This window comes from Bradyrhizobium sp. CCGE-LA001, assembly GCF_000296215.2.
Classification (GTDB): domain Bacteria; phylum Pseudomonadota; class Alphaproteobacteria; order Rhizobiales; family Xanthobacteraceae; genus Bradyrhizobium.
Genome location: NZ_CP013949.1, coordinates 7,231,754 through 7,287,399, shown reverse-complemented (window position 1 = coordinate 7,287,399; position 55,646 = coordinate 7,231,754). Strand labels below are relative to the sequence as shown.

50 protein-coding genes and 1 pseudogene (2 of these 51 running past the window's edge) are annotated in these 55,646 nt (G+C 64.2%); 18 read left to right on the top strand and 33 right to left on the bottom strand.

Annotated elements, in window-relative coordinates:
• Positions 1 to 342: the 3' portion of a glutathione S-transferase family protein gene (locus BCCGELA001_RS33255; protein WP_060737991.1), read on the top strand. The gene continues 297 nt to the left of window position 1, outside the view; 342 of the gene's 639 nt are visible here — the last part of the coding sequence; the start codon falls outside the window, past its left edge; the stop codon is at positions 340 to 342.
• Positions 343 to 558: 216 nt separating this feature from the next.
• Here BCCGELA001_RS33255 and BCCGELA001_RS33250 read toward each other — a convergent pair whose 3' ends face one another.
• The 3 genes from BCCGELA001_RS33250 to BCCGELA001_RS33240 form a co-directional block, all read right to left on the bottom strand.
• Positions 559 to 1,344: an enoyl-CoA hydratase/isomerase family protein gene (locus BCCGELA001_RS33250; protein ID WP_008566655.1), complete on the bottom strand. Its 786-nt coding sequence runs from the start codon at positions 1,342 to 1,344 to the stop codon at positions 559 to 561.
• A 245-nt stretch (positions 1,345 to 1,589) separates the two neighbouring features.
• On the bottom strand, positions 1,590 to 1,808 hold the full coding sequence (locus BCCGELA001_RS33245; protein ID WP_060737214.1) for a hypothetical protein: 219 nt from the start codon (positions 1,806 to 1,808) through the stop codon (positions 1,590 to 1,592).
• A gap of 119 nt (positions 1,809 to 1,927) precedes the next feature.
• Complete coding sequence (locus tag BCCGELA001_RS33240) at positions 1,928 to 3,367, bottom strand: TAXI family TRAP transporter solute-binding subunit (RefSeq protein WP_060737213.1); 1,440 nt, start codon at positions 3,365 to 3,367, stop codon at positions 1,928 to 1,930.
• A gap of 402 nt (positions 3,368 to 3,769) precedes the next feature.
• Between BCCGELA001_RS33240 and BCCGELA001_RS33235 the strand changes: the two genes are divergently transcribed.
• Positions 3,770 to 4,117, top strand: coding sequence for a DUF3307 domain-containing protein (locus BCCGELA001_RS33235; protein WP_060737990.1), 348 nt, complete (start codon positions 3,770 to 3,772; stop codon positions 4,115 to 4,117).
• Between the two features lie 354 nt (positions 4,118 to 4,471).
• On the top strand, positions 4,472 to 4,870 hold the full coding sequence (locus BCCGELA001_RS38220) for a hypothetical protein (RefSeq protein ID WP_060737212.1): 399 nt from the start codon (positions 4,472 to 4,474) through the stop codon (positions 4,868 to 4,870).
• Here BCCGELA001_RS38220 and BCCGELA001_RS33225 read toward each other — a convergent pair.
• Both BCCGELA001_RS33225 and BCCGELA001_RS33220 read right to left on the bottom strand, forming a co-directional pair.
• The gene (locus tag BCCGELA001_RS33225) at positions 4,867 to 5,190 is read right to left on the bottom strand and encodes a YkgJ family cysteine cluster protein (protein WP_008541657.1); all 324 of its coding nucleotides are present in this window, start codon (positions 5,188 to 5,190) and stop codon (positions 4,867 to 4,869) included. The genes BCCGELA001_RS38220 and BCCGELA001_RS33225 overlap by 4 nt on opposite strands.
• A 5-nt stretch (positions 5,191 to 5,195) precedes the next feature.
• Positions 5,196 to 5,894: a helix-turn-helix transcriptional regulator gene (locus BCCGELA001_RS33220; RefSeq protein WP_060737211.1), complete on the bottom strand. Its 699-nt coding sequence runs from the start codon at positions 5,892 to 5,894 to the stop codon at positions 5,196 to 5,198.
• A gap of 126 nt (positions 5,895 to 6,020) precedes the next feature.
• Between BCCGELA001_RS33220 and BCCGELA001_RS33215 the strand changes: the two genes are divergently transcribed.
• Both BCCGELA001_RS33215 and BCCGELA001_RS33210 read left to right on the top strand, forming a co-directional pair.
• A complete protein-coding gene (locus BCCGELA001_RS33215) occupies positions 6,021 to 6,293 on the top strand; it encodes a hypothetical protein (protein WP_008541663.1) in 273 nt (90 codons plus the stop codon).
• A gap of 36 nt (positions 6,294 to 6,329) precedes the next feature.
• Complete coding sequence (locus BCCGELA001_RS33210) at positions 6,330 to 7,058, top strand: glutathione S-transferase family protein (RefSeq protein ID WP_008541665.1); 729 nt, start codon at positions 6,330 to 6,332, stop codon at positions 7,056 to 7,058.
• Positions 7,059 to 7,260: 202 nt separating this feature from the next.
• On the opposite strand, the gene BCCGELA001_RS33205 is transcribed toward BCCGELA001_RS33210, so the two are convergent.
• From BCCGELA001_RS33205 to BCCGELA001_RS33165, 10 genes are all read right to left on the bottom strand, one after another.
• A complete protein-coding gene (locus BCCGELA001_RS33205; RefSeq protein WP_060737210.1) occupies positions 7,261 to 8,412 on the bottom strand; it encodes an ABC transporter substrate-binding protein in 1,152 nt (383 codons plus the stop codon).
• Positions 8,413 to 8,490: 78 nt separating this feature from the next.
• Positions 8,491 to 8,922: an acyl-CoA thioesterase gene (locus BCCGELA001_RS33200; protein WP_060737209.1), complete on the bottom strand. Its 432-nt coding sequence runs from the start codon at positions 8,920 to 8,922 to the stop codon at positions 8,491 to 8,493.
• 10 nt (positions 8,923 to 8,932) lie between these two features.
• The gene (locus tag BCCGELA001_RS33195; protein ID WP_060737208.1) at positions 8,933 to 9,694 is read right to left on the bottom strand and encodes an SDR family NAD(P)-dependent oxidoreductase; all 762 of its coding nucleotides are present in this window, start codon (positions 9,692 to 9,694) and stop codon (positions 8,933 to 8,935) included.
• 25 nt (positions 9,695 to 9,719) lie between these two features.
• The gene (locus BCCGELA001_RS33190; protein WP_060737207.1) at positions 9,720 to 11,603 is read right to left on the bottom strand and encodes a feruloyl-CoA synthase; all 1,884 of its coding nucleotides are present in this window, start codon (positions 11,601 to 11,603) and stop codon (positions 9,720 to 9,722) included.
• A complete protein-coding gene (locus BCCGELA001_RS33185; protein ID WP_236840800.1) occupies positions 11,600 to 12,328 on the bottom strand; it encodes a crotonase/enoyl-CoA hydratase family protein in 729 nt (242 codons plus the stop codon). Before BCCGELA001_RS33185 ends, BCCGELA001_RS33190 begins: the two co-directional genes overlap by 4 nt.
• Entirely contained in the window at positions 12,288 to 13,163 is an 876-nt protein-coding gene (locus tag BCCGELA001_RS36635; protein ID WP_236840916.1) for a DUF2270 domain-containing protein, read from the bottom strand. The genes BCCGELA001_RS33185 and BCCGELA001_RS36635 overlap by 41 nt, the downstream gene beginning before the upstream one ends.
• Positions 13,164 to 13,299: 136 nt before the next feature.
• Entirely contained in the window at positions 13,300 to 13,761 is a 462-nt protein-coding gene (locus BCCGELA001_RS33180; protein ID WP_060737205.1) for a DUF3237 domain-containing protein, read from the bottom strand.
• 197 nt (positions 13,762 to 13,958) lie between these two features.
• Entirely contained in the window at positions 13,959 to 15,278 is a 1,320-nt protein-coding gene (locus BCCGELA001_RS33175; RefSeq protein WP_060737204.1) for a TRAP transporter large permease, read from the bottom strand.
• Between the two features lie 2 nt (positions 15,279 to 15,280).
• The gene (locus BCCGELA001_RS33170; protein WP_008541672.1) at positions 15,281 to 15,790 is read right to left on the bottom strand and encodes a TRAP transporter small permease; all 510 of its coding nucleotides are present in this window, start codon (positions 15,788 to 15,790) and stop codon (positions 15,281 to 15,283) included.
• Positions 15,791 to 15,999: 209 nt separating this feature from the next.
• Positions 16,000 to 17,016: a TRAP transporter substrate-binding protein gene (locus BCCGELA001_RS33165; RefSeq protein WP_008541673.1), complete on the bottom strand. Its 1,017-nt coding sequence runs from the start codon at positions 17,014 to 17,016 to the stop codon at positions 16,000 to 16,002.
• Between the two features lie 262 nt (positions 17,017 to 17,278).
• On the opposite strand from BCCGELA001_RS33165, the gene pobA reads away from it, so the two are divergent.
• Both pobA and BCCGELA001_RS33155 read left to right on the top strand, forming a co-directional pair.
• On the top strand, positions 17,279 to 18,448 hold the full coding sequence (gene pobA / locus BCCGELA001_RS33160; RefSeq protein ID WP_060737203.1) for a 4-hydroxybenzoate 3-monooxygenase: 1,170 nt from the start codon (positions 17,279 to 17,281) through the stop codon (positions 18,446 to 18,448).
• A gap of 246 nt (positions 18,449 to 18,694) precedes the next feature.
• Positions 18,695 to 19,114: a PaaI family thioesterase gene (locus BCCGELA001_RS33155; protein ID WP_060737202.1), complete on the top strand. Its 420-nt coding sequence runs from the start codon at positions 18,695 to 18,697 to the stop codon at positions 19,112 to 19,114.
• 151 nt (positions 19,115 to 19,265) lie between these two features.
• Here BCCGELA001_RS33155 and BCCGELA001_RS33150 read toward each other — a convergent pair whose 3' ends face one another.
• Positions 19,266 to 20,150 carry a LysR family transcriptional regulator gene (locus BCCGELA001_RS33150; RefSeq protein ID WP_060737201.1) on the bottom strand — a complete coding sequence of 295 codons (885 nt, stop codon included), beginning with the start codon at positions 20,148 to 20,150 and terminating at the stop codon, positions 19,266 to 19,268.
• A 123-nt stretch (positions 20,151 to 20,273) separates the two neighbouring features.
• On the opposite strand from BCCGELA001_RS33150, the gene BCCGELA001_RS33145 reads away from it, so the two are divergent.
• On the top strand, positions 20,274 to 20,903 hold the full coding sequence (locus BCCGELA001_RS33145) for a pyridoxamine 5'-phosphate oxidase family protein (RefSeq protein WP_008541684.1): 630 nt from the start codon (positions 20,274 to 20,276) through the stop codon (positions 20,901 to 20,903).
• Between the two features lie 173 nt (positions 20,904 to 21,076).
• Here the strand turns inward: BCCGELA001_RS33145 and BCCGELA001_RS33140 are convergent, their stop codons facing one another.
• Genes BCCGELA001_RS33140 through BCCGELA001_RS33130 form a run of 3 tightly spaced genes read right to left on the bottom strand, consistent with a single transcriptional unit; the run spans position 21,077 to position 24,622 of the window.
• On the bottom strand, positions 21,077 to 21,808 hold the full coding sequence (locus BCCGELA001_RS33140) for an ABC transporter ATP-binding protein (protein WP_060737200.1): 732 nt from the start codon (positions 21,806 to 21,808) through the stop codon (positions 21,077 to 21,079).
• A complete protein-coding gene (locus tag BCCGELA001_RS33135) occupies positions 21,805 to 23,574 on the bottom strand; it encodes a branched-chain amino acid ABC transporter ATP-binding protein/permease (RefSeq protein ID WP_060737199.1) in 1,770 nt (589 codons plus the stop codon). Before BCCGELA001_RS33135 ends, BCCGELA001_RS33140 begins: the two co-directional genes overlap by 4 nt.
• 7 nt (positions 23,575 to 23,581) lie before the next feature.
• Positions 23,582 to 24,622: a branched-chain amino acid ABC transporter permease gene (locus tag BCCGELA001_RS33130; RefSeq protein WP_008541696.1), complete on the bottom strand. Its 1,041-nt coding sequence runs from the start codon at positions 24,620 to 24,622 to the stop codon at positions 23,582 to 23,584.
• A 173-nt stretch (positions 24,623 to 24,795) separates the two neighbouring features.
• On the opposite strand from BCCGELA001_RS33130, the gene BCCGELA001_RS33125 reads away from it, so the two are divergent.
• Positions 24,796 to 25,329, top strand: coding sequence for a MarR family winged helix-turn-helix transcriptional regulator (locus BCCGELA001_RS33125; RefSeq protein ID WP_008541699.1), 534 nt, complete (start codon positions 24,796 to 24,798; stop codon positions 25,327 to 25,329).
• A gap of 173 nt (positions 25,330 to 25,502) precedes the next feature.
• Here the strand turns inward: BCCGELA001_RS33125 and BCCGELA001_RS33120 are convergent, their stop codons facing one another.
• The 10 genes from BCCGELA001_RS33120 to BCCGELA001_RS33075 form a co-directional block, all read right to left on the bottom strand.
• Positions 25,503 to 26,786: a glycerate kinase type-2 family protein gene (locus BCCGELA001_RS33120; RefSeq protein WP_060737198.1), complete on the bottom strand. Its 1,284-nt coding sequence runs from the start codon at positions 26,784 to 26,786 to the stop codon at positions 25,503 to 25,505.
• A gap of 193 nt (positions 26,787 to 26,979) precedes the next feature.
• Entirely contained in the window at positions 26,980 to 28,209 is a 1,230-nt protein-coding gene (locus BCCGELA001_RS33115; RefSeq protein WP_060737197.1) for an ABC transporter substrate-binding protein, read from the bottom strand.
• A 180-nt stretch (positions 28,210 to 28,389) separates the two neighbouring features.
• Positions 28,390 to 29,619: an ABC transporter substrate-binding protein gene (locus tag BCCGELA001_RS33110; protein ID WP_060737196.1), complete on the bottom strand. Its 1,230-nt coding sequence runs from the start codon at positions 29,617 to 29,619 to the stop codon at positions 28,390 to 28,392.
• A gap of 252 nt (positions 29,620 to 29,871) precedes the next feature.
• Positions 29,872 to 31,098, bottom strand: a complete 1,227-nt coding sequence (locus tag BCCGELA001_RS33105; RefSeq protein WP_008541717.1) for an ABC transporter substrate-binding protein — start codon at positions 31,096 to 31,098, stop codon at positions 29,872 to 29,874.
• Between the two features lie 119 nt (positions 31,099 to 31,217).
• Positions 31,218 to 32,453 (bottom strand): ABC transporter substrate-binding protein, encoded by a 1,236-nt coding sequence (locus tag BCCGELA001_RS33100; protein WP_060737989.1) that lies wholly within the window; start codon positions 32,451 to 32,453, stop codon positions 31,218 to 31,220.
• A 39-nt stretch (positions 32,454 to 32,492) separates the two neighbouring features.
• On the bottom strand, positions 32,493 to 33,512 hold the full coding sequence (locus BCCGELA001_RS33095; protein ID WP_060737195.1) for a branched-chain amino acid ABC transporter permease: 1,020 nt from the start codon (positions 33,510 to 33,512) through the stop codon (positions 32,493 to 32,495).
• 2 nt (positions 33,513 to 33,514) lie between these two features.
• On the bottom strand, positions 33,515 to 34,393 hold the full coding sequence (locus BCCGELA001_RS33090; RefSeq protein ID WP_060737194.1) for a branched-chain amino acid ABC transporter permease: 879 nt from the start codon (positions 34,391 to 34,393) through the stop codon (positions 33,515 to 33,517).
• A 13-nt stretch (positions 34,394 to 34,406) separates the two neighbouring features.
• The gene (locus BCCGELA001_RS33085) at positions 34,407 to 35,120 is read right to left on the bottom strand and encodes an ABC transporter ATP-binding protein (RefSeq protein ID WP_060737193.1); all 714 of its coding nucleotides are present in this window, start codon (positions 35,118 to 35,120) and stop codon (positions 34,407 to 34,409) included.
• On the bottom strand, positions 35,117 to 35,914 hold the full coding sequence (locus BCCGELA001_RS33080) for an ABC transporter ATP-binding protein (RefSeq protein WP_008541737.1): 798 nt from the start codon (positions 35,912 to 35,914) through the stop codon (positions 35,117 to 35,119). The genes BCCGELA001_RS33085 and BCCGELA001_RS33080 overlap by 4 nt, the downstream gene beginning before the upstream one ends.
• 66 nt (positions 35,915 to 35,980) lie before the next feature.
• Entirely contained in the window at positions 35,981 to 36,847 is an 867-nt protein-coding gene (locus tag BCCGELA001_RS33075; RefSeq protein ID WP_008541739.1) for an IclR family transcriptional regulator, read from the bottom strand.
• Between the two features lie 130 nt (positions 36,848 to 36,977).
• Here BCCGELA001_RS33075 and BCCGELA001_RS33070 point away from each other — a divergent pair, with 130 nt between their 5' ends.
• The 6 genes and pseudogenes from BCCGELA001_RS33070 (at position 36,978) to BCCGELA001_RS33045 (ending at position 45,620) form a co-directional block, all read left to right on the top strand.
• Positions 36,978 to 39,074, top strand: coding sequence for a 3-hydroxyacyl-CoA dehydrogenase NAD-binding domain-containing protein (locus tag BCCGELA001_RS33070; protein WP_060737192.1), 2,097 nt, complete (start codon positions 36,978 to 36,980; stop codon positions 39,072 to 39,074).
• Positions 39,075 to 39,210: 136 nt separating this feature from the next.
• Positions 39,211 to 40,889 (top strand): annotated as a pseudogene (gene pimA, locus BCCGELA001_RS33065) (dicarboxylate--CoA ligase PimA).
• A complete protein-coding gene (locus BCCGELA001_RS33060; protein ID WP_008547098.1) occupies positions 40,886 to 42,073 on the top strand; it encodes an acetyl-CoA C-acyltransferase in 1,188 nt (395 codons plus the stop codon). Before pimA ends, BCCGELA001_RS33060 begins: the two are co-directional and overlap by 4 nt.
• 90 nt (positions 42,074 to 42,163) lie before the next feature.
• The gene (pimC, locus tag BCCGELA001_RS33055; protein WP_008547097.1) at positions 42,164 to 43,354 is read left to right on the top strand and encodes a pimeloyl-CoA dehydrogenase large subunit; all 1,191 of its coding nucleotides are present in this window, start codon (positions 42,164 to 42,166) and stop codon (positions 43,352 to 43,354) included.
• A 191-nt stretch (positions 43,355 to 43,545) separates the two neighbouring features.
• Entirely contained in the window at positions 43,546 to 44,688 is a 1,143-nt protein-coding gene (gene pimD / locus BCCGELA001_RS33050; RefSeq protein ID WP_060737191.1) for a pimeloyl-CoA dehydrogenase small subunit, read from the top strand.
• A gap of 158 nt (positions 44,689 to 44,846) precedes the next feature.
• Positions 44,847 to 45,620 carry an SDR family NAD(P)-dependent oxidoreductase gene (locus tag BCCGELA001_RS33045; RefSeq protein WP_060737988.1) on the top strand — a complete coding sequence of 258 codons (774 nt, stop codon included), beginning with the start codon at positions 44,847 to 44,849 and terminating at the stop codon, positions 45,618 to 45,620.
• Here BCCGELA001_RS33045 and BCCGELA001_RS33040 read toward each other — a convergent pair.
• Positions 45,604 to 46,473: a hypothetical protein gene (locus BCCGELA001_RS33040; RefSeq protein ID WP_060737190.1), complete on the bottom strand. Its 870-nt coding sequence runs from the start codon at positions 46,471 to 46,473 to the stop codon at positions 45,604 to 45,606. The genes BCCGELA001_RS33045 and BCCGELA001_RS33040 overlap by 17 nt on opposite strands.
• A gap of 29 nt (positions 46,474 to 46,502) precedes the next feature.
• Positions 46,503 to 47,861, bottom strand: coding sequence for an MBOAT family O-acyltransferase (locus BCCGELA001_RS33035; RefSeq protein ID WP_060737189.1), 1,359 nt, complete (start codon positions 47,859 to 47,861; stop codon positions 46,503 to 46,505).
• Between the two features lie 375 nt (positions 47,862 to 48,236).
• On the opposite strand from BCCGELA001_RS33035, the gene glpK reads away from it, so the two are divergent.
• Together glpK and BCCGELA001_RS33025 are read left to right on the top strand one after the other, a co-directional pair.
• A complete protein-coding gene (gene glpK / locus BCCGELA001_RS33030; RefSeq protein WP_060737188.1) occupies positions 48,237 to 49,742 on the top strand; it encodes a glycerol kinase GlpK in 1,506 nt (501 codons plus the stop codon).
• Positions 49,743 to 50,035: 293 nt separating this feature from the next.
• A complete protein-coding gene (locus BCCGELA001_RS33025) occupies positions 50,036 to 50,629 on the top strand; it encodes a GNAT family N-acetyltransferase (protein WP_008547048.1) in 594 nt (197 codons plus the stop codon).
• Between the two features lie 91 nt (positions 50,630 to 50,720).
• On the opposite strand, the gene BCCGELA001_RS33020 is transcribed toward BCCGELA001_RS33025, so the two are convergent.
• The gene (locus BCCGELA001_RS33020) at positions 50,721 to 51,143 is read right to left on the bottom strand and encodes a DUF6636 domain-containing protein (protein ID WP_060737987.1); all 423 of its coding nucleotides are present in this window, start codon (positions 51,141 to 51,143) and stop codon (positions 50,721 to 50,723) included.
• A gap of 144 nt (positions 51,144 to 51,287) precedes the next feature.
• On the opposite strand from BCCGELA001_RS33020, the gene BCCGELA001_RS33015 reads away from it, so the two are divergent.
• The gene (locus BCCGELA001_RS33015) at positions 51,288 to 51,917 is read left to right on the top strand and encodes a glutathione S-transferase family protein (protein WP_060737187.1); all 630 of its coding nucleotides are present in this window, start codon (positions 51,288 to 51,290) and stop codon (positions 51,915 to 51,917) included.
• Between the two features lie 395 nt (positions 51,918 to 52,312).
• Here BCCGELA001_RS33015 and metH read toward each other — a convergent pair whose 3' ends face one another.
• Positions 52,313 to 55,646, bottom strand: partial view of a methionine synthase gene (gene metH / locus BCCGELA001_RS33010; protein ID WP_060737186.1) — the 3' portion only. It continues 512 nt past the right edge of the window; 3,334 of the gene's 3,846 nt are visible here — the last part of the coding sequence; its start codon lies off the right edge, out of view; the stop codon is at positions 52,313 to 52,315.

The window sequence follows — 55,646 nt, the reverse complement described above, 5'->3', positions numbered from 1 at the left end:
ATCGCCTATTACGGCTCGTCGTTCGAGCCGGCCATGATCGACAAGTTCATGCAGCGCGAGCCGGCGCCAATCACGCAATCGCCCTATGCCGATTACGACACCATGCTGGGCGCGCTCGAGGCGCAGCTGTCGAAAGGGCCGTACCTACTCGGCGAGCGCATGACCGCAGCAGACGTGCTCTGGGGCGTGGCGCTCAGCTGGACCATGATGTTCGGCATCGTGCCGAAGAAGGACGTCTTCGTCCGTTATGCCGAGCGCATGACCTCGCGGCCTGCGTTCCAGCGCATCAATGCGGCCGATGATGAGATGGCCGCACAGCATGCCAAGGCGGTTGGGGGATAGCTGTCGTCCCCACCTGCGCCGTCGTCCCGGGGCGCGCAAAGCGCGAGCCCGGGACCCATAACCACAGGATTTGGTTTGGCGAAGACTTGGAGTTACCAGCCCTTTCCATAACCACACCCTGTGGCTATGGGTCCCGGATCGGCGCTCCGCTTCGCTGCGCTTGTCCGGGACGACAGCGGAACATGAGGCGCTTCCTGGTACTCCCTTGCCGGCCCCTCAAAACCGCGGCGCCCGCTTCTCCGCGAACGCCTTGATGCCTTCCTTGATCTCGTCGCTGCGCATGCTGTCGCGGTGACGCTGGTCGGCGGCGGCTTCGTCGAGCTCGCCGCGGGCGAACTCGTTGATGGCGCGTTTCATGCCGCGCATCGCCTGCGGCGCGTTGCCGGCGAGGACGGCCGCGAGCTTCTCCACCTCCTCGTCCAGCAATTCTATCGGCACCATCGCCGTGAGATAGCCGATACGCAGCATCTCCGGCGCACCGATCTTTTGCGCGGTCAGGAACAGCTTCTTCGCATTGTCGAGGCCGAGCCTGGTCACGTAGCGCTTGATGCCGCTCGGGTAATAATGCAGCCCGAGCCGGGCCGCCGGCATGAACATCTCGGCGGTGTCGATGCCGATGCGGAAATCGCAGGCCAGCGCGAGGTCGGTCGAGCCGCCATAGACGCCGCCGTTGAGCCGGCAGATCGTGGGAACGCCGAGATCCTCGAGGCGGTTGACGACCACCTCGAACGCCGAGCCCGCGCTCTGCTGCTCATGGGCGCTGACGGCGCGCTCCGCCACCGAATTGAGATCGTAGCCCGCGGAGAAGGCGCGCCCGGTGCCGGTCAGCACCAGCACGCGAATGGCGGGATCAGTCTCGATCCGGTCGAACAGTCTCACCAGCTCGCCCAGATCCTCTGCCTGGAGCCTGTTGAGATGCTTGGGACGGTTGAGGCGGATGGTGGCGCGTGCGCCATCGATTTCGAGCACGGGGCCGGATGCTGCGTCGGCTGTATCCGACATTCTTGTCTCCACTATTGTTTTCGAGCGCGGGCGTTTTGCATCGTTGCGGCCGGCCGTGGCAACCGCAAACAGGGCCAAGGCAGAGATCAGCGAAGTGAGACATGCAGGACGGCGGCTCGGTTGGTCTGGGTCCAAGGTTGGACCTCTCGCTGCAAAGTGCCCGCCTGGGCCGAGGCCGTCAATGACAGCGCCGGCAGCGTGGCCGGCATCGGCGCCCGCCAGTGGATGTTCTCCGTTTCTCGGAACTACCTGAAATGCGGCGGTTCGTCATAGCCCCGGCGACTGCTGAAGAACAGCAGCACCATCAGGCCGATGCCGACGACGACGGAAAATCCCGCCCCCAGCGCGAGGGCCCAATAGCCTTCCGTCGGGATCGGCTCGCCTTCGACCGCCATGGCGGAATAAGCGAAATAGCCAACCGCCGCCAGCATTCCCAGCAGGAAGATGATGAGGAGCGTACGCATGCTGCGTTCTCCGGTTGCAATCCCGGAGCCAACGGTTGCAGATGGGGACGGTTCCTGGGTTCCGACCTTCAGTCCACCGTCAGGATGCCGGCCTGACCCGAGGGCATCAAGCCGGCCGATCAGGCGCTCTGCGCAGTTTTGACCACCACGACGTTGCTGTCGTCGTGCTGAGCGGGGCCCGCATCGCGCGCGGCCTTTTCCGTCTCGCTGGCATGACGTTTCAGATAGTCCCGGCGCATGCCGATCTCGTCGCGGACGAATTCGTAGCCGAGCTTGAAGGTGTCGAGCCCGTCGGTGCTGATCGTGCCGTCTCTGAGGCCGATGACCGCCCCGCGCAAAATGCCTTCCAGCTCGTCCTGAAGGCATTCGAGCTGGTCGAGCGAATGGGCGTGCTCGATCCGCTCGCCGACGTCGAGGATGGCGGTGGAGAGCTCGCTGGCCTTCTCCGGCGCGATCCGCGTGACCTTGGCGTAGATCGCGGCGAAGATCGAGCCGATGATGCTGAGTGCGGCGGCGCCCACATACATCAAGTCGCTGTACTTATCCAGGAACGACTTGGTGTCGTCGTTGATGTAGTCGGCGGCGCCCCGATGCGCGATCACGAAGGCGTCCTTCTCGACCGAGGCCGGCTCGATCCGGGTGGCAAAGCCGTTGTCGAGCCCGAGCGCGGACTTGTTCTCGTAGACGATGCGCGCGAGCTCGCCCGCGGTGCTCGGTGACATCCTGGATTGCGCGACCAGCAGCCATTCGAGCCCGATCGTGTCGAGGTCGTCGTCGGGAATTTGCGGGGACGTCGACACCGTGCCCGCCGTCAGCGTCTCGTCGGAAATGCCGGGGAATTTGCGCGCCAGCGCCTTGGCTTCCTCGATCGCGTTCAGCGTGAAGCCGCCGCGCTTGGCGGCTTGCTCATAGGACTTGTCCCGCACCGCCTTCGAGGCATGGACGACGGCGATCACGGCGCCGAAGCCGTTTGCCGGGGCAAACAGCTTGTCGAGCGTTGCGCCCTGCGGCGCCATCTGGATCTTCGCGGCATCAGGGCCGTCGGAGACGTCGAGGATGCTGCGGACGAAGGCGAGAGAGGATTCGCTCTCGGCGATCACCGCGACTTTCTTCTTCTTCAGCTCGGCGAGCGACTTGATCTTCTTGTTGCCGGGACCGAGCAGGAGCACGAGATCGTGCTCGAGGACCGCAAGCGCGCGCGCCCGCAGCGGCACCTTGGCGTCCGTGCGCAGCACGGCGAGGTCGGCCTGCTTGCGGTCGAATTGTGCGATGGCCTTGGTGTTATCAGCGTTGTTGACGATATTGATCCGGAAGCGGGATGCGTTGTTTTTCAGGAGCGTGGCGAGCTTGGCCGCGAACAGCGCCTCGTCGCTGTTGGCAGCACCGACGGCAAAGGTCAGCGTTTCCGAATTGTGCAACAGCGTGCGGCCGGCCCAGACGGTGGCGAACGACAGCAGCAGGGTCAGCACGACGTAGAGGAAAACCTGCTGCTGGTTGGTCTTGATCACCTTGGGACGCCGAGGCGCCGGCTCGGTCGGCGATGGGCCTTCAGCACTCATGGCAGCACTCCGGCCTTATTCTTTGGTGGCGGCGCGCGGCATGGAAAGCGCAGCGAGCGCCCTGTAATTCGTAAGCGTCTGAAAAAAGAACGAAATTCTCTGCCGTCGATGATAGCGCCAAGGCAGCGGAATGCAAATTTCGAGCCGGGGGTAACCTTACCCCGCGCCACCGCGGCGATTGGTCATCCTATCACCAGTTAGCCACACTTGGCGATTTTCCGGTTCCCCCGGCTGCATTCCGCCGCGGGAGATGTCATAAATCGCACGTCCCGGCGATTTGACCGGTCCAAGAAGAAGTTGCGCTGAACGCTCCAATTTTTTCTTGTCCACGTCAATGAGGGCGTCAGCTTGTCGTTTCCATCCATGTCATCGGCGGTTCCGGTTGGCGCGCTCATTGGCTGGATGCTGCTGCTCACCTTCAAGCACATCATCGCCGATTTCGTCCTGCAGACCGCCTGGATGGCCCATGGCAAGGACCAGAAGCACGGCTGGGCCCTGCCGCTTCTGGTGCATTGCTTCGTTCACCTCTTAGTTGCGCTGCCGCTGATCCTGATCGTGGCGCCGAGATTCTGGTTCGTGGCGTTCATCGACTTCGTGATCCACATCACGATCGACCGCGCCAAGGGTTTCGTCTCGGCCAATTTCGGTGTCGACCTCGCCCATCCCTGGTTTTGGACCTTGATCGGCGTCGACCAGGCGCTGCACCACCTCACCGGCTTCGGCCTCTCCATCTTCATGGCGGCGAACTGAAGGTCGCCTTTAGGCCTCCGGGTAAAGGCAATCGCCATCAGCACGAGGGATCGTCATGCCCGGGCTTGTCCCGCCTGCGCGGCCGAAGCCGCTTCGGCGAGGCGAAGGCCCGGGCATCCACGTTCTTCGTGCCTCTTGGCTTTCCGTGGATGGCCGGGACATAGGCGAGCGGAAGCGACGCCGTCCTTTGGACGGCTATGCCCGGCCATGACGCCGTGGATGCTTTTGAAAACCCTATCAAGTCGCCTCCGATTCGCGGCCAGGGCGCAACCACCCCGGGTGACTACCGGGCAGCGTGGTTAACCTTTCATTAGAGAATTGCGCTGCATCTTCCGTACACGAGGGAGAACTGCAATGTTTTCAAACCGCGACGCATTTGAAAGCGATTTCTGCCCGGTTCGCGACGAGCTCCTTGGCGAGATGTATCGCGCCAGCGAGAGTGGCCTGCCGAGGCTGGTTGAGAGTGTTTCCCCTGACGCGCGCGCCAGGCTGGCGCTATTCTGCTATCGCCGCAGCCATCTGCATTCGCTGGCGATCGCGATCGCTGCAAGCTGCAGCGAGCGTGACCTGATCGAGAACGGCGGCCGCGTCGGTTCGACGCTCTACGCGCTGTCGCGCGAAGGGGCGGCGAAATCCTCGCCGTCGCTGTCGGGCGGGCGCAAGCCGATCACGCTGTCGACCAAGCCGCTCTCGGTGCTGGCACCGCTGGATGACGAGCTCGACGACGAGATCAGCGAAGCGGTCCCGGCCTAAGCGGCGTCGATCACCGGCAGTCCGAACTTCCGCCGCGCCATCGCGCATTCGGCGTCACCGGGCATGCAGGTGCGGCACACCTCCGGCCGCACCGCATAGATGCCGCATGAGGTCTCTTTCCCGATTTCTCCCTGCAAGGCCGCGCAGCGATCGCCCTCGCAGCGCATGCCCGATTGACGCGCATTGACGAGCGCCTCCGGGATCGCGGCAAGCTCCTCGTCGCTCTCGACCGAGAAGCGCGGCCAGTTCTGCGAATAGCCGCAGCAGGCGCCGCAACTCTGGCAACAGCTCGACAGGTCGATCGGCGAAGTTTGCTCCATCCTCGTCACGTGTCCTTCGGGGGACCCCAGACCAGGCTCTGCCGCCACCTTGCGCGCAGCACGTCGCGCCGTTCCGGATATTTTTCGTCGAGATAGGTCGCCTCGACTACGCGGTCGGTGCGGAAGCTGCGGAAATCGCTGCGCAGCTCGCACCAGGCGGCGAGCAGGCGCACGGCTTCGAGATAGCCGACCGAGATCGGCCAGATCATGCGCTCGCTGGCGCGGCCCTGCTCGTCGCGATAGCGCAGCATGATCTTCTTGCCTTCGTGGATCTGGGTGCGCGTGCGCACCATGTCCAGACGGTCCGGCTCCCTGTTCCAGCTCGGCCGCGCCCGGCTCGCCGGCTCCAGCACGAAAGGACGCAGGCGCTCGGGCACGGTGTCGGCGATCTTGGCCATCAGATCTTCGGCGGCGCGCGCCAGCGCGGAATCGGCGTGGCCCGCGACCCATTGTGCACCCAGCACCGCCGCTTCGATCTCGTCGGGCGTCAGCATCAGCGGCGGCAGGTCGAAACCCTTTTCCAGGATATAGCCCATGCCGGCTTCGCCGCGGATCGGTACGCGCTGGCCGATCAGGGTGGCGATATCGCGATAGATGGTGCGCTTCGACGTCTCGAGCTCGGCCGCAATCGCGTCCGCCGTCAGCGGCTTACGCGTGCGCCTCAGCACCTGGATGATCTGAAACAGCCGGTCGGCGCGTCTCATGACTGGTCTCTTATTGCTACTTTTTCTCGGTGGTCTTTTCAGAAGGCGACGCGCGGCTGCTGACAGGATGTTGGCAGCAGGGGAGTTCTATACCGGGACAACACATCGACTGAAGAGGATTTGTCCATGATCATTCCAACTCATTTCGGCCCGGCGGGTCAGCTGTGGCACGCCCAGATGTGGCAGGCGAGGGCGTTCAGCCGCCTCGTTTCGCTCGATCTCATGGCCGTCGATCTCCGTTTCGCAGTTGCAGGCGTGGTGACACGCTCGCTGGTCCGGGCTGCGGACGCGCTGGTCCACCATGTCGTTCGCAGTGTCATGGGCCGTGCCTTTCAGGGCGCCCGCTTTGCAGAAGATATCACGGCTGCTGCCACCATGGTGGCAGCAGCCGGCCGTTAAGTTCCGCTGGCTTTCGGCAGGTTCAGGAGAGGTTTCATGATCACGCTCTACGGCTTCGGCGCCGGCTTCGGCCTGCCGGAAATCAGCCCCTTCGTCACCAAGACGGAGGTGCAGCTCAAGATGGCGGAGTTGCCCTATCGGAAGGAGCGGGCGATGCCGCCAGCCTCACCCAAGGGGCAGCTGCCCTTCATCGACGATGGCGGTGAGGCGGTGGCCGATTCCACCTTCATCCGCGCCCATATCGAACGCCGCTACGGCTTCGATTTCGACGCCGGGCTCTCCTTGCAGGAGCGTGCGCAAGCCTGGGCGTTCGAGCGGATGATCGAGCATCACGTCTACTGGGCTCTGGTTGGCGCGCGCTGGGTCGATCCGGTCAATTTCGCCAAAGGCCCGGCGCATTTCTTCGACGGCGCGCCCGAGCACAACCGCGAGAAGCTGCGCGAGGATGCGCAATTCCGCGTCGCCGAGAATTATCTGCTTTCCGGCCTTGGCCGCCATGCGCCCGATGACGACGTCGATCTCGCGGTGCGTTCGCTGTTCGCACTCTCGGTGCAGCTCGGCGACAAGCCCTATCTGATGGGCAACAAGCCCTGCGGCGTCGACGCCACCGCCTTCGGCGCGCTCGCCGGCATCCTGACGCCGTTCTTCGAATCGGCCTTGCGCCAGCGCGCCGAAGCATTTCCGAACCTCACCGCCTATGTCGATCGCATGATGGACGCGTATTATCCGGAGTTCGCCTGGATGCCGCTGCGGCAGGCGGCATAGCGCTCGTCTGTTGGCAGCGAGGAGCGCTGAACCTTCCACACCGTCATGGCCGGGCTTGTCCCGGCCATCCACGTAATTCCGCTCGGTTCAAAGAACGTGGATGCCCGGGACAAGCCCGGGCATGACGACCTGAGAATCCGGAACGAAACAAAAGAGCCGGCCCGATGGGCCGGCTCTCGTCGCCTCAGAATTCTCGTTCTGCCTACTTCACCAGCGTGTATTTGCCGTCCTTCACTGTGAGCAGGATGCGCGAGCGGTCGTCGAGGCCGTAGCGATCCTTTTCGGTGAAGTTGTAGACGCCCTGGCTCGCCGCAAGCTCCTTCTCCGTCAGCAGCGCCTGGCGAATGGCTTCGCGGAATTCAGGCGTGCCGGGCTTGGCCGTTTTCAAGGCCGCCGGAATGACGCGCTTGAGGATCTCGAACGCATCGTAGGCATGGCCGGCGAACTGGCTGCGGCTGTTCGGGCCGTACTTGGCTTCATAGGCCGAGTTCAGCGCGAGGCCCGGCTTCTTGGTCAGCGCGCTATCCGGCTGTTCCTCCGGGGCCATCACTGGACCGGAGGCCATCAGCACGCCTTCCGCCGCTTTGCCGGCGATGCGGATGAAGTCCATGCTGGCCGCCCCGTGAGTTTGGTAGATCAGGCCCTTGTAACCGCGTTCGCGCAGCTCGGTCTGCGGCAGCGCCGCCGCGGTACCGGAGGCGCCGACCAGGATCGCGTCGGGATTGGCGGCAACGAGCTTGAGCACCTGTCCGGTCACCGAGGTGTCGGGACGCGCGAACCGCTCCTCGTCGACGATGGTCATGCCCATCGGCACGGCCTGGGCCTTGAGGTCGTTGAACCAGAGGTCGCCATAAGAGTCGGAATAGCCGATATAGCCGAGGGTCTTCGCGCCTTTGGACTTCATGTGGTCGTACAGTACCTTGCCCACGATCGGGATCGGCTGCGGCATCGCCACCGACCACTTCATGCGCTCCGGCGTGATCGGGAACGGCGCGAGGCCGAAATGCGGGATGCCGGCCTCGTTGGCGACGTTGGAGACCGCGATGGTCGGCGGCGTCAGCGCCGAGCCCATGATGATGTCGGCCTTGGATTCGGTCACGAAGCGGCGGGCGTTCGTGGTCGCGGTGGTGGGATCGCCGCCGTCGTCGAGCACGATCACCTTCAGCGGCACGCCGCCGATCTCCTTCGGCACGAACTCCAGCGCATTGCGCTCGGGAATGCCGAGGGCTGCGCCCGGGCCTGTCGTGGTGGTGGTGATGCCGATGGTGACTTCGTTGGTCTGGGCCAGCGCAGGCAATGCCGGCAGCGCCAGCGCGGCCGCGGTGATGGCAGCGGTCCAATAAAAGCGTTTCATCTATTCCTCCCTTGACGTGATGCTTTGAAAGCAGAAATCGGGGGGTAATTCAGCCCCCTCTTTTGGTGATGCGGCGATTTAGCTCCTAGCTTGGCTCCCCGTGAATTTGGCCACCATCTCCGCTGGGAATGGTGCCGATTTCAGCTTGTCGGGATTGTCAGGGTCGCGGCCGACCAGCACGCGGGTCTCGAACCCCTCGATCGCCAGCGCCTCGCCCTTGTAGACGTTGTGCTTCACCTCGAAGCTGGAGCGCTTGATGCTCTCGATCTTCGTTTCGATGGTGATCCAGTCGCCATAGGTCGATGGGATGTAGAACTTGGCCCGCGTGTCGACCATGGGAATGCCCACGAGGCCGTATTTGCGGACCAGGTCCTGCTTGGAGAAGCCGGCGACCTCGAACAGGGTCGAGGTCGAATCGTCGAACATCGCGAAATAGCGCGGGTAGTAGACGATGTTGGCGGGGTCGCAATCGCCCCACTGGATCTGAACGTCGCGCCGGTTCACGAACATATGCGGCGCCTTATTTCGGCGCCATACGCAGCGAGCCGTCGAGGCGCACCACTTCGCCGTTCAGATACGCATTCTCCACCATATGCAGCGCGAGCGCGGCAAATTCGTCGGCTTGGCCGAGCCGGCGGGGGAAGGGGATCGCTGCGGCAAGCGAGTCCTGGGCCTCCTGCGGCAGGTTGGCGAGCAGCGGCGTCAGGAACAGGCCGGGCGCAATCGTCAGCACGCGGACGCCGAACTGCGCCAGCTCGCGCGCTATCGGCAGCGTCATGCCGACGATGCCGCCCTTGGAGGCCGAATAGGCCGACTGGCCGATCTGGCCGTCATAGGCGGCAACGGAGGCGGTGTTGATGATGACGCCGCGCTCGCCGGTCGCCTGCGGCTCGAGCTTGGACATCTCGGTGGCGGCGAGGCGCAGCATGTTGAAGGTGCCGATCAGATTGACCTTGATCACCTTGTCGAAATCGGCAAGCGCCATCGGGCCGTCACGACCGACCACGCGCTTGGCAACGCCGATGCCGGCGCAATTGACCAGCACGCGCGCTGGCCCGTGGGCCTTGGTTGCCTGCGCGATCGCAGCTTCCGCGGACGCGGCATCGGAGACGTCGCAGGTCACGGCCACGCCCTTGATCTCGGCCGCAACGGTTTCGGCCAGCTTGGCATTGAGATCGCACACAGCGACCTTGGCGCCCTGCGCCGCGAGCTTTCGCGCGGTGGCCGCGCCCAGTCCCGATGCACCGCCGGTGACGATGGCTGCCTGATCCTTCAACAACATGGCGTTCTCCTATAGCTTTGATTTCTTATCCGACCGATATCACACGGCTCGATGGATTGGCAGCGTAGAGCTCCTCGATCAGCTCGCCGCGATGCTCCAGCACCGCGCGCTGGTTGATCGAGCCCTTGTCGGTGACTTCGCCCTTGTCGATCGAGAGCGGGGCGTCCAGCAGGATCGCGCGCGTGACGCGCGTCGAGGAGCCGGTGGCCTGGCTGAGGAAGCCAATCAGCCGCTCGCGGAAGGCTTCCCGCACCAGCCGGTCGCGAGCGGTGACGGTGAGATCGTCGGCGGGCAGCGTCGGGTTGATCAGCCGGCAGCCGTCGAGATCGAGCAGCACGATCGCGGAGATCTCGTCGCGGTTGATGCCGGCGATGACGACGTCGCGCACCAGGGGCGCGCAGGCCGCAACGAAGCGCGCGCGCAAGGGACCGACGCTGACCCAGGTACCGCTGGCGAGCTTGAAATCCTCGCTGACGCGGCCGTCGAAATCGAACCCGGAGTTGAGATCATCGGGATCGGCGGGCTTCAGCGCGTCGCCCATCTTGTAGAAACCCTCCTCATCGAAGGATTTCGCGGTGATATCGGGCTGGCGCCAGTAACCAGGCATCACGTTCGGGCCCTTGGCGCGCACTTCCATCTTGCCGTTGTTGGGCACCAGTTTCGCGTCATTGCCCGAGACCGGCAGGCCGACATGGCCGGAGCGGCTGGTGCGCGGATTGACCGACATGAAGAAGGGCGCGGTCTCGGTCGCACCCAAGCCGGTGAGCATTGGCACGCGGTAACCCTTTTCCTTCACCGCAAGCGCGTCGAGGCTGTCCCAGACGAACGGCGACAGCGCCGCGCCCGAGAAGAACATCGCATGCAGCCGGTCGAAGAACTTCGCGCGCAGGCCCTGGTCATCGCGCAAGTAAGGCAGCAGCGACTCATAGCCCTTGGGCACGTTGAAATAGACCGTCGGCGAGATCTCCTGGAGATTGCGTACTGTCTCCTCGATGCCGCCGGGCATCGGCTTGCCGGCGTCCAGATACATCGAGCCGCCATTGTAGAGCGTCAGCCCGATATTGTGGTTGCCGCCAAAAGTGTGATTCCAGGGCAGCCAGTCGATGATGACGGGCGGCTCGTCCTTGAGGAAGGCGAGCGTCTCGCGCAGCATCACCTGGTTGGCGCAGATCATGCGCTGGGTATTGATGACGGCCTTGGGATTGCCGGTCGAACCGGAGGTCAGCAGGAATTTCGCGATCGTATCAGGGCCGATCTTGCCGTGGACGTCGTCGAGATCGGCGCGGATCGGCGTCGCCATGAGATCGGCGAGCAAGGTGACGTCGCGTCCAGCGACGTGGCCATAGGATGCCGCGATCTCGGTGCCGAGCGAGACATTGGCGGCGAGCGCATCGGCGAACTTGTCGGCATCCTCCGCGAAGACGAGGCCCGGCGTCAGCAGCTTCATCAGATAGGACAGCTTGCCGTAATCCTTCGACACCAGCGAATAGGCCGGCGACACCGGGCAGAACGGGATGCCGGCATAGAACGCGCCGAACGCGAGTAGGGCGTGGTCGATCGAATTGCCGGAGAGGATGACGACCGGCCGCTCCGCCGATAGGCCGCGCGCGATCAGGCCGGATGCGATGTGCCGGCTCGCAGTGAGCAACTCGGCGTAAGTGATCTTGCGCCAGCCGCGGCCGCCTTCGCGCTCCGCCATGAAGATGCGGTCGGGCGTGGTGGTCGCCCAATGATGCAGGCGGTCGGTGATGCGGACAGGATAGTCGCCGAGCGGCTGCTTCGGTCGCAGGTAGATCGTGCCGTCGTCGCGGCGCTCGATGTTGACGACGGGATCGCCGAATGAGATGGGCCGCAGCGGGAAAGTGCTCGCGCCGCGCTCCATGCTGGAAGAGGACGGCTGCGCGCTCATGACTTCGGCTTCACCTTTGCGGTCTTGTGTTCGAGGAATTCACGGATCCGCCGCTTGGCTTCCTTGTCGCTCTGCGCGACGGTCGCCATCAGCGACTCCATCAGGAGGCCCGTTTGCGGGTTGGCCTCCGCGATCATCGGCAGCGCCTGGAGCACGGCGAAGTTCGTTAGCGGCGCGTTGGACGCGACCTTGGTCGCGAGCTCCATCGCCTTGGCAAGCCCATTGCCGGCTTCCGTCACATATTGCGCGAAGCCGTAGGAGGCGCCTTCGGTCGCGCTGTAGACGCGGCCGGTCAGCATCATGTCCATCATCCGGGCAACGCCGATCAACCGCGGCAGCCGCACCGAGCCGCCACCGCCGACGAAGATGCCGCGCTGCCCCTCCGGCAGCGCGAAATAGGTCGAGGGCTCGGCGACGCGGATATGTGCGGCACAGGCAAGCTCCAGCCCGCCGCCGATCACGGCGCCCCTCAGCGCGGCGATGACGGGCACGCGGCTGTACTGGATGCGGTCGAACACCCGGTGCCACATCTGGGAATGCAGCAGGCCGCCGGTGGCGTCGTGCTCGGTCAATTCGGAGAGGTCGAGACCACTGGAGAAATGGTCGCCGATGCCGTGGATCACCACCGCGCCGATGTCCTCGGGCAGGGACGCAAAACACGCGCCGATTTCCAGGATGATGCCGTCATTGAGCGCATTGCGCTTGGCCGGCCGGTTCAGACCCACGGTCAGAACCCGGTCCGCCCGCTCGATCCTCAACAGCCCGGAGGCGCCCGCGGCAGCGGTCTCGGCGTTTCCCTGTGTCATTTGCGTCCTTGTCAGAATAGTTATGTTGTATAACGAATTCTGGGGGAGTCAAGGAGGGGAGCCCTCGCCAGGCGGCGGGGCGGCTGCGCGCGCCTCGGCTCCCCCAAGGAACGGGTAACCGCCCGCTGTCATCAGCCCATCGCGACCTGGTCGCCCTTGACGCCGTGCTCGCGTTGGTCGAGCCACATCGTGCCGAGCGCGAACGCCAGCCACGCGAATTGTAGGCAAAGCCCATGATCAGGATGACCCAGCCGGGAATCGGTCCGACCGCAGCGCGATCGATAAGCTCCGTCAAGGTCACCGCGGGCGTAGGATGGATTGCAATCTTGCCGTAATAGGCAGTCGCTTGGATGGCCAGAATCCAAACGTAGTTCCGACGCAACCGCCGCCCCGCAGCGCGGACAAGCGAGATGTGATGGCGGGGTGCAGTGTAGTCGCGCGCCAGGATGGCCTTCCAGCTGTCGTCGTGCGCTTCACCCGTGAAAATTGGCGCATAGAAATTCTTCTCCAGCCAACGAGCCCGGGCACGCCAGACATTGAAATAGCGATAGCGCCGCGCCTCCATCCCGAGGAACACGGCAAGGAGTAGTCCCACGAGTACGAGTGGCAGAGGCGAAGCCTCCGGGCTCGAAAAGGTCGTCGACAGCGCGATGCCCATCGTGACGATCGACCAATTGGTCGTGTTGTCGAGCCGCGTTCGCCAGATCGTCGAACGATAGACCTCGCCGCGGTAGAGATGAGCGATGGCGCCCATTTCGGCGGAATCGAAGGTATGTTGGGGGCTTGGTTCGCTGGAAGCCATAAGAGACATGGTGGGACTCCCGTGGTCTACACGACTTTGCGCAGATCACATCCTGAACCAGGTCCGTCCCCGGGCAAAGACAGATTCCTCACATCACCTGGTGCACGTCGATCACCACGCGGTCCGCATGCCTCGCGGCTGACCCCACGAAGATGTGTTCCATCAACCAGCGATACTTCTCATGCCCGGTCTCGAATTTCGGCACGGTGCGGAAATAGATGAGCTTGGGATCGACCGGCTCGCCGCGCTTGAGCTTCTGCAGCAGCTCGACCGGGCCGAAGCGCATACCCTTGTTCTCGACATAGACGGTGGCGCCGTCGTCGGTCTCGAAGGCGTATTTCGCCTCCAGGTCGATCAGCTCGTTGGGGCGGATGGTCTGGAAGTCGGCGCCGAACGGCAGCACCCTGCCGGTGATCGCGCCCGTCACGTCGCCGCCGATGATCGGGATGATGCGGCGGACGCCGATCCCGGTCTCGCCGGCGGTGACGACGTCACCGATGCGCGCGGTGATGGTGAATGCGTATTTCGTCGCTAGCATCGGCGTGGTCATCGCCTATCTCCAATCTATCGCTCTTTCTTCCTTCTCCCCTTGAGAAGGTGGCGCGAAGCGCCGGATGAGGGGTATCTCTCCTTGCGTCCAAACAAGAGTTGGACTCGCGGAGAGATACCCCTCACCCGTCTCGCCGCTGCGCGGCGAGCCACTCTCTCCCACAAGGGGAGAGGGGAAGAGAGCTCTCCGCGTCGGGCCTAGTGCGCCATCATTCGCGTCGGCAGCCAGGTCGCCAGCAACGGAAACGCGATCAGGATCACCAGCCGTACCAAGTCTGTCGCCACGAACGGGATCACGCCCTTGAAGATGGTGGAGAAGGAGACGTCCTTCACCACACTCTTGATCACGAAGACGTTCATGCCGACCGGCGGATGGATCAGGCCGAGCTCGACGGTCATGACGATGATGATGCCGAACCAGATCGGGTCGAAGCCGAGATGCATGATCACCGGGAAGATGATCGGCACGGTGAGGATGATCATCGCCATGGCGTCCATCAGGCAGCCGAGCACGAGATACATCACCATGATCAGCGCCAGCACGCCGTAGGGCCCGAGACCGAGCCCGGTGAGGAGTTCCGTCACCTTCTGCGGAGTCTGCGTCACCGTGAGGAAATAGCCGAAGATGAGCGCGCCGATCAGCACGGTGAACACCGCGGCCGCGGTGCGCGTTGCCTGCAGCAGCGAGGCCAGCACCTTCTCGCGGTCGAGCCGGCCGGTGAGCACGCCGATGATGAAGGCGCCGGTGGCGCCGACGCCGCCGGCTTCCGTCGGGGTGAAGCGCGGCAGGAAGGGCAGGCCGTAGAGGCCGCCGATGACGAAGACGAACAGCAGCACAGGCGCCCAGATCTCCTTCAACCCGGCAAAGCGCTCGCGCCACGGCGTCACCTTTCCCTTGGGCAGGAAGTCGGGGCGGAAATAACCGATCAGGAAGATCGTGATCATGTACATGGTCATCGCGAGCAGGCCCGGGATGATGCCGGCAATGAACAGCTTGCCGATGTCCTGCTCGGTGATGATGCCGTACACCGCGAGCACGGTGGAAGGCGGCAGCATCGCGCCCAGCGTACCGCCGGCCGCGATCACGCCGGTAGCAAAGGATTGCGGGTAGCCGAAGCGCCGCATCTCGGGATAGGCGACGGCGGAGAAGGTCGCGGCGGTCGCGACCGAGGAGCCGCAGATCGCGGCGAAGCCGCCGCAGGCGCCGACGGTCGCGATGCCGAGCCCGCCCCGCAAGTGTCCGACGAAGCCGTTGGCGGCGCGGAATAGCTCGCGGCTCATGCCGGAATTGGATACGAACGAGCCCATCAGCAGGAACATCGGGATGACGCCAAAGGTGTAGTCGGTCACCGTCCGCATGGTGACCTGGCCGACCATCTTCAGGGCCGGTGTCGAGCCCACGAGATAGCTGAAGCCGCACACGCCGACGAGGCCCATGGCCATGCCGACCGGCACGCGCAGCAGCATCAGGGCGAACAGGGAGACGAAGCCGATGACGGCGACGGCGTCGGTACTCATGGTCACTCCGTCACCTTGATCTTGGGTTCATGCATGTCTTCGGGATGGAAGATCAGCCGGTACGTGCGGATCGCGATCAGCAGCACGGCGCAGACGTCGCCGATCCAGGCGACGAGGAAGAATGGCCATGTCGGCATGTGCAGGTCGAAGGTCTGGACGTTGTCGTTGTAGGTCAGCCGGACCTTGTCGAACAGCGTCCAGGTCTGCACGGTGACGACGAACAGCAGCACCAGCGTCGCGAACACGTCGATCATGCGCTGGTGGCGCGGCCCGACATTGCCCCAGACCAGATCGACCGTGATGTGGGTGCCGCGATAGGAGGTTGCCGCGATGCCCCAGAAGATGAGGATGCCGAGCAGCATCCGGCCGATGTCGAAGCTGTCCGGAATCGAATAGTTCAGCGTGTTGCGCAGCAGCACCGACAGGAAGATGTCGAGCGCGACGATGCCGACGAAGCCGGCCGCGATCCATTCGATCGAGTCGATCACGCGATCCATCCAGGAGCGCTTCATGGGGGAATCCTGTTCAAGGTCAGCGAAGTTGGATGCAGTCGCTTCCGCGAGGAAGGTGCGCTCCCTCCCCCGCTAGGCGAGGGACGGTTGGGGAGAGGGTGCTTCCACAATCGAGAGCCCCCAAGGGGAGAGAACCCTCACCCGCGCCTTCGGCGCGACCTCTCCCGCGAGCGGGAGAGGTGCAGCCAGTGCGCGGCCACAGCTTCGCCTCACTCCGCCAGCGCGTTGTACTTCTTCAGCGATGCCTTCAGATCGGCGAGCGCGGCGTCCGGATCGGCACCGGCTTTCTTGGCGCCATCACTCCAGGTTTTGACCAGCGGCTCGGCCGCCTTCTTCCAGGCGGCGGTCTGTTCAGGCGTCAGCTTGTAGACCTCGTGGCTGGATTCCGCTTTCACCTTGGCGATGCCGGCGTCCTCGAACTTGCCCCAATGCTCGCCGACTGCGCCCGCCGTCTCGACCGTGCAGTTCTTGTCGATCGCGGCCTTCTGCTTGTCGGACATCGCGTTGTACTTGTCCTTGTTGATCACGAACACGAAGGTCGTGGTGTAGAGCGGCGCTTCCATGTCGTATTTGGTCACCTTGTCGATGCCGAACAGCACCAGGGAACCCCAGGGGAAGGTGACGCCGTCGGCGACGCCGCGCTCGATGATGTCGCGCACTTCCGGAGCCGATGACTGCACATTGGTGCCGCCGAGCGAGGTGACGAAATTCGCCATGGTGGCGTGGGCGGGGCGGATCTTCAGGCCCTTCACGTCCTCCGGCGTCACGATCTTCTTGGTCTTGGAATGGAAGGACGAAGGCGAGTGCACGAAGGCGAGGCAGTATTTGACGTCCTTCATCTCCTTCTCGGCATATTTGCGATACCAGGCGTCCAGCCCCATCGAGCCGCCCTTGGCGTCCGAGATCAGGAACGGCAATTCGCCGGCGCCGATGATCGGGAAGCGGCCGGGCTGGTAGCCGGGATTGACGTAGGTGACGTCGGCGATGCCGTCGCGCGCCATGTCGTAATGGTCGAAGGCCTTGCCGAGCTGCTGGGCCGGAAACACCTTGCCCTTGATGGTGCCGCCGGAATCCTTCTCGACGGCGGCCGCCCAGTCCTCCAGCGATTTTTGCAGCGGATGCGAGGCCGGCACCCAATGTGAGATCTTCAGATCGAAGGTCTTGTCCTGCGCGAACGCTGGGCTCACGCTTGCTGCCAGCAGCAAGGCCAGACAGGCTTTCCTCATCACGCGTCTCTCCCTGTTTTCGACGGCGGGCTTCGATGGCCCGGTCTCGTTAATTAACATGTTATATAATTGGCCGCCGTGTTCAAGCCGGAACTGGCGCGCGCGTTCGCACCATCTACGTCAGCCATGTTGCATGGATTTGTCGCTGCCCCGGCGACGACTGCTCCCTTTTGCGCAAACGTTATATGATATAATTATCTTCTGCGGACCTTTGCGACAAGCAGGCCGCGACCAGAACCTACAGGATCGGGAGGAGCAAGTATTGCGGACAAAAGTCGCAATCATCGGGGCCGGGCCGGCTGGATTGTTGCTTGGGCAACTGCTGCACGGCTACGGCATCGACAACGTCATCCTGGAGCGGCAGACCCCGGATTACGTGCTCGGCCGCATCCGCGCCGGCCTGCTGGAGGAGGGAACTGTCTCCCTGCTGGACCAGATCGGCGCCGGGGCACGGGCCCATGCCGAAGGCCTGGTGCATGAGGGCATCGAGCTCGCCTTCTCCGGAGGCCGTCACCGCATCGACATGAAGGGCGCGACCGGCAAGACCGTGATGATCTACGGCCAGACCGAGGTCACGCTCGACCTGATGAATGCCCGCAAGGCCGCCGGTCTCGTGTCGGTGTACGAGGCCAGGGACGTCCAGCCGCATGATTTCGACGGCAGTCACCCGCGCGTAACTTACGTCAAGGACGGCGTCACCCACACGATCGATTGCGATTTTATCGCCGGCTGCGACGGTTTTCATGGCGTCAGCCGCGCCAGCGTGCCGGCTGCGGCGATCGAGGAGTTCGAGCGGGTTTATCCGTTCGGCTGGCTCGGCATTTTGTCGGATACGCCGCCTGTCAGCCACGAGCTGATCTATTCCAACCATGCCCGCGGCTTTGCGCTCTGCACCATGCGCTCGACCAGGCGCAGCCGTTATTATGTGCAATGTTCGCTCGACGATCATGTCGACCAATGGCCGGACGACCGCTTCTGGGATGAATTGAAGCGCCGGCTCGACCAGGAGGCGGCCGACAGCCTCGTCACCGGCCCGTCGATCGAGAAGAGCATCGCGCCCTTGCGCAGCTTCGTCGCCGAGCCGATGCGCTTCGGCCGGATGTTTCTGTGCGGTGATGCCGCGCACATCGTGCCGCCGACCGGCGCCAAGGGGCTGAACCTTGCCGCTTCCGACGCGCACTATCTGTCGAGCGCCTTGCGCGAGTTCTACGACGAGAAATCCAGCGCCGGCATCGACGCTTACTCGGCCAAGGCGCTGGCGCGGGTCTGGAAAGCGGTGCGCTTCTCCTGGTGGATGACGTCGATGCTGCACAAATTCCCCGACACCGGCACCATCGGCGCCCGTATCCAGCTTGCTGAGCTCAACTACGTCACGCAATCGCAGGCCGCGATGACGTCGTTGTCGGAGAACTATGTCGGGCTGCCGTTCTGAGACGGTGCTGTAGGGTGGGCAAAGGCGCGAAGCGCCGTGCCCACCATCTTCCTATGATCGCGAAAGCTCGTGGGCACGCTTCGCTTTGCCCACCCTACGGCACCGCCGCTGTGAGGCACGTTGTCATCACCTGCGACAGCGGGCCCGTTTCAAACGCCCGCGCAAACTTCGTTTGAAACTTTGTAATTGATGCAACCGTCATCCACATCGCGTTGAATGCGGCCGACACAGCAACGCGAGACATCCATGGCTACTCCCGACATCCCCGCCGGCTTCGAGCCGCATTTCCGCAAAGCCCCGCTCACCGATCCCTGGGAGCCGCTCTACTCGAAGAAGACCGAGAATGGCGTCACCGTAGGGCTGCGGCTGGGGACGCCGCACACCAACGCGCGCGGGCTCATTCATGGCGGGCTCATCGCGGCGCTGGCCGATGCCGCCATGGGGTATAGCTGTGCTCAGGCAACGGGCTGGTCGACGTCGTTCGTCACGATCTCGCTGTCGGTCGATTATGTCGGCGCCGCCGAGCTCGGCCAATGGCTCGCGGTCGAGGGCGAGGCGATCAAGACCGGCTCCACGATCTGCTTCGCGCAATGCCTGGTGAAGGCGGATGATGCCGTGATCGCGCGCGCCAGCGGGACGTTCAGGGTGGTGCCGAAGAAGGGGTGAGGCCGCCCTCTTCGTGTCCCGGACGCGGTGCGGCGCGAAGTGCCGCTCCGCAGAGCCGGGACCCATTCATCCGCAGTCCAACCTGCTGCTCCTGGATCCCGGCTCTGCGCCGCAACGCCAAGGGCGTTGCAGCTTGTCCGGGACACGCATTTCACACAAACCTCCACTTCGCCGTCTCCACCACGAGATCGACGAAGGCACGCACCTTGGCCGAGAGCAGGCGCGAGGTCGGGTAGACGATGTGGATCGGCAGCGCCGGTTGTTCATATGCGGCGAGCAGGATCTTCAGCCGGCCGCGCTTCAGGCCCTCGGCCGCCTGATAGGCCAGCACGCGCGTCACGCCGCCGCCGGCCTCGGCATATTGCAGCGCCGCGTCGGCGCTGTTGCTGATGAAACGAGGGGACAGCGGCACCTCGATATCGCGGCCCCCTTGCTGGAAGCGCCATTCGGACCAGGGGCCGAACTGGACGGTCTGGTGCCTGGCGAGCGCCTCTGGCGTCTTCGGCTCGCCGTGACGCTTGAGATAGCCGGGCGCGGCCACCACGATCCGCCGCATCTCGCCGACCTGGCGCGCGACCAGCGAGGAATCGGCGAGATGGCCGATGCGGACGGCGGCGTCCACCGCGTCCTCGACCAGGTTCACCAGATGGTCCGACAGCCGCAATTCGCAGGCGACCTCGGGATAACGCTTGAGATAGGCAGTCATGACCGGCCCGACATGCAGCCGGCCGAAGCCGACCGGCGCGGACACCACGAGATGTCCGCTGGGCCGGTTACGCTCCTGTCGCGCCGAGCCGTCGGCCTCCTCGACATCGGCAAGGATGCGCCGCGCGCGCTCCAGGTAGCGCGTGCCGACGTCGGTCAGCGTCACTTGCCGGGTGGTCCGCTGCAACAGCCGCGCGCCGAGATGCTCCTCCAGCGCCGCGATCAGGCGCGTGACCGCCGAGGGCGACAAGCGCAGCTTGCGCGCCGCCGGCGCAAAGCCGCGTAGATCGGCGACGGTGACGAAGACGTGCATGGCGTCGAGCCGGTCCATGGCATTATTGCATATATTGCAACGATGAAGTGTCAAGAGGCGTGATTGTTTTAGCGGCCGGCCAGTCCATCTTAGCTGGCGAAAGACGCAGGAATGCGCCCTGACACTTCAGGAGATGTTCCGATGACGACAGCAGTCCACACTTACGCGAGCGACGTCGCCTTTTCGTCGGCGGTGAAGGCGATCCAGGCGCGCAAGGGTTCGCGCGAGGCCTATGCGCGCAGCGAGCAGCGCGGCTGGCGCACCGAGGTCGATGACAATCTCGCGGCCTTCCTCGCGGAGGCCAACAGCTTCTACTTCGCCACGGCCTCCGCGGACGGCCAGCCCTATATCCAGCATCGCGGTGGGCCCAAGGGCTTTGTCAAGGTGCTGGACAAGCAGACGCTCGCCTTCGCCGACTATGCCGGCAACCAGCAGTTCATCACCCAGGGCAATCTCTCGGAGAATCCCAAGGCCTATATCTTCGTGATGGACTATGCCCATCGCCGCCGGGTGAAGATCTGGGGCGAGGCGCGCATCGTCGAGGACGACGAGGCGCTGACGACCTCACTGATGCCGAAAGGCTACCGCGCCCGGCCCGAGCAGGTGATCCTGTTCAAGATCGCAGCTTGGGACACCAACTGCCCGCAGCACATCCCGCAGAAGTTCGACGCGGCGGATGTGGCGGCGGCACTCGCTGCAAGGGATCAGCGGATTGCGGAACTGGAAGCGGAGCTGGCGGCGCTGAAGGGGAAGCAAGAGACGCCAGATTGAATGGTCTTCTTCCTTTCACCGTATCTTTCGACGTCATGCCCCGCGAAGGCGGGGCATCCAGTACGCAGAGGCCTCTGGTCTCGATCGCAACCACCTCGGAGTACTGGATCGCCCGGTCTAAACATCAAGCCGGGCGATGACAGCGAGTATACCATACCGCGGCGCTGCGAAACTCAGATCGCGCTCGTGCCTTCGTGCTGGAAGCCGAGATAGCTCGCCGCAACCCGCTCGTTCGCGGCGATATCGCTGGCTTTGCCACTGAGCACGAACTCGCCGAGCTCCATCACATAGGCCTGGTCCGCGATCTTCAGCGCGGCCTGTGCGTTCTGCTCGACCAGCAGCACGGAGACGCCGGCGGCGCGCAGCTCGGTGACGATGCGGAAGATGTCGGCGACGATGATCGGGGCGAGGCCGAGGCTCGGCTCGTCCAGCATCAGGAGCTTCGGCTCGCCCATCAGCGCGCGGCCCATCGCGAGCATCTGCTGCTCGCCGCCGGAGAGCGTGCCGGCCAGCTGCTTGCGCCGCTCCTTCAGCCGCGGAAACAGCGCGTAGACGCGCTCCATCGAAGCCCTCGCCTTGCTCCGTTCGATGCGGAAGGCGCCAAGCTCGAGATTGTCCTCGACATTCATGGTGACGAACAATTCGCGATGTTCAGGGACGAGGCCGAGGCCCATCGCGACGCGATCCTCGATGTCGAGCCGGGCGAGCTCCTGGCCGGCAAAGGCGACGCGTCCTTTCAGCGGCAAAATGCCCATGATGGCCGAGAGCAGCGTGGTCTTGCCGGCGCCGTTGGCGCCGACGATGGTGACGATCTGGTTGGCGCCGACCTCGAGCGAGACCGAGCGCACCGCCTCGACCTTGCCATAGGCGACATGCGCGTCGGCGACGGACAACAACGCGCTCATGCCGCCACTCCGAGATAAGCCTTGATCACTTCCGGGTTGGTCTTGATCGTGGCGGGGGTGCCCTCCGCGATCTTGGTGCCGAAATCGAGCACGACGATGCGGTCGGCGAGGTTCATGACGAAGCCCATGTCGTGCTCGACCAGCAGCACGCTCATGCCGCCGTCGCGCAGCTCGCGCAGCAGCGTTGCCAGCCGCTGCTTCTCCATGTGGCGCAGGCCCGCGGCCGGCTCGTCGAGCAGCAAAAGCATCGGGTCGACGCAGAGCGCGCGGGCGATTTCGACGATGCGCTGCTGGCCGAGCGAAAGGCTGCCGGCCAGCTGGTGCATCTGCTCGGTGAGGCCGACGCGCTCGATCTGGCGGGCGGCTTCCGCGAGCAGCTTGGCCTCGTCGGCGCGGTCGAGGCGCAGCATCGAGGCAACTGGGCCGGCGTGGCCGCGCAGATGCGCGCCGATCGCGACGTTCTCCAGCACCGTCATATCAGGCACCAGCTTGACGTGCTGGAACGTGCGGGAGATGCCGAGCTTGACGATCTCCTGCGGCGGCGCCTTGTCGACCTTTTTGCCGAGCACCGACACCGAGCCCGAGGTCGCCGACAGCACGCCGGTGATCAGGTTAAACGTCGTGCTCTTGCCGGCGCCGTTCGGGCCGATCAGGGCGACGATCTCGCGGGCATGGACGTCGAAGGAGACGTTGTTGACCGCGACCACGCCGCCGAACTGCTTCCGCGCCTTGTCGACCTGGAGCAGGGTGTTGGACTCGCCGGGTGCGCGGGCACGATGCTCGAGCTTCAGCGAGGTGTCGGGCGTCTTGCCACCGATGCGCTCGGGCAGGAACGACATCAGCCAGGGCCACAACCCTCCGGGTGCGAGCTGGAGCAGCGCCACCAGCATGATGCCGAACACGATGGTCTCGACCTGCCCGGAGCCGGGCAGGAGCAGCGGCAGATAGCTCTGCAGCACCTCCTTCAGGATCACGACGATCGCGGCGCCCAGCACGCCGCCCCAGACATAGCCGGCGCCGCCGACCACGGCGATGAAGAGGTATTCGATGCCCATATGCGCGCCGAACGGCGTCGGGTTCACCGCGCGCTGAAGGTGCGCGTAGAGCCACCCCGAGAGCCCGGCGAGCACGGCGGCGTGGATGAACACCAGGAGCTTGGCACGCGGCGTGTGCACACCGAAAGCTTCCGCCGCGACATGGCCGCGCCTGAGCGCGCGGATGGCGCGGCCGGTGCGGGAGTCCAGCAGGTTCATCGTCAACAGCGCCGAAACGATCACGGCGATCCAGATCGCGTAATAGATCGAGCCGGGCGAGAGCATCTTGAATGTGCCGATCGACAGTGGCGGGATCGCCGAGATGCCGTCGTTTCTCCCCAGGAATTCCAGCTTGCTGAAGAGATAGAACAGCCCGAGCCCCCAGGCGATGGTGCCGAGCGGCAGGTAATGGCCCGACAGGCGGACGGTGATCAGGCCGAGCAGCACTGCGAACACGCCGCTGACCAGGAGCGACAGCGGCAGGGTCAGCCACGGCGAGACGCCATAGGCCGTCGACAGCACCGCGGTGGTGTAGGCGCCGAAGCCGACGAAGGCGGCTTGTCCAAAGGAGGTCAGGCCGCCGACGCCGGTCAGCAGTACGAGGCCCATCGCGACCAGGGCGGCAAGGCCGATATTGTCGAGCAGCACGATCCAGAACGGTGGCATGCCCGGGATGAACGGGATCACCGCCATGACGGCTGCGAAGACGAGAATGGGAAGCCGGCTTTGCATCTTAGCCTCAGTCCTTCTCTTCCTCGACCGCCGGCGCGGCGAGCGAGCGCAGCAGCAGCACCGGGATCAGCAACATGAAGACGATGACCTCTTTGTAATTAGAGGCGTAGAAGGACGAGAATGCCTCGACCGTGCCGACCACGAGTGCCGCGACGGCGGTGAGCGGATAGCTGACCAGGCCGCCGATGATCGCGGCGACGAAGCCCTTCAGGCCGATCAGGAAGCCGGAGTCGTAGTACAATGTCGTGATCGGCACGATCAGGATGCCCGACAGCGCACCGATCACCGACGCCAGCAGGAAGGCGATCTGTCCTGACAGTGTGGTGCGGATGCCGGCGAGCCGCGCCCCGAGACGGTTCACCGCGGTCGCGCGCAGCGCCTTGCCGTACAGCGTCAGGCCGAAGAACAGCCAGAGAGCGACGATGAAGGCGATGGTGATGGCGTAGACGGTGATGCTCTGGCCGGTGAAGCGCAGCGCACCGGCGGTGAAGGCGCCGGACAGCACGGCAGGCCCGCGCTGTCCCTCGGCGCCGAAGAACAACAGGCCAAGTCCCTGCAGCGCGAGATGGACGCCCACCGAGGCGATCAGCAATACCAGCACGGAGGTGTGGGCCAGCGGCTGGAACGCGATGCGGTAGATGTAGAGGCCGATCATGGCCACGATCACCAGCGACAGCGCGATGCAGGCCGCGATCGGCGGCTTCTGGGCGGCGAAGTACAGCGTCAGCGCCAGCACGATGGCCGGCAGCACGACGTTGGCGATCACGCTTCGCAGGATCAGGCGGCCGTGCAGGGCCTTGCGCGCGGCGAACAGGTCGAAGGCGAAGGCGCCGATGCCCAGCGCCAACGCGAGCTTGGCGGTGCCCGGCATCTGGCCCGCCGCCAGCGAGGCGTAGGTCAGCGCGCCATAGGTGACGAATTCGCCCTGGGGAATGAGGATGACGCGGGTGACGGCGAACACCAGCACCAGCGCCAGGCCGAGTAGCGCATAGATCGCGCCATTGGTGATGCCGTCCTGCACCAGGAACAGCATGATGGTGGTATTCAAGACCGGACGCTCCCCCTAATCCGGACCGATCCCCGCGATTGTGGTGGACCGTCCGCTCACAGCCATTGAAAAACGCTGACGATATTTGATATGGTCCATAACAATTATCAAATATAACATCAAGGGTAGGGAACGACCTGCCCTAAACTTAGCGGGATTACGAGCACGAGGCGATGACCGTTTCCAAAACCGCTGAAAAGTCCGCTGAAAAGTCCTCCGAAAAGCCGGCCGACGCGGCCAAGGGCCGCAAGGACGCAGGCGAGCCGCAGGCGGAGGCCCTCCAGCTCGGCGAGCTCTCCGAACAGCTGGGCTACGTCTTGAAGCGGGCCCAGCTCAAGGTGTTCGAGAATTTCCTGCGCTGCATGGCTTCGCTCCAGCTCACGCCGGCGCAATTCTCCGTGCTGCTGCTGGTCGAGAAGAATCCGGGCCGAAACCAGACCGAGATTGCCTCCACGCTCGGCATCCTCAGGCCGAATTTCGTGGCTATGCTCGACAATCTCGAAAGCCGCGACCTGTGCGCGCGCATCCGCTCCACCAACGACCGCCGCTCCCACATCCTGGTGCTCACCGACAAGGGCAAGGCGGTGCTCGCCCGCGCCAAGAAGCTCGTCGCCACCAAGCACGAGGCCCGGCTGAACGACCTGCTCGGGCAGAGCAACCGCGAAGCCTTGCTGGGGATGTTGTCGAAGATCGCCAACGAGTTTTGACTCCTACCCTCTCCTCGGGGGAAGGGTCGACCGCGCGTAGCGTGGGCGGGGTGGGGGTGATCTCTCCACTCGGGCACTGCATCGGTTGAGAGACTGTCACCCCACCCCGTCTCGCATCTCGCTGCGCTCGATTGCGAGCCGACCCTCCCCCGCCAGGGGAGGGTAAGCGAACTTCAGTCCACCAAAACCACGCGGATGTCGTTCACGTTGGTCAGCGTCGGGCCGGGCTGGAGCAGATCGCCGGTCGCCTCGAAGAACGTCGTCGCGTCGTTGTTGTCGAGATAGGCCTGCGGCTGGAGCCTCTGCGCCTTCATCTTCGCAAACGTCGCGGCGTCGATCAGCGCGCCGGCCGGGTCGGTGGGATGACCGGCGCCGCCGTCGGCGCCGTCGGTGTCGGCGGCCAGCGCCGAAATGTTTGGGGTGTCCTTCAGGAGGCCGGCGAGTGCCAGCGCGTATTCCTGGTTCGGTCCGCCGCGCCCATTGCCGCGCACGGTGACCGTGAGCTCGCCGCCGGAGAGGATCGCGACACGCTTGCCTTGCGCGCGGGCTTCAAGCGCGAGCCTGGCATGATCGGCGGCGACCTCGCGCGCCTCGCCTTCGAGATCGGCACCGAGATCGATGGTCTCAAAGCCGGCCTCGCGCGCGAGCTTGACGGCGGCGTCGAGCGATTGCTTGGGCCGCGCGATCAGTTCGAACTGCGCGCGCGCAAAGGCCGCGTCGCCCGGCTTGCAGCTTTCATTGGCGGAATCGTCGAGGGCACGCCGCACCGCATCGTCGATGTCGAGCCTGTATTTCGCGACAATTGCGCGCGCATCGGCGAGCGTCGTCGGGTCCGGCACGGTGGGGCCGGAGGCGATCGCGGAGGGATCGTCATGCGGCACGTCGGAGATCGCCAGCGTCACGATCTCGGCAGCATTCCTGCCGGCGCGCGCGAGACGGCCGCCCTTGATCCGCGAGAGATGCTTGCGCACGACGTTCATCTCGCCGATCGGCGCGCCCGAACGGAGCAGCGCCTTGTTGACCGCTTGCTTCTGCGCGAAGCTGATGCCCTCCACCGGCGCGATCCAGTTCGCCGAGCCGCCGCCGGTGAGCAGCACCAGCAGCAGATCGTCGGGACCGGCCTCGCCCGCGAGCGCGAGCGTGTCGGCGGCGCCCCTCAGCCCGGCCTCGTCGGGCACGGGATGGCCGGCCTCGACCACGCGGATGCGGCGGGTCGGCACGCCGTAGCCGTGGCGCGTGGTGGCGATACCGACGAGGCGCTCCGGTGCGAGCTTCAGCGTGTCGAGATAGTGCCGTTCGGCCGCCGTCGCCATCGCGCCGGCGCCCTTGCCGGCGGCGAGGCAGATCACGCGTCCCCTGGGTGCAGGGCGCAGATGCGGCGCCAGGATCGTGTTCGGATGGGCGGCGGCAACGGCAGCGTCGTAGAGCGCGCGAAGCAGGGGACGGCGATCGGTCATGACGAAAGGCCTTGGTAGACAGGAGAGATCGGCGGTGGGCGCCGGCCAGTCACATGCCTACCGCATCAGGCCCGAAAGCGTAAGCCGGCTTCGCCATCATTCGATTGTGCAATCGCGTGATCATGATCGGCGCACAAGCAAAAGCCCCCTGCGCCATCGGCGCAGGGGGCCTGTCATTGCTGGTTCCTTGCGACTAACCGCCGGCGTCGGCGCTGATCACCTCACCGAACAGATCCCACTTGTCGCCCTTGAACTTCATGAGCTGGAGCGAGCTGATCGGTGCGAAGTCGTTCGCGCCGGTGTTGATCTTGATGCCGGGCAGCAGCACTTCGGTGCGGAAGTCCTTCAGGCTCGCCGCCTGCTTCATGACGTTCTCGCGCGTGAGATTGTCGCCGCACTTCTTCAGCACTTCGACCAGCGTCTGCGCCACGCCGTAGCCGACGATGGTGCCGCCGTCGAGCTTGTCGCCTTCGGGGAAGTACTTCGTCATGAACTCCAGGAAGGCTTTCATGCCGGCGTCGTCCTTCCACTGCGGATCGGACACGTCCTTCAGATAGGCCGCCGAGATGATGTCCTGCGAATTCTCGAACCCGGCGGGCTTGATCACGCTGCCGACCGAGGCCGAGACGTTGTTGAGGAAGTGCGTCGGCTTCCAGCCGATTTCGGAGATCTTCTTGATCGCCTGCGCCGCGAATTTCGGCGTGGTGATGTTGATGAAGACGTCGGCGCCCGTCGCCTTCAGCTTGACGATGTGGTTGTCGATGGTCGGCTCCGAAGTCTCGTAGCTTTCCTCCAGCACGATCATGCTCGCGGCCTTGGCGCCGAGACCGTCCTTCAGGCCCTTCAAATAGTCCTTGCCGTAATCGTCGTTCTGGTAGAGCACGCCGATCTTGGCGTTCGGCATCGCCTTCAGGATGTACTTCGCGTAGATCTGCGTCTCGCTCTGGTAGTTGGGCTGCCAGCCCATCGTCCAGGGGAAGTTCTGTGGATCGTTCCACTTGGTGGCGCCGGTGGCGACGAAGAGTTGCGGCACCTTCTTCGAGTTCATGTATTTCTGGATCGCCGAGTTCGGCGGCGTGCCGAGCGAGTTGAAGACCAGCAGCACCTCGTCGCTCTCGACGAGCTTGCGTGCCTGCTCCACCGTCTTGGGCGGCGAGTAGGCGTCGTCGTAGGAGACGAAATTGATCTTGCGGCCGTTGATGCCGCCCTCTTCGTTGATCTTCTTGAAATAGGCGGCCTCGGTCCGTCCGATGATGCCATAGGCGGAGGCCGGTCCGCTGTAGGGCATGATGTTGCCGATCTTGATCTCGGTGTCGGTCGCGCCGGTATCGTATTTCTTCTGGGCCGATGCGGTGGACGTCGTGGCCGCGAGAAGCGCGAGCGCCAATGAAGCGGCCGCAAGCTTGCCGGTGACAGCAGGCATTCCAATCTCCCTGTTTTTCTTGATGTGTGCGCGTCCTTTTCTTGGCTTGATTGTTTTTGGCGACGCGTCGCAATTCAATACGATTTGCCCGAGGGCTTCAAGGAAAAGACCCTGCGGCAGAGCCGCAGGGGCTGCGTCTTTAGTCGATTTTTGGTCACACGTTCGGCGACTGGTTAACGTTCAGCCGCCGACGTCGCCGCTCAGGATGTCGCCAAATCGCTCCCAATGCTCGCCCTTGAAGCGCATCAGCTGCAGCTGCGAGAGCGGGGCGAAATCGGTCGCCGAGGTGTTTACCTTGATGCCCGGCAACAGGCCGCCCGGCTCGTAATCCTTGATGCTGGCGGCCTGTTTCATGACGTTCTCGCGGGTCAGATTGTCGCCGCAGGCCTTGAGCACGTGGACAAGGCCCTGGGCCACGATGTAGCCGTACATCACCGCGGCATCGGCGCGGTTCGCTTCCGGATAGTACTTGTCCAGGAACTCGTTCCAGCCAATCATCGCAGGGTCGCTCTTCCATTGCGCGTCGGTGGGATCCTTGAAATACTGCGACGAGATGACGTCCTGCGCATTCTCGAAGCCGGCCGGCTTGATCACGCTGCCGATCGAGTTCGAGACGTTGTTGAGGAAGTGCAGCGGCTTCCAGCCGAGCTCGGCATTCTTCTTGATCGCTTGCGCCGCGAATTTCGGCGTGGTGATGTTCATGAAGACGTCGGCGCCCGAGGCCTTCAGTCTCACGATGTGCGAGTCGATGGTCGGCTCGGAGACCTCATAGGTGTCCTCGATAACGATCATCGAGGCCGCTTTGGCGCCGAGCCCGTCCTTGAAGCCCTTCAGATAGTCCTTGCCGTAATCGTCGTTCTGATAGAGCACCGCGATCTTGGCGTCCGGCTTGTTCTTCAGGATGTACTTGGCATAGATGACGGTCTCGCTTTGGTAGTTCGGCTGCCAGCCCATGGTCCACGGGAAAGCTTGCGGATCGTTCCATTTGGTAGCGCCGGTGGCGACGAACAGCTGCGGCACCTTCTTCTGGTTCATGTATTTCTGGATCGCCGAGTTCGGCGGCGTTCCGAGCGAATTAAAGATCAGCAGGACTTCGTCGCTCTCGACCAGCTTGCGCGCCTGCTCCACCGTCTTCGGCGGGGAATAGGCGTCGTCATAGGAGACGAAGCTGATCTTGCGACCGTTGATGCCGCCTTCCGCGTTGATCTTGCGGAAATAGGCCTCCTCGGTCTTGCCGATCACGCCGTAAGAGGAGGCCGGTCCGCTGTAGGGCATGATGTTGCCGATCTTGATCTCGGTGTCGGACGCGCCGGTGTCGTATTTCTTCTGTGCCGATGCTGCCGTGGACAAGGTGGTAGCCATCAGGAAGGCAGCCGAAAAAGCTGCCAACCGCACGTGCATTGCAGGCATCTCGCTCTCCCTGGGTCGGTTGAATGTGTCGATTGTTCTTGATTGGGAGCGGTCGTTGCGCGCCGCTCCGTCGCACATTCAATACCCATAAATCGCGGCCAGCAAGAAAAAGCGCGCCTGGGTCACCGGCGAAGGACGTGCAAATGATTTGAGGCCGCGGGGAATATTCCGGCTCGTGAGATTCCGCGCGCCGTTAATCAATTGCGCTTAAGTTGTCGACGTATAGCAGCGCGATCTTTAATTGCGCGACGCTCAGTGGCCAAGCTCGCTCGAGATCACATCGCCGAACAGCTCCCACTTCTTGCCCTTGAAGCGCATCATCTGCAGCTGCTTGATCGGCGCGAAATCGTCCGGCGCGGTGTTGATCTTGATCCCGGGCAAGAGCGTATCGGGTTCGAAATCCTTCAAGGAGGCGGCCTGCCTCATGATGTTCTCGCGGGTGAGATCGTCGCCGCACATCTGCAGCACCTTCACCATCGTCTGCGCTGCCGCATAGCCGAACACCACGCCGGCATCGAGCTTGTTGGCCTTTGGCTCGTACTGCGCGAGGAAATTGTAGAACTTCTTCATGCCGTCGTCGGCGTTCCATTGCGGGTCGGAGCCGTCCTTGGCGTAGCTCGCCGACAGCACGCCTTGCGAGACCTCGAGGCCGGCCGGCTCCAGCACGCCGCCGACCGAAGCCGACACGTTGGAGATGATCTGGATCGGATGCCAGTTGATCTCCGCCGCCTTCTTGATCCCCTGCGCGGCGAATTTCGGGCTGCTAATGCTGATGAAGATATCGGCGCCCGTGGACTTCAGCTTCACAACCCGCTCGTCGATCGCCGGCTCGGAGGTGTCGTAGCCTTCTTCCCGCACGATCATCGAGGCCTTCGGGCCAAGGCCCTCCTTCAGTCCCTTCAGATAGTCCTTGCCAAAATCGTCGTTCTGGTAGAGCACGCCGATCTTGCCGTCCGGCTTCTCCTTCATGATGTACTTGGCGTAGATGCGCGCCTCGCTGACGTAGCTCGGCTGCCAGCCCATGGTCCAGGGGAAGTTCTTCGGGTCGTTCCACTTCGAGGCGCCGCTCGCCACGAACAATTGCGGCACCTTCTTCTCGTTCATGTATCTGCGGATTGCATTGTTGGTGGAGGTTCCGAGCGAGCCGAAGATCAAAAGCACGCCGTCGCTCTCGACCAGCTTGCGCGCCTGCTCCACCGTTTTCGGCGGCGAGTAGGCGTCGTCATAGGAGATGAACCTGATCTTGCGGCCGTTGATGCCGCCCTCGGCATTGATCTTGTTGAAATAGGCCTCCTCGGTCTTGCCGATGGCGGCATAGGCGGAGGCGGGGCCGCTATAGGGCATGATGTTGCCGATCTTGATCTCGGTGTCGGAGGCGCCGGTATCGTATTTCTTTTGCGCCAGTGCCCCGCCGCTCATCGCAGTGCACAACGCGAATGCGGCCGAGAAGGTCGCAACCTGAAATCGAACGGCGATCATAGTTCTCCTACCCCGGGCTGGATCGGCGCCGCATTGAACAAGATTGACGCCGGCCGTCAACAAAAAGCCCCCGCGGTCGCCCGCGGGGGCTTGTCAGCTCGAATTGTTGCGTCAGCGGTTCACTCGGAGGCGACGTCGCCGCTGATGATCTCGCCGAACAGTTCCCACTTCTCGCCCTTGAAACGCATCATCTGGAGCTGCGCGATCGGAGCGAAATCGGTGGCACTGGTGTTGATCTTGACGCCGGGCAGCAGGGTGTCCGGAGCGAAGTCCTTCAATGCGGCGGCCTGCTTCATGATGTTGGCGCGGGTGAGATCGTCGCCGCACATCTCCAGCACCTTGGCGAGGGTCGAGGCGGCGCCATAGCCGTAGACCATGCTGGTGTCCGATTTGTCGGCGCCAGGCATGTACTTGTCGACGAACTCATTCCACTTCTTCATGCCGGGGTCGTTGGCCCATTGCGGATCCGTGGAGTCCTTGGCATAGGCCGCCGACAGCACGCCCTGCGCGTTCTCGAAGCCGGCCGGCTTCATCACGCTGCCGACCGAGATCGACACGTTGGTGAGGATCTGGAGCGGCTTCCAGCTGAGCTCGGCGGTCTTTTTGATGGTCTGGGCCGCGAACTTCGGCGTGGTGTAGATCAAGAGCACGTCGGGATTGGCGGCCTTGATCTTGACGATGTGGCCGTCGATCGACGGCTCGGACACCTCGTAGCTCTCCTCCATAATGATCATGGACGAGGCCTTGGCGCCGAGGCCGTCCTTGGTGCCCTTGAGGTAGTCTTTGCCGAAATCGTCGTTCTGGTAGAGGATCGCGACCTTGGCGTCGGGCTTCTCCTTCATCAGCCATTTCGCGTAGATCTGCGCTTCGCTCTGGTAGGAGGGCTGCCAGCCCATGGTCCAGGGGAAGTTCTTCGGGTCGTTCCACTTGGTGGCGCCGGTGGCGACGAAGAGCTGCGGGATCTTCTTGGCGTTCAGGTACTTCTGGATTGCCGTGTTCGAGGGCGTGCCGAGTGGGTTGAACACCACCAGCACCTCGTCGCTCTCGACCAGCTTGCGCACCTGCTCGACGGCCTTCGGCGGCGAATAGCCGTCGTCATAGCTAACGAAGTTGATCTTGCGGCCGTTGATGCCGCCCTTGTCGTTGATCATCCGGAAGTAGGCTTCTTCGGTCTTGCCGATGATGCCATAGGCCGACGCCGGACCGCTGTACGGCATGATGTTGCCGATCTTGATCTCGGTATCGGACGCGCCGGTGTCGTACTTCTTTTGGGCGAGTGCAGCGCCGGAGGTGAGGGAAATGGCCGCCGTTGCCGTGACCAGCGCGGCGGCTCGCAGTGTTCTTCCAAAAAGCAATTCGATCTCCTTCTTCAATGAACGCCTGGATGAGAGTCTTCAGTTCTTCCTGATCTTGCCGGCGAGTTGCTGGCCCAGGATCGCGATCTGCCGTGCGCCATGCGGCACCAGGTAGATGACGAGGAACAGGAGGACGCCGAACACGGCGCCGGAGAGGCCCTTTGAGATGCTCTCCGCCATGTTCGGCACGAAAATGATGAAGGCCGCGCCGACGAACGAGCCGGGCAGCCAGCCGACGCCGCCGACGACCATGCCGAGGAACAGCGAGATCGCGAGCGTGATGGTGTAGCTGTCGGGCGCGACGAATTGCACGGCGATGGCGCCGAGCGAGCCGGCGACGCCGGTGATGCCCGCGGACACGCCGAAGGCCAGTGTCTTGTAGAGCGCGACATTGACGCCCATCGAGGAGGCCGCGATCTCGTTGTCGCGGATCGCCATGAAGGCGCGGCCCGAGCGGGAGCGCAGCAGGTTCACCGAGAAGATGTAGATCGCGATCGTCACGATGAGCGTGAAATAGTACAGCCACATGTCCTGCGACATCGGCAGGCCGAACGGCGCGTCCGGCTTGGTGACGACGAGGCCCTGCACGCCGCCGGTCCAGTGCTCGAGGAAGTTCAGCTTGAGCAGCTGCGGCATTGCGGTGGCGAGTGCGAAGGTCGCGAGCGCGAGATAGATGCCCGACAGCCGCAGCGCCGGCTTTCCGAACAGGTAGCCGAACCCGAAGCAGATCGCTGCGGAAATCGGGATGGTCAGCGCATAGTTGACGTTGGCATGCTCCATCAGCACCGCCGAGGTATAGGCGCCGACGGCGTAGAATGCGCTCTGGCCGAGCGAGAACTGGCCGGAACCGCCGGTCAGGATGTTCAGCGCCAGCACCGCGAGCCCGTAGATCAGGAGCATCGTCATCTGGAAGATGATGAAGTTCTTGACAAACAACGGCACGACCAACAACGCCGCCAGCACCACCAGCGAGGTGCCGGTGCCCAGCGTCATGGCCCGCTTCGGGACCGCCTCGACCGCCTCGTGGCCTTCGGTGACGACTTCTTCTGCTGCGCTCATGATCAAACTCGCTTGACGATTGGCCGGCCGAACAGGCCAGCGGGTTTGACGACCAGGACGGAGATGATCAGCGCGAGCGCGATCGGGAGCTTCAGTTCGTTGCCGACGCCGGGGATGTAGGTGCCGGCGAGGTTCTCGAACACGCCGACCAGGAAGCCGCCGACCACGGCGCCGAACGGGCTCGACAGACCGCCGAGCACCGCGGCGGCGAAGCCGTAGATCAGCACGCCGCCCATCATGTTGGGCTCGAGGAAAACAACCGGAGCGATCAGCATGCCGGCGATCGAGCCGATCGCGGTTGCCATGCCCCAGCCGAGCGCGATCATCCAGCTCGTGTTGATGCCGACGAGGCGGGCCGATTCAGGCACCGAGGCGGCCGCGCGCATCGCAAGACCGATCCGCGTGTACTGGAAGAAGAAATACAGCGCGAGCAGCAGCGCTATCGTGACGCCGATCATGCCGGCCTGGTGGGTGGAGATCAGCTGGCTGCCGAGGAACGGTGCGGAGCCGAACGGGGTCGGATATTGCTTGATCGTGAAGTCCCAGATCAGGCCGGCCGAGGAGTTGATGATCGCAAACAGCGCGATGAAGCCGGCGACGTTGGTCAGCACCGGTGCTTTCGCGAGCGGCTTGAACAGGATGCGCTCGATCGCGATGCCCGCGACGAAGGAAAATGCCAGCGTGATCAGGAAGGCGGCCCAGTAGGACACGCCCCACTGCATCAACTGCCAGGAGATGAAGGTCGAGAACATCGCCATCTCGCCTTGCGCGAAGTTGAGATGATCGATGGCTTGGTAGATCATGACGACGGCCAAGGCCATGCAGGCATAGATCGCGCCCGTGGCGATGCCGGCCAGGACCTGGTTGGTGAACAGCTCCATTGTCCCGGCTCCCTCAGTAACCCAGATAGGATTTGCGGATTTCTTCGTTGTTCGCGATGTCCTTGGCTTTGCCGGACATCACGATACGGCCCGTCTCGATCACATAAGCCTGGTCGGCGAGTTCGAGCGCGAGTTGCGCGTTCTGCTCGACCACGAGGATCGACACCTTGTCCTCGCGGTTGATCTTGCCGAGGATGCCGAACAGGTCACGCACCACCAGCGGCGCGAGGCCGAAGGACGGCTCGTCCAGCAGCATCAGGCGCGGCCGCAGCATCAACGCGCGCGCGACCGCGAGCATCTGCTGCTCGCCGCCGGAGAGCGTGCCGGCCTGCTGGGTGTGGCGCTGCTTCAGGACCGGAAAATGCGCATACATGCGCTCGATGTCGGAGACGATGCCGGCGCGATCCTTGCGGGTGATGGCCCCCAACTGGAGATTCTCCTCCACCGTCATATTGGTGAAGGTGCCGCGGCCTTGCGGCACGTGGGCGATGCCGAATCTCACGATGCTCTCGGTGGAGCGGTTGTTCAGCGGCTTGCCTTCGAACTCGACGTCGCCGGTGGAGCGCACCATGTTGCAGATCGCGCGCAGTGTGGTGGTCTTGCCGGCGCCGTTGGCGCCGAGCAGCGTCACGAGCGAGCCCTCGTTGAGCGAGAAGGACAGGCCGTGGAGCGCCTGGACCTGGCCATAATAGGCGCGCAGATCCTTGACGTTGAGCAGCTGCGTCATTGATCCTTGCTCCCGAGATAGGCCTTGATGACGTCGGGATCGGCCTGCACCTGAGCCGGCGTGCCTTCCGCGAGTTTCTTGCCGAAATTCAGCGCGACGACGTGGTCGGCGATCGACATCACGAGGCCCATGTGGTGCTCGACCAGCAGCACGGTCATGTGGCGCTCATCGCGGATGCGGCGAATGAGGTCCCCGAGTACGTAGACTTCTTCGTGGTTGAGGCCGCCGGCCGGCTCGTCGAGCAGCAGGATCTTCGGATCGGCTGCCAGAGCGCGCGCCAACTCGACCCGCTTCTGTGTGCCGAAGGGCAGGCCGGACACGACGGTGTGGGCGACGTCCTCAAGGCCGAGATAAGCGAGGATCTCGTGCACCTTCTTGTTGACGCTGGCCTCGCTGCGCCGGACCCAGGCAAGCTTCAGGGAGTCGCTGATGATGTCGCTGGAGGTCTTCGAATGCGCGCCGACACGGACATTGTCCATCACCGATAGGTTCGGAAACAGCGCGACGTTCTGGAAAGTGCGGCCGATGCCGATCTCGGCGATCCGGTGCGGCGCCCGTGTCAGGATGCTCACGCCTTCCATCAGGATGTCGCCGGACGACGGCTGATAGAGCCGCGAGAGACAATTGAAGAGCGTTGTCTTGCCGGCGCCGTTTGGCCCGATCAATCCGAGGATCTGGCCCTTGTGCATGTCGAAGGACACGCCGTTGAGCGCGACGATGCCGCCGAACACGACGCTGACGTCGCGAACGGCGAGCAGGGGCGATGTCCCCTGCGCGAGCTGTGCCTGCGTCATCTCGTCTCGCCCACGTGATTCAGTGGGCAAAGGGGCGATGCAAACCGCTCCCAGCGATGACAAAGACTATCTGATCCCCTCGGCCACGCGTGCAACTCTTCCTCCTGATCTCAGCTTTTTGCTGGGTTCTTTTTTTGATTGCGGCATCAGACCCCCGAGTGCCGCTTCGATGTTCCTTACCATCGCGAGCAGACGCGGTCCAATGTCGTTGATCAAACGCTCTTCCGTGAAACGGAATGCGGGCGCGCCGCAGTTAAATGCGTAAGGTCCAGTTCCGTCGTTGAGCTTGAGTGCGACGCCGGCGGCGCCGATGTCGTCGTGCCAGTCGCCGACCGAAATCGCAAAGCCGTACTTCGCCACGGTCTCGCCGGAACGTTCCAATCCATCGCGCATCTTCGGCCAGCGGCTGCCGTAATGCTCGCGCAGCAGACGCGAGAGCTCCGCGCGATCGTCGGCGTCGAGTGCCCAGAAATAGGCGCGGCCCATCGCGCTGGTTGCAATCGGTACGCGGGAGCCGACGTCAAGTTGAACGCCGACGGTCTCGCTGCCGCGGCTCTGTCCGAAATAGATCATGCTGTGACGGTCGCGGCCGCCGACGGCGACCGCGCCGCCGGTCGCGCGCATCATTTCCTCGCGAAACGGTTCGGACAAATGCCGAACACCGAGATTTGCGAGTGCGGCGTAGCCGAGTGACATCGCCGCGGGCGTGAGCTGGTACTTCTCGAAGCGTGGAACCGGCGTCAGATAACCGAGCTTTGTCAGTGTATAGGTCAGCCGCGACACGGTCGGCTTAGGCAGATTCGTCCGCGCCGCGATCTCTTGATTGCCGAGAAGGCCGTCATTGGGGTGGAATGCGCGCAATACGTCCAGTCCGCGGGAAAGCGCGACGACGAAATTCCGATCGGTCGCAGTCTTCTTTCCTGTACGCTTCATCCCTGATCTGCTTCTTGCGCGGAGTCGTTGACAACGTCCGTGCTTCAAAATAACCCTGCCGTCAAGATGCGGAATTAAATTCCGCACCGCGAAATCGACAAAAGCATATAGCCCACCAAGGAGGGACACCGTGAGCGAAGTGGTCAAGCTTGAGCGTCATGACGAAGTCGGCATCGTCACGGTGAACAGTCCTCCGGTCAACGCGCTCAGTGCCGCAGTGCGCGGCGGAATCCTGGAATGCATCAAGGCCGCTGTCGCCGATCCCGCCATCAAGGGCATCGTGCTGACCTGCGCCGGCCGCACCTTCATTGCGGGTGCGGATATCACCGAATTCGGCAAGCCGCCGAAGCCGCCGGCTCTCAACGACGTGCTGTCCGAAATCGAGAATTCGTCGAAGCCGGTGGTTGCCGCGATCCACGGCACCGCGCTCGGCGGCGGGCTCGAGGTTGCGCTCGCCTGCCATTTCCGTGTCGCGGTGAAAGAGGCCAAGCTCGGCCTGCCCGAGGTGAAGCTCGGCCTGCTGCCGGGCGCCGGCGGCACTCAGCGTCTGCCCCGCGCGGTCGGTCCCGAGCTCGCCGTCAAGATGATCGTCGGCGGTGATCCCATCGGTGCTGCGGAAGCACTGAAGAACGGTCTGATCGAGGAGATCGTCGAGGGCCCGGCCTCCGGCGGCGAGGCCTTCGTGCGCAAGCTGATCGCGGAGAAGCGTCCCCTGCGCCGCCTGCGCGACGACGATTCCAAGCTCGCCGCGGCCAAAGCCGACCGTTCGATCTTCACCAACGCCGTTGCCGCCATGACCAAGAAGTCGCGCGGCCTTGAGGCGCCGTTCGCGGCGGCCGACGCCGTCGGCTGCGCCATTGACCTGCCGTTCGACGAGGGCCTGAAGAAAGAGCGCGAGGGCTTCCTCAAGCTCGTCGCCAGCGACCAGTCCAAGGCGCAGCGCTACGCCTTCTTCGCCGAGCGCGAAGCCAACAAGATCGCGGGCGTGCCTGAGGGCACCAAGGGGCGGCCGGTGAACCGGGTCGCCATCCTCGGCGCCGGCACCATGGGCGGCGGCATCGCGATGTCCTTTGCCAATGCCGGCATCCCGGTCACCCTGATCGAGACCGCCGAGGAGCAGCTCAAGCGCGGCATGGGCATCATGCAGAAGAACTGGGAGGCGACCGCGGCGCGCGGCGGCATCCCGGCCGATGCGCCCGCCAAGCGCATGGCGCTGATCGACGGCAAGGTCGGCATCGAGAATGTCGGCGACGCCGATCTCGTCATCGAGGCCGTGTTCGAGACCATGGCGGTGAAGAAGGAAGTGTTCGGCAAGCTCGACCAGTACGCCAAGCCGGGCGCGGTGCTCGCCTCCAACACGTCCTATCTCAACATCGACGAGATCGCGAAGTCGACCAAGCGTCCGCAGGACGTGCTCGGCATGCATTTCTTCTCGCCGGCCAACGTCATGAAGCTGTGCGAGATCGTGCGTGCCGACAAGACCGCGCCGGACGCGCTGGTCACCGCCGTGACGATCGCACGCAAGATTGCAAAGGTGCCGGCCGTGGTCGGCGTTTGCGACGGCTTCGTCGGCAACCGCATGCTCGCCCAGCGCAGCAAGCAGTCCGAGAAGCTGCTGTTCGAAGGCGCGCTGCCGCAGCAGGTCGACGCCGTGGTGACGAAGTTCGGCATGCCGATGGGGCCGTTCGCCATGGGCGATCTCGCCGGCCTCGACATCGGCTGGCGCTCGCGGAAAGATCGCGGGATCAAGTCCGAGATCGCGGACGCGCTGTGCGAAGCCGGCCGCTTCGGCCAGAAGACCGGCAAGGGCTACTACAAGTACGAAGCCGGTTCGCGCGCGCCGATGCCCGACCCCGAGGTCGAGAAGCTGATCGATGAGACGCTGCTCCGTCTCGGCCGCAAGAAGCGCGTCGTCAGCGACGAGGAGATCCTCGAGCGCATGATGTATCCGATGGTCAACGAGGGCGCGAAGATCCTGGAAGAGGGCATCGCCGCGCGTCCCTCGGACATCGACGTGGTCTGGCTCTACGGCTATGGCTGGCCGATCTATCGCGGCGGCCCGATGTTCTGGGCCGACAGCGTCGGCCTCAAGCACATCGCCGATCGTTTGTCGTTCTATGCCAAGGAGACCAACGATCCCAGCCTCGAGCCCGCGCCGCTGCTGAAGAAGCTCGCGGCAGAAGGCAAGACGTTTGCCTCGCTCGCGGCGGCGTCAAAGGCGGCGTGATGGCCGTAGTCTATCCGCACGTCATTCCGGGATGGCCCGAAGGGCCAGGCCCGGAATCCGTTTCTCCTCAGAGCGTGCGGCCTCCGGGCTCGCGACTTCGTCGCGCCCCGGAATGACGACTGATTGTGATGCAGGAATGACCCATCCCGGCGAACAGTTTTATCCCGAGGGCGTGCGTTGGGGCGACACCATCGTCCAGGGCACGCTCCCGGACCTGTTGTCGAAGGCCGCCGCCGAGTACGGCCCGCGCACCGCGCTGGAATTCCGGGAGCGTCCGATTTCCTACGCCGATCTCGCCGCGCGAGCCGAGCGTGCGGCTGCGGCGTTCCTGCGCGCCGGCTGTGGCAGGGATTCCTCCGTCGCGCTGTTCCTCGGCAACACGCCGGATCACCCCGTCAACTTCTTCGGTGCGCTGAAGGCCGGCAGCCGCGTCGCGCATCTGTCGCCGCTCGACGGCGAGATCGCGCTGACGCACAAGGTGTCCGATTCAGGGTCGCGGCTGCTCGTCACCTCGAACCTCCAGGCGCTGCTGCCGACCGCGCTGAAATTCCTGGAGAAAGGCCTGATCGATCGCCTCGTCGTCTGCGAGGACGATGATTGGGGCAAGGTCGGCACGCCGCAGGCCGCGATCCCCAACGATCCCCGCATCGTCACCTTCAAGACCTTCGTCGAGGGCGCGGCCGTGCCCGCAGCATGGCCGAACGTCGGGGCCGACGACGTCGCGCTGCTGCAATATACCGGCGGCACCACCGGCCTGCCCAAGGGCGCGATGCTGACGCACGGCAATCTCACCTCGGCGGTGTCGATCTACGACGTCTGGGGTAAGCCGTCGCGCGCCGCGCGCGGCGAAATCATCGAGCGCGTGATCTGCGTGCTGCCGCTGTTCCACATCTATGCGCTCACCGTCGTGCTGCTGTCCTCGCTCCGCCGCGGCAATTTGATCTCGCTGCATCAGCGCTTCGACGTCGAAGCCGTGATGCGCGACATCGAGGTCAAGCGCGCGACATATTTTCCGGGCGTGCCGACGATGTGGATCGCGATCGCGGCGCTGCCTGATCTCGACAAGCGCGATTTCTCCTCGCTCAACGCCATCGGCTCCGGCGGCGCGCCGCTGCCCGTCGAGGTCGCAAGCTACTTCGAGCGCAAGGTCGGCAAGAAGCTCAAGAGCGGCTGGGGCATGACCGAGACCTGCTCGCCCGGCACCGGCCATCCGCCCACCGGTCCCGAGAAGCCCGGCTCGATCGGTCTCATGCTGCCTGGCATCGAACTCGACGTCGTCGCGCTGGACGATCCGAAAAAAGTGCTGCCGCCCGGCGAAGTCGGCGAGATCCGCATCAAGGGCCCGAACGTCACCAAGGGCTACTGGAACAAGCCGGAGGGCTCCGCGGACGCCTTCGTCGACGGCCGCTTCCTCACCGGCGACATCGGCTACATGGATGCGGACGGCTATTTCTTCCTGGTCGACCGCAAGAAGGACATGATCATCTCCGGCGGCTTCAACGTCTATCCGCAGATGAGCAGGCGATCTACACCATTCCCGGGGTGCATGAGGTGATCGTGCTTGGCATTCCCGACCCCTACCGCGGCGAGGCCGCAAAAGCCTTCATCAAGCTGAGGCCTGAGGCAAAACCGTTCTCGCTCGACGAGCTGCGCAGTCAGCTCACGGGCAAGCTCGGCAAGCACGAATTGCCGGCCGAGGTCGCGTTCGTCGACGATCTGCCGCGCACGCCGGTCGGGAAGCTGTCGCGCCACGAGTTGCGCCAGCAGCAGAAACCGTCACAATCAGCTCAACACTCATCAGGAGGTCGTTCTTGACCGACGCCGTCATCGTTTCCACCGCCCGCACCCCGATCGGCAAGGCCTATCGCGGCATGCTCAACGCCACCGAGGGCGCGACCCTGCTCGGCCACGCCATCGGCGAAGCCGTCGCGCGCGCCAAGGTCGATCCGAAGGAGGTCGAGGACGTCGTGATGGGCGCAGCGCTGCAGCAGGGCGCGACCGGCGGCAACATCGCGCGCAAGGCGCTGCTGCGTGCCGGCCTGCCCGTTACCGTCGCCGGCACCACGATCGACCGGCAATGCGCCTCGGGCCTGCAGGCGATCGCGCTCGCCGCGCGCTCGGTGATCTTCGACGGCGTCGAGATCGCGGTCGGTGGCGGCGGCGAGTCGATCAGCCTCGTGCAGAACGACAAGATGAACGGCTTCCACGCGCAGGATCCGGCGCTGCTCAAGATCAAGGGCGAGGTCTACATGCCCATGATCGATACCGCCGAGGTCGTCGCCAAGCGCTACGGCATCTCGCGCGAGAAGCAGGATGAATATTCGCTGGAGAGCCAGCGCCGCACCGCTGCCGCCCAGCAGGGCGGCAAGTTCAAGGACGAGCTCGCGCCGATCACCACGCAGATGGCGGTGACCGACAAGGCGACCGGTGCCGTCTCGATGAAGGATGTCACGCTGTCGCAGGACGAAGGTCCGCGCCCCGAGACCACCGCCGAAGGCCTCGCCGGCCTCAAGCCCGTGCGCGGCGAGGGCTTTTCGATCACCGCCGGCAATGCCAGCCAGCTTTCCGACGGCGCCAGCGCCTCCGTGATCATGAGCGACAAGGAAGCTTCCAAGCGCGGCCTCAAGCCGCTCGGCATCTTCCGCGGCTTCGTCTCCGCGGGCTGCGAGCCGGACGAGATGGGCATCGGCCCGGTGTTCGCCGTGCCGCGCCTGCTCAAGCGCCACGGCCTCACCGTCGACGACATCGGTCTCTGGGAGCTCAACGAAGCCTTCGCCGTGCAGGTGCTGTATTGCCGCGACAAGCTCGGCATCGACCCCGAGAAGATCAACGTCAACGGCGGCGCGATCTCGGTCGGCCATCCCTACGGCATGTCGGGCGCGCGCCTCACCGGCCATGCTCTGATCGAAGGCCGCCGCCGCAAGGCCAAGTACGCCGTCGTCACCATGTGCGTCGGCGGCGGCATGGGCGCGGCGGGATTGTTCGAGGTGTTGCAGTAACTCTTTCTGTCATTCCGGGCCTGCGCCTTACGGCGCATCCCGGAATGACGGCGGATTTGGTAAGAATAAAATCGCTCACAGGAGGATCCGATGGATCTCGCATTCACGAAAGAAGAGCAGGCGTTTCGCGAGGAAGTGCGGCAGTTCTTCCGCGACAACGTCCCGCCGGACACGCGGCGCAAGATGGTCGAGGGTCGTCATCTCTCGAAGGACGAGATGGTGACTTGGTGGCGCATCCTCAACAAGAAGGGCTGGGGCGTCAGCCACTGGCCGAAGGAATATGGCGGCACCGGCTGGACGCCCGTGCAGCACTACATTTTCAACGAGGAGCTCCAGGCTCATCCGGCGCCGCAGCCGCTCGCCTTCGGCGTCAGCATGGTCGGCCCCGTCATCTACACCTTCGGCAATGATGAGCAGAAGAAGAAGTACCTGCCGCGCATCGCCAATGTCGACGATTGGTGGTGCCAGGGCTTCTCCGAGCCCGGCTCCGGCTCCGACCTCGCCTCGCTCAAGACCAAGGCCGAGCGCAAGGGCGACAAGTGGATCATCAATGGCCAGAAGACCTGGACCACGCTGGCCCAGCACGCCGACATGATCTTCTGCCTGTGCCGCACCGACAACAACGCCAAGAAGCAGATGGGCATCTCCTTCATCGTGTTCTCGATGAAGTCGAAGGGCGTCACCGTGCGCCCGATCCAGACCATCGACGGCGGCGTCGAGGTCAACGAAGTCTTCTTCGACGACGTCGAGGTTCCCTACGAGAACCTGATCGGCGAAGAGAACAAGGGTTGGGACTACGCCAAGTTCCTGCTCGGCAATGAGCGCACCGGCATCGCCCGCGTCGGCGTCTCCAAGGAGCGCATCCGCCGCATCAAGGATCTTGCGTCGAAGGTCGAGTCCGGCGGCAAGCCGATCATCCAGGACCCCGCCTTCCGCGAGAAGCTGGCGGCCTGCGAGATCGAGCTGAAGGCGCTCGAGCTGACGCAGCTGCGCGTCGTCGCCGACGAAGGCAAGCACGGCAAGGGCAAGCCGAATCCGGCCTCCTCGGTGCTGAAGATCAAGGGCTCCGAGATCCAGCAGACCACCACCGAGCTGCTGATGGAAGTGATCGGCCCGTTCGCCGCGCCCTACGACGTCCACGGCGACGACGGCTCCAACGAAGCCATGGACTGGACCGCCCAGATCGCGCCGAGCTACTTCAACAACCGCAAGGTCTCGATCTACGGCGGCTCCAACGAGATCCAGCGCAACATCATCGCCAAGGCGGTGCTGGGGCTGTGACGGTGCGCGCAAGGCAATGACGGTGTCGTCCCCCGCGAAGGCGGGGGACCCAGTACGCCGCGGCGGTCGTGAGTACGGCAGGCGGCTGCGTTTACTGGATCCCCGCTCCAGTGCGCAATTGCGCACAAGGCGGGGATGACGTCTGAGGGTGAGGCGACGGCAGGGCAATTCCCGCCGATTTGGAGAGAAACATGGATTTTGACCTGAACGAGGAGCAGCGGCTTCTCAAGGAAAGCATCGACGGCCTGCTGACCGATTCATACGATTTCGAGCAGCGCAAGAAATACATGAAGGAGAAGGGCGGCTGGAGCAAAACCGTCTGGCTCAAGCTCGCCGAGCAGGGCCTGCTCGGTCTGCCCTTCGCAGAGGCCGATGGCGGCTTTGGCGGCGGCGGCGTCGAGACCATGATCGTGATGGAGGCGCTCGGCAAGGCGCTGGTCCTCGAGCCTTATCTCGCGACCGTCGTGATCGGCGGCGGCTTCCTGCGCCATGCCGGCACCGATGCGCAAAAGGCCGCTCACGTGCCCGGGATCATCGACGGCAGCAAGACGCTGGCCTTCGCCCAGCTCGAGAAGAACGCGCGCTACGATCTGTTCGACGTCACCACGACCGCGAAGAAGAAGGGCGACGGCTGGGTCATCGACGGCGAGAAGTTCGTCGTGCTCAACGGCGAGAACGCCGACACGCTTGTCGTCACCGCCCGCACCAAGGGCGACCGCCGTGACAAGACCGGCATCGGCGTGTTCCTGGTCCCCGCCGACGCCAAGGGCGTTGCGAAGAAGAGCTATCCGACCCAGGACGGCCTGCATGCCGCCGACGTTACCTTCACCGGCGTCGAGATCGGCCCGGACGCCGTGCTCGGCAACCCCGACGATTCGCTCGCGTTGATCGAGCGCGTCGTCGACGAAGCCCGCATCGCGCTCTGCGCCGAGGCGGTCGGCCTGATGGACGAGTCGCTGAAGACCACCGTCGAGTACATCAAGACCCGCAAGCAGTTCGGCGTCGCGATCGGCTCGTTCCAGTCGCTGCAGCACCGCGCCTCCGACATGTTCGTCGCCGCCGAGCAGGCGCGCTCGATGTCGATGTTCGCGACCATGGCTGGTGATTTCGAGGACGCGAAGGAACGCAGCAATGCCATCGCTGCGGCCAAGGTGCAGATCGGCAAGTCGCTGAAGTTCGTGGGCCAGCAGTCGATCCAGCTCCACGGCGGCATCGGCATGACCATGGAGGCGAAGATCGGCCACTACTTCAAGCGCCTGACCATGATCGAGAACACCTTTGGTGACACCGACTACCACCAGCGCCGCGTCGCCGACGCGGGCGGGTTGATTTGAGTTGATCTAGACCACACGACGACTGTCGTCCTCCGCGAAGGCGGGGGACCCAGTACTCCGCGGCGCCAGATCGTTTGCACAATATCCGCCGCGGAGTACTGGATCGCCCGATCAAGTCGGGCGATGACACCGAGTTTGGGGACATGGCGGAGCCGAAAATGAAAAACACCCCGTTCGATCTCACCGGCAAGGTCGCCGTGGTCACCGGCTCCAGCCGCGGCATCGGCCGCTCCTCCGCCGAGTTGCTCGCAAAGCTCGGCGCCAAGGTCGTGGTGTCCTCGCGCAAGGCCGATGCGTGCAAGGAGGTCGCCGACGGCATCAATGCTTCCGGCGGCGATGCCATCGTCATCCCCTGCAACATCGCGCGCAGGAACGAGGTCGAGGCGCTGATCGCGGGCGCGACCAAGCATTACGGCAAGATCGACATCCTCGTCTGTAATGCCGCGGTGAACCCGTATTACGGCCCGCTGCTCGACATCACCGACGAAGCCTTCGACAAGATCATGGGCTCGAACGTCAAGAGCAACATCTGGCTCTCGGCGCTTGCGATCCCGCAAATGGCCGAGCGCGGCAACGGCTCGGTGATCATCATCTCGTCGATCGGGGGTCTGCGCGGCTCCACGGTGATCGGCGCCTACGGCATCTCGAAGGCTGCCGATTTCGCGCTGTGCCGCTCGCTCGCCGGCGAATGGGGTCCGAAGGGCGTCCGCGTCAACTGCATCGCGCCCGGTCTCGTCAAGACCGATTTCGCCCGCGCGCTGTGGGAAGACGAGGCGAATCTCAAGCGTCGCACCGCCACCACGCCGCTGCGCCGCATCGGCGAGCCCGACGAGATCGCCGGAGCCGTGGCCTATCTCGCCTCTGACGCCTCGAGCTTCATGACCGGCCAGACCATCGTCATCGACGGCGGCGTGACTACCGCGGCGGTGTAGTCGCCGCCCGCACGGTCAGCGCGCCTTCGATGGCGCGCACGACGATCAGAGCGGACCGTTCGTCGAGATGCACGCCGTCGGCCCAGCGCAGCTCGCTGCGCGGCGGCTCGATCGGAAGCCAAAGCCCGCGATCCGGAAAGGCGTTGTCGACGATCTCGTCGGTCGTCCTGACAAGGCGCGAGCGCTCGATCTCCGGCGCGAAGGGCACATGAATGAGGAGGACGCGCGCGCCGCGCCGCTGCAGATCGTCGATGAGCTGTCGGATGCGAATCGCATTGGCGCGAACGGGCACGGTCGGGTCACCCTCGTTCATCTGCGCCACCGCACGGTCGAGATAGACCCTGTTGTCGAACGGATCAGGCGGCTGGCCGAGCAGGCGATCCCGTTCGGCACGCGCCTGGGCCAGATCCGGCGGCGCGTGATTCCACGTCTCATAGGCCGCAACCGCCGTTCGCAGCGGGCGCAGCAACGAGGCCTCCGCGCTCGCGCCATGCGAAAATCTCTCGACCAGCGCGCTGTCGGTTTCGCGCGTCAGCACGTTCGTCTCGATCAGAATGGTGTTCGGCAGGGTCGCCTGCCGGGCAACGATCTCGAGCCCGGTGACCGGCGATCCGCCGGCCAACGCCAGATTGCGGATGCGGGGCAGCGAGAAATATTCCTCCTTGAGGCGCCACGTCACCGAGCTGCCGACCAGCACGATGTCAGGCGTGGGCTCGCGCACATAGCGGTTGAGGGTGACGAGGCTGCCGTCGCGGGTGGTGACGGCCGGCTGCTGCAGGGCCGAGCCGAAGCGCGCGGTGGCGAAGCCGCAGACGAGCAGCACCATCGCCGCGACACTGGCGCATTTGATCATCCACGAAACTGTCGAATCCTGCCGCATGATCAGAACTGGAAGTAGATGAAGGCGCTGTCCGGCCCGGCTTCGAGATAGGCCAGCGCCGCCAGCGCACCATAGAGATACGGCTCCCATCGCCGCAACCGGCCGTCGACCAGCGCGCCGATGCCGGCATGCTGGATGATCACCGGCAGCGCGTAGAGCAAAGCGAGGTTATAGAACATCTTCGGCGGATTGGGTGCATCCGTGGCGATGAACATGCCCTTGAGGTAGCCGAGAGCGTGGTCGAAATTCGGCAGCTTGAAGAAGATCCACAGCATCGTCACGCAGAAGAACACGACGCCCATCCGGATCACCCGCACCGCAGGGTTCGCATCGCCGAGAAGCTTCAGGAACGGCCGCTCGATGACGAGCAGCAGCCCGTGCGCCATGCCCCACAGCGCGTAGCTCAGGCTCGCGCCATGCCAGAGCCCGCCGAGGGTCATCACGATCATCAGGTTGAGATAGGTGCGCGCCGGGCCATGCCGGTTGCCGCCGAGGGGAATGTACAGATAGGTCCTGAGCCAGGTGGACAAGGAGATATGCCAGCGCGTCCAGAACTCCGAGAACGATGCCGAGATGTAGGGCAGGTTGAAGTTCACGGGCAGGCGATAGCCGAACAACAGGCCGAGGCCGAGCGCGATCGCGGAGTAGCCGAAGAAGTCGGCATAGATCTGGTAGCTGTAGAGGAACACGAGCAGCCAGCGGTCCTGCGTGCGCAGCGTCTCGTAGAGCGGGAAGTCCATATAGGACGTCATCTCGTTGAGATTGTTCGCCACATACAGCTTGAAGAAATAGCCGACCAGAATCCATTTCGCGGACTCGGCGAAGGCAATGTCGTTGATGTGCTTCGGAACGATCTGCGGCATGAACTGGGCCGCGCGCGTGATCGGTCCCGACACAAGCTGCGGGAAGAAGATGATGTAGAGGAACACCTCGCGCAGGCTCACGCTGCGTTTCTCGCGCGTCAGGTCGACCAGCAGGCTGATGTTGTGGAACACGAAGAAGGAGATGCCGATCGGCAGCGGCAGTTGCAGCAGGAAATCGACCGGCGCGACGCCGGTGAGGTGAGCCGCGCCGGCGTCCACGAACAGGAACTTGTACTTGAAGAACGCCAGCAGGCCGAGGTTGAAGACGATGCCGGCCGGCATCCACACGCTTCTGTGCTCGAACGCAAGCACCAGGCAGACATGGGTTCCGAGCACCGCGACCAGCAGCAGCAGCAGCAGCTCGGGCTGTCCGAAACCGTAAAAGAACACGCTCGCAGCCACAAGCAACTGCACCTGGAAGCGGCGTAGCGGCGGCAAATAATAGGCGCCGAACACCACCGCGACGAAGATGCCGAACTGAAAAGAAGTGAAAGTCATGCCGCCCCGTTAACTTGGCCCGGCGTGTAACATCTTTGCAGGAGCGGTCCTAGTCTTGCGGGCCGAGGCTGCTTCTTTCCCTCTCCCCTTGTGGGAGAGGGTGGCTCGCCGCGGAGCGGCGAGACGGGTGAGGGGTTCTCACCACGTGTGACGTTCTCGCAGTACTTCTCGTGGATAGAACCCCTCATCTCGTGGATAGAACCCCTCATCTCGTGGATAGAACCCCTCATCCGGCGCTTCGCGCCACCTTCTCCCACAAGGGGAGAAGGGAAAGCACTCGGCACCCCGCTCATCCAATCTTGACCTTCCGCCTCCAATCCGCTCCCTTTGGCGCGACACAATGATCCCTTCAGGGAAACGCCAAGGTAAGCCGCCATGTCTTTCGTCCTCGCCATCGACCAGGGCACCACCTCTTCGCGCGCCATCGTCTTTCGCGGCGATATTTCCATTGCGGCGAAAGCGCAAGCCGAGTTTCCGCAGCATTTTCCGGCTTCGGGCTGGGTGGAGCACGAGCCGGAGGACATCTGGACCTCGACCGTGATGGTGTGCCGCGAGGCGATCGAGCACGCCGGCATCACGGCGAAGGACATCGCCGCGATCGGCATCACCAATCAGCGCGAGACCACGGTGGTGTGGGACCGCGCCACCGGGCAGGCGGTGCACCGCGCCATCGTCTGGCAGGATCGCCGCACCGCCGACATCTGCGCCAAGCTGAAAGCGGACGGCCGCGAGCCGGTGATCTCCAAGAAGACCGGCCTGATCATCGATCCCTATTTCTCTGGAACGAAAGTCGCCTGGATCCTTGACCACGTCCCTGGTGCGCGGGCGCGCGCCGCGCGCGGCGAATTGATGTTCGGCACCATCGATTGCTATCTGCTCTGGCGCCTAACCGGCGGCAAGGTGCACGCCACCGACGCCACCAACGCCTCGCGCACACTGCTGTTCAACATCCATACCGGGCAGTGGGACGACGAGCTCTTGGAGATCATCGGCGTGCCGCGCTCGATGCTGCCCGAGGTAAAGGATTCATCTGCCCGCTTCGGCGAGAGCACGCCCGATCTGTTCGGCGGCCCCATCGCCATATCAGGCATCGCCGGCGACCAGCAGGCCGCGACCATCGGCCAGGCCTGCTTCCGTCCGGGCATGATGAAGTCGACTTACGGCACCGGCTGCTTTGCCTTGCTCAACACCGGCACGACGCCGGTGGTGTCGAAGAACAAGCTGCTGACCACCGTCGCTTATCAGCTCGACGGCAAGCGCACCTATGCGCTTGAAGGCTCGATCTTCGTTGCCGGGAGCGCCGTGCAATGGCTGCGCGATGGCCTCGGCATCATCAAGCACGCCGCCGAGACCGGGCCGCTCGCCGATCAATCCGACTCCATGCAGAGCGTCTATCTCGTCCCCGCCTTCGTCGGCATGGGCGCGCCCTACTGGAATCCGCGCGTGCGCGGCGCGCTGTTCGGCCTCACCCGCAACACCGGCCCGGCCGAGCTCGCCCATGCCGCACTCGAAAGCGTCTGCTACCAGACCTTCGATCTCTGGGCCGCGATGCGCGCGGACTGGCCCAGCTCTGAAACCGCCAGCGTCGTGCTCCGCGTCGACGGCGGCATGACCGCCTCCGACTGGACCATGCAGCGCCTCGCCGATCTCTTGGATGCGCCGGTCGACCGCCCCGTGATCCAGGAGACCACCGCGCTGGGCGCGGCCTATCTCGCCGGCCTCCAGGCCGGCGTCTATCCCGAGCCCACCAAGTTCGCCGACAACTGGCGCCTCGAGCACCGCTTCAAGCCGAACATGAGCCAGGCCACGCGCGAACGGAAGCTCGCCGGATGGGCAAGGGCGGTGAAGGGCGTGCTGACAAGCGACGAGGGGGAGGGGTAGCGACTTCCTCAGCTCTCCCCATTTGCAGCAGGGCTATCGAATATGGGTTCTTGCTGCAGCCGGTGCGCACGCCTCGTCCTTCGAGACGGCGCTTACGCGCCTCCTCAGGATGAGGCTAATCAGCGTCAGTGCCCCTTGAAACTGCAGCAACGCACTCCGTCCTCATCCTGAGGAGCCCGCCCAAAGCGGGCGTCTCGAAGGATGGCCACAGGGAAAAGCTCACAAATGCGATAGCCCTGCCCCTTGCAGGGAGAGGTCGCCTCAGCCGCTAGTTTGCTCCATAGGAATTCCCCATGATCCTCCCCGACGGCTATTCCGACGTCCCCAACGGCAAGATTGCCGCCGTCGTCACCCATCTGGAGATGACCGCACCTCCCGCGCGCCGCGACGATCCGCCAGGCGCTTGGACCGTGCGCAAGGTCGATGCCCCCGCACTCAATTGGTATCGCGATCTCCACCGCCGCGTCGGCGAAGAGTGGCTGTGGTTCTCGCGGGCACGCACGCCAGACGCTGAACTCGCCGCGATCATCCACGCATCCGATATCGAGGTCTACACGTTGGGCGTGGACGGACGCGACGAAGGCCTGCTCGAACTGGACTTCCGCGAGCCCGGCCAGTGCGAGCTGGTCTATTTCGGCGTCACTGCCCCCTTGATCGGCACCGGCGCCGCTCGCTTCCTGATGAACCGCGCGCTCGGCCGCGCCTGGTCGCGCGACGTCCGCCGCGTCTGGGTCCACACCTGCACCTTCGATCATCCCTCCGCCGTCGCATTCTATCAGCGCTCCGGCTTCCGCCCCTTCCGTCGCCAGATCGAGATCGCCGACGACCCGCGCCTCGACGGCACCGCGCCGCGCGACGCGGCGAGGCATGTGCCGATCATCGAGTGATGCGCGGCCACCCTTCCAACTGGAAGATAAATGCGTGGCAAAGCCGGATGAGCGCCGCGATATCCGGGGCCGCGTTCCCGCTACAACTTACTCAGAACACCTCCTGCTTTCCCCGCGCCAGCGAAAACCCCCGCTGCATCACATTGAAGCACGTCAGCCCCGTCGGCTCCGACCGGCACGTGAATCCCCCACGTTGCCACACCTCGCCATAAGCGAGCACCGGAAGCGAGGCGTCCATCACGGTGTCGCCGGCGCAGATGCGCCCCGCGTTACCTTTCGCGCTCATCTCGAAGGCGTGGCCCCAGTCGAGCTCGCAATCGGCGGGACGGCTCGGGCGAATCTCCATGTTCATGATGTCGCAGCGAAGCACGCCTTGACCATTGTCGGAGAAGAACTGGCAGGCGATGTTCTTCGAGGGCGTGAGAAAGCCGATTGGGCGGTCCTGGGCGTGGACCGCGGTGGCCGCGACGAGGGACGCGAGAAGACAAAATTGCAGATATCGCATGCGTACCATGAACTCCGGTCGGTCATGCCCGGACTTGATCCGGGCATCCATCGCTTTCTAATCTGAAGAGAGATGGATTGTCGGGTCAAGCCGCACAGAAGGGGGCTTCGGCCCCGCAGGCGGATCAAGCCCGGCAATGACGTGAGGTGCACCATGTTCCTGATCGGCCAATATGATTCTCCCTTCGTCCGCCGCGTCGCGATTGCGCTGCGGCTTTACGGGCTCGCTTTCGAACACAAGCCGTGGTCGACCTTCGGCGATGCCGACAAGATCGCGCCGTATAATCCGCTGCGCCGCGTGCCGACCCTGGTGCTCGACGACGGCGAGGCGCTGATCGAGAGCATGATCATCCTCGACTATCTCGACGACCTCGTCGGTCCCGACAAGGCCATGCTGCCGCGCGGCGGCACCGAGCGGCGCAGGCATTTGCGCATCTGTGCGCTCGCCTCCGGCCTCGGCGACAAGGCGGTGAGCCTGCTCTATGAGCGCGTGCTGCGGAAGGAGCAGCTCGCGCTGTGGGTCGAGCGCTGCCAGGCGCAGATCGCCGACGTGCTCGCCGTGCTGGAGGCCGAGCGCGCGAGGGTAACGACACCGTACTGGCTGGGTGATCGTATCGGCCATGCCGACGTCGCAGTCGCCTGCGTCGTCCGCTTCACCCGAGAGGCGCACCCGCAGCTGTTCGACGCCTCGCGCTATCCGGCACTGTCGGCGCATGCCGGGCGCTGCGAGGCACTGGCGCCGTTCAGGGAGATCATGCAACCGCTAGCGCCGCCGAAGGGGTGATCTTTACCCTCCCCTGGAGGGGGAGGGTCGATCGCGCGCAGCGCGAGCGGGGCGGGGTGACAGACCATCCCGGATCTCGCTGCTTCGGTTCGCGCCGTCTCGAGGCTCTCAGCGATCTCGTTCTTGGCTTCCCCCCACCTCGGTCCGCATTCCGCTACGCTGCATGCGAACCGATCCTCCCCCTCCAGGGGAGGATGGGCATCGTGTGTGTGGGAGAGTGACAGAACCCGTCGACCGCCTTTGCGTCACCGCGCGCACCAGCCGATGATGCAATACTAACCCTGTTTTGCCCGACGCCGCAAACCGTTTTCGGTAAGTCAGAAATTCTTCAAGCTTTTCAACCCCATCGCTACTGTGCATGGGGTTGTTTTTTCACTTCGGTTTTGGAGGCGCGCTTACCCCGCCCCGGCGCGCTTCTTCTGCCAGACCAGATGCACCACGCAGCTGCAGCCCGGCGGATGCGAGGCGAGGTCCTCGGGCATCTCGTCGTTGGCCGGCTTTGCCGCGAAAGCCTTGTCCTCTCGCGACGGGATGTAGTTCAGCACCGGCGCGAGCCAGCGTTCGGCTTCCGCGACGCTCATGCCCTTGCGCGCGGCGTAATCCTCGACCTGGTCGCGCTCGATCTTGCCGACGCCGAAGTAATAGCTCTCGGGGTTCGCGAAATAGAGCCCCGACACGGAGGAGCCCGGCCACATCGCAAAGCTCTCGGTCAGCTTCACGCCGGCCGTGTTCTCAGCATCGAGCAGTTCGAACAGCGTCGCCTTCTCGGTGTGGTCGGGCTGCGCGGGATAGCCGGGCGCGGGACGGATGCCCTGGTACTTCTCGAGGATCAGCTCCTCATTCGACAGCGCCTCGTTCGGCGCATAAGCCCAGAACTCGCGGCGCACGCGGGCATGCATGCGCTCGGCGAAAGCCTCGGCGAGGCGGTCGGCCAGCGCCTTGCACAGGATCGAGGAATAATCGTCGTTGGCCATCTTGAAGCGATCGGCGACCGCATCCTCGCCGATCCCTGCGGTGACGACGAAGCCGCCGATATAGTCCGGCACGCCGGCGGGCGCGATGAAGTCGGCGAGCGCGGCGTTGAAGCGGCCTTCGCGCTTCTCCAGCTGCTGGCGCAGCGTGTGCAGCGTCGCGATCGGCTTGGCACGGCTTTCGTCGGCATAGAGCACGATGTCGTCGCCTTGCGCATTGGCCGGCCAGAAGCCGATCGTCGCGCGCGCCCGGAACCACTTCTCCTTCACGATGGTGTCGAGCATCTTGCGCGCGTCGTCATAGAGCGAACGCGCGACCTCGCCGACCTTGGCATCGTCGAGAATGGCGGGGAAGCGTCCCGCGAGCTCCCATGTCTGGAAGAACGGCGTCCAGTCGATGTAGGGCACCAATTCAGCAAGGTCGTATTCGTCGAAGCTGCGGATGCCGAGGAAAGTCGGCTTCACCGGCTTGCTCTTGGCGAAATCGACGGGCACGCGGTTGGCGCGGGCATCGGCGAGCTTCAAGCGCTTCTTGTCGGCCTGCGCACGCAGATGCGCCTCCGAGATTTTTGCGTACTCGGCACGCACCTCGGCGGCATAAGCCTCGCGCTTCTCCGGCGAGAGCAGCGCGGAGGCAACGCCGACGGCGCGGCTGGCGTCGTTGACGTGCACGACGGGACCGGCGCGATAGCTCGGGTCGATCTTCACGGCGGTGTGCACGCGGCTGGTGGTGGCGCCGCCGATCAGCAGCGGCAGCTTCAACCCTTCGCGCTGCAATTCGCTGGCGAAGAACGCCATCTCGTCGAGCGATGGCGTGATCAGGCCGGAGAGCCCAACGATGTCGGCCTTCTCCGCCTTCACGATCTCGACGATCTTCGCCGCGGGCACCATCACGCCGAGGTCGATGACCTCAAAATTGTTGCACTGGAGCACGATGCCGACGATGTTCTTGCCGATGTCGTGGACGTCGCCCTTCACCGTCGCCAGCACGATCTTGCCGGCGGACGAGGAGCCCTCGGTGCCGATGCCATTGGCAAGGTTGCGCGCCTTCTCCTCTTCCATGAACGGCATCAGCCAGGCCACCGCCTGCTTCATCACGCGGGCGGACTTCACCACCTGCGGCAGGAACATCTTGCCGTCGCCGAAGAGGTCGCCGACCACGTTCATGCCGGCCATCAGCGGGCCTTCGATGACGTCGAGTGGACGCGACGAATTCTTGCGGGCCTCCTCGGTGTCCTGCTCGATGAACTCGGTGATCCCATGCACGAGGGAATGCGACAGGCGCTTCTCCACCGGCCATTCGCGCCAGGCGAGATCGGCTTCCTTGCTCTCGGTCTTCTTGCCGCGGAATTTCTCGGCGAGCGCCAGCAGCCGCTCGGAGGCGCCCGCGTCGCGATTGAGGACGACGTCCTCGCAGGTCTGGCGCAGCTCGGGATCGATGTCGTCATAGACGATCATCTGCCCGGCATTGACGATGCCCATGTCCATGCCGGCCTTGATGGCGTGATACAGGAACACCGAGTGCATGGCCTCGCGCACCGGCTCGTTGCCGCGGAACGAGAACGACAGATTGGAGACGCCGCCCGAGATGTGCGCGCCGGCTAAGTTCTGGCGGATCCAGCGCGTCGCCTCGATGAAGTCGACGCCGTAATTGTTGTGCTCCTCGATGCCGGTGGCGATCGCAAAGATGTTGGGGTCGAAGATGATGTCCTCGGGCGGGAAGCCGACCTTGTTCACCAGGATATCGTAGGCGCGCTTGCAGATCTCGGTCTTGCGCGCGAACGTGTCGGCCTGGCCGACTTCGTCGAAGGCCATGACGACAACGGCCGCGCCGTGGCGGCGGGCGATCTTGGCTTCAAGGATGAACTTCTCCTCGCCTTCCTTCATCGAGATCGAGTTCACGACCGGCTTGCCCTGCACGCATTTCAGCCCGGCCTCGATCACCGAAAATTTCGACGAGTCGACCATCACGGGGACGCGGGCGATGTCGGGCTCGGCGGCGACGAGGTTGAGGAAGGTCACCATCGCCGCTTCGGAATCGAGCAGGCCCTCGTCCATGTTGACGTCGATGATCTGCGCGCCGTTCTCGACCTGATCGCGTGCGACTTGCAGCGCGGCGGTGTAGTCGCCATTGGTGATCAGCTTGCGGAATTTCGCAGAGCCCGTGACGTTGGTGCGCTCGCCGACATTGACGAACGGGATCGCGTCCGTCAGCACGAACGGCTCGAGCCCGGAGAGCCGCAGGCGCGGTTCGACCTCCGGCACGATGCGCGGCTTGTGCGGGGCGACGGCGGCTGCGATCGCCGCGATGTGGTTCGGCGTGGTGCCGCAGCAGCCGCCGACGATGTTGACGAGGCCGTCGCGCGCGAACTCGCCGATCAGGCGGGCCATATATTCGGGGCTCTCGTCATACTGGCCGAATTCGTTCGGCAGCCCGGCATTGGGATAGGCGCAGACGAGCGTGTCGGCGACGCGGCCGATATCGGCGATATGCGCCCGCAGATCCTCGGCGCCGAGCGCGCAGTTGAAGCCGATGGTGACGGGCTTGGCGTGCCGCACCGAATTCCAGAACGCCTCCGGCATCTGGCCCGAGAGCAGGCGGCCGGATTTGTCGGTGATGGTACCCGACACCATCACGGGCACGTCGATGCCGCGCTCTTCGGTGATCTCGGCGATCGCATAGAGCGCCGCTTTGGCGTTCAGCGTGTCGAAGATGGTCTCGACCAGGAGCAAATCGACGCCACCGTCGAGCATGCCG

What these genes read in the sequence shown, in the direction of transcription:
- BCCGELA001_RS33250 (WP_008566655.1), bottom strand. Translation starts at nt 1,344, where the DNA reads ATGTCGGATACAGCCGACGCAGCATCCGGCCCCGTGCTCGAAATCGAT.
- BCCGELA001_RS33245 (WP_060737214.1), bottom strand. Translation starts at nt 1,808, where the DNA reads ATGCGTACGCTCCTCATCATCTTCCTGCTGGGAATGCTGGCGGCGGTT.
- BCCGELA001_RS33240 (WP_060737213.1), bottom strand. Translation starts at nt 3,367, where the DNA reads ATGAGTGCTGAAGGCCCATCGCCGACCGAGCCGGCGCCTCGGCGTCCC.
- BCCGELA001_RS33235 (WP_060737990.1), top strand. Translation starts at nt 3,770, where the DNA reads ATGCTGCTGCTCACCTTCAAGCACATCATCGCCGATTTCGTCCTGCAG.
- BCCGELA001_RS38220 (WP_060737212.1), top strand. Translation starts at nt 4,472, where the DNA reads ATGTTTTCAAACCGCGACGCATTTGAAAGCGATTTCTGCCCGGTTCGC.
- BCCGELA001_RS33225 (WP_008541657.1), bottom strand. Translation starts at nt 5,190, where the DNA reads ATGGAGCAAACTTCGCCGATCGACCTGTCGAGCTGTTGCCAGAGTTGC.
- BCCGELA001_RS33220 (WP_060737211.1), bottom strand. Translation starts at nt 5,894, where the DNA reads ATGAGACGCGCCGACCGGCTGTTTCAGATCATCCAGGTGCTGAGGCGC.
- BCCGELA001_RS33215 (WP_008541663.1), top strand. Translation starts at nt 6,021, where the DNA reads ATGATCATTCCAACTCATTTCGGCCCGGCGGGTCAGCTGTGGCACGCC.
- BCCGELA001_RS33210 (WP_008541665.1), top strand. Translation starts at nt 6,330, where the DNA reads ATGATCACGCTCTACGGCTTCGGCGCCGGCTTCGGCCTGCCGGAAATC.
- BCCGELA001_RS33205 (WP_060737210.1), bottom strand. Translation starts at nt 8,412, where the DNA reads ATGAAACGCTTTTATTGGACCGCTGCCATCACCGCGGCCGCGCTGGCG.
- BCCGELA001_RS33200 (WP_060737209.1), bottom strand. Translation starts at nt 8,922, where the DNA reads ATGTTCGTGAACCGGCGCGACGTTCAGATCCAGTGGGGCGATTGCGAC.
- BCCGELA001_RS33195 (WP_060737208.1), bottom strand. Translation starts at nt 9,694, where the DNA reads ATGTTGTTGAAGGATCAGGCAGCCATCGTCACCGGCGGTGCATCGGGA.
- BCCGELA001_RS33190 (WP_060737207.1), bottom strand. Translation starts at nt 11,603, where the DNA reads ATGAGCGCGCAGCCGTCCTCTTCCAGCATGGAGCGCGGCGCGAGCACT.
- BCCGELA001_RS36635 (WP_236840916.1), bottom strand. Translation starts at nt 13,163, where the DNA reads ATGGGCGCCATCGCTCATCTCTACCGCGGCGAGGTCTATCGTTCGACG.
- BCCGELA001_RS33180 (WP_060737205.1), bottom strand. Translation starts at nt 13,761, where the DNA reads ATGACCACGCCGATGCTAGCGACGAAATACGCATTCACCATCACCGCG.
- BCCGELA001_RS33175 (WP_060737204.1), bottom strand. Translation starts at nt 15,278, where the DNA reads ATGAGTACCGACGCCGTCGCCGTCATCGGCTTCGTCTCCCTGTTCGCC.
- BCCGELA001_RS33170 (WP_008541672.1), bottom strand. Translation starts at nt 15,790, where the DNA reads ATGAAGCGCTCCTGGATGGATCGCGTGATCGACTCGATCGAATGGATC.
- BCCGELA001_RS33165 (WP_008541673.1), bottom strand. Translation starts at nt 17,016, where the DNA reads ATGAGGAAAGCCTGTCTGGCCTTGCTGCTGGCAGCAAGCGTGAGCCCA.
- BCCGELA001_RS33155 (WP_060737202.1), top strand. Translation starts at nt 18,695, where the DNA reads ATGGCTACTCCCGACATCCCCGCCGGCTTCGAGCCGCATTTCCGCAAA.
- BCCGELA001_RS33150 (WP_060737201.1), bottom strand. Translation starts at nt 20,150, where the DNA reads ATGGACCGGCTCGACGCCATGCACGTCTTCGTCACCGTCGCCGATCTA.
- BCCGELA001_RS33145 (WP_008541684.1), top strand. Translation starts at nt 20,274, where the DNA reads ATGACGACAGCAGTCCACACTTACGCGAGCGACGTCGCCTTTTCGTCG.
- BCCGELA001_RS33140 (WP_060737200.1), bottom strand. Translation starts at nt 21,808, where the DNA reads ATGAGCGCGTTGTTGTCCGTCGCCGACGCGCATGTCGCCTATGGCAAG.
- BCCGELA001_RS33135 (WP_060737199.1), bottom strand. Translation starts at nt 23,574, where the DNA reads ATGCAAAGCCGGCTTCCCATTCTCGTCTTCGCAGCCGTCATGGCGGTG.
- BCCGELA001_RS33125 (WP_008541699.1), top strand. Translation starts at nt 24,796, where the DNA reads ATGACCGTTTCCAAAACCGCTGAAAAGTCCGCTGAAAAGTCCTCCGAA.
- BCCGELA001_RS33120 (WP_060737198.1), bottom strand. Translation starts at nt 26,786, where the DNA reads ATGACCGATCGCCGTCCCCTGCTTCGCGCGCTCTACGACGCTGCCGTT.
- BCCGELA001_RS33115 (WP_060737197.1), bottom strand. Translation starts at nt 28,209, where the DNA reads ATGCCTGCTGTCACCGGCAAGCTTGCGGCCGCTTCATTGGCGCTCGCG.
- BCCGELA001_RS33110 (WP_060737196.1), bottom strand. Translation starts at nt 29,619, where the DNA reads ATGCCTGCAATGCACGTGCGGTTGGCAGCTTTTTCGGCTGCCTTCCTG.
- BCCGELA001_RS33105 (WP_008541717.1), bottom strand. Translation starts at nt 31,098, where the DNA reads ATGATCGCCGTTCGATTTCAGGTTGCGACCTTCTCGGCCGCATTCGCG.
- BCCGELA001_RS33095 (WP_060737195.1), bottom strand. Translation starts at nt 33,512, where the DNA reads ATGAGCGCAGCAGAAGAAGTCGTCACCGAAGGCCACGAGGCGGTCGAG.
- BCCGELA001_RS33090 (WP_060737194.1), bottom strand. Translation starts at nt 34,393, where the DNA reads ATGGAGCTGTTCACCAACCAGGTCCTGGCCGGCATCGCCACGGGCGCG.
- BCCGELA001_RS33085 (WP_060737193.1), bottom strand. Translation starts at nt 35,120, where the DNA reads ATGACGCAGCTGCTCAACGTCAAGGATCTGCGCGCCTATTATGGCCAG.
- BCCGELA001_RS33080 (WP_008541737.1), bottom strand. Translation starts at nt 35,914, where the DNA reads ATGACGCAGGCACAGCTCGCGCAGGGGACATCGCCCCTGCTCGCCGTT.
- BCCGELA001_RS33075 (WP_008541739.1), bottom strand. Translation starts at nt 36,847, where the DNA reads ATGAAGCGTACAGGAAAGAAGACTGCGACCGATCGGAATTTCGTCGTC.
- pimC (WP_008547097.1), top strand. Translation starts at nt 42,164, where the DNA reads ATGGATCTCGCATTCACGAAAGAAGAGCAGGCGTTTCGCGAGGAAGTG.
- pimD (WP_060737191.1), top strand. Translation starts at nt 43,546, where the DNA reads ATGGATTTTGACCTGAACGAGGAGCAGCGGCTTCTCAAGGAAAGCATC.
- BCCGELA001_RS33045 (WP_060737988.1), top strand. Translation starts at nt 44,847, where the DNA reads ATGAAAAACACCCCGTTCGATCTCACCGGCAAGGTCGCCGTGGTCACC.
- BCCGELA001_RS33040 (WP_060737190.1), bottom strand. Translation starts at nt 46,473, where the DNA reads ATGATCAAATGCGCCAGTGTCGCGGCGATGGTGCTGCTCGTCTGCGGC.
- BCCGELA001_RS33035 (WP_060737189.1), bottom strand. Translation starts at nt 47,861, where the DNA reads ATGACTTTCACTTCTTTTCAGTTCGGCATCTTCGTCGCGGTGGTGTTC.
- glpK (WP_060737188.1), top strand. Translation starts at nt 48,237, where the DNA reads ATGTCTTTCGTCCTCGCCATCGACCAGGGCACCACCTCTTCGCGCGCC.
- BCCGELA001_RS33025 (WP_008547048.1), top strand. Translation starts at nt 50,036, where the DNA reads ATGATCCTCCCCGACGGCTATTCCGACGTCCCCAACGGCAAGATTGCC.
- BCCGELA001_RS33020 (WP_060737987.1), bottom strand. Translation starts at nt 51,143, where the DNA reads ATGGTACGCATGCGATATCTGCAATTTTGTCTTCTCGCGTCCCTCGTC.
- BCCGELA001_RS33015 (WP_060737187.1), top strand. Translation starts at nt 51,288, where the DNA reads ATGTTCCTGATCGGCCAATATGATTCTCCCTTCGTCCGCCGCGTCGCG.